Genomic DNA, 57,671 nt, shown 5'->3' with positions numbered 1-57,671 from the left:
TGAAAGCCGGATTAGCTTCTGCAGAAGTAATAATTGTCAATCCTGGTGCTAGGGAAACGATCTCATTTTTCAATAGTGATCCATTTACAGACACCTCATAGGTAAAGTCGCTACTAAGATTACCTCTAAAAGCAACCAAAAGGTCAGCTCCTTGATTTAGCATTTCACCAATGTTAACAGCTGGAGCTGCTGCGTTATAACCAGCAGTGGCAGGAATTGGCACTTGGAACAAAAGGTCTTTAGTTTCTTTTTTCCACAAATCGAATATAATATCCATTCGTCCATTAAAGAACGTTCCATCAAAACCAATATTTTGAGTGACTGCTGTTTCCCACTGAGCATTAGGGTTACCAATTCTAGTTCTTCTAAATCCTATAAGGGCAGAAGAGTTGGACCCTGAAATATCATAAGAGGAAGCTCCGATATCCCCACCAAATAAGGAATACTGGTTGTTTGGATCAACGTTGTTTGAGTTACCCATTTGTCCCCATCCACCACGGATTTTCAACTCATCTATCCAAGTAGAACTTGACATGAATCCTTCAGAAGAAATTCTCCAAGCAGCTGAAAAAGCTGGGAATACACCAAATCTAGAGTTTGCTCCGAATCTAGAAGAACCATCACGTCTCACTACAGCACTAAATAAGTACTTGTCATTATAAGTGTAGTTCAATCTCCCGAAGATGGAATAGAAATTCACACCTCTGTAAAGAGAAGAGTTAACTTGTCTGGAAGAAACAGGGAGATTGGAGATTGTAATGAAATCTGGATCTTCAGAGAATGGATTCTGACCAGATGCATTGATATTACGACCAGAGCCGGTATTCAACGCCTCTATACCTGCTAGCAAATCAAAGGAATGCTTTTCAAATTTCTTTTTATAAGCAAGTGTATTTGTGAAGGTCCATGCAAAATTATAACCTGAACCTTCTCCATATCCAAAAGCAGAATTATTCTCTAGGTTTTCATATTGATGTCTTGAATAATTATAGTAGTAATAATTATCATACTGTCCACCGATAGATGTTCTGAATGTTAAATTATCAATGATGTCTGCTTCTGCATATACGTTTCCGAAAATACTTGCATTGAAAGCTCTATTGTCTTTTAATGCATCTCTTTCAGCAACAGGATTTCGCGGGTTGTTGAAACCAGTAGCGGCTGTACCTGCATATCCACCAAACTCATCATAAATAGGAATAATTGTTGACATACGGAAAGCCCCTAGAATAGAGTTCTCATCTCTTGCTACACCTTGACCACCATTTCCACCAGTAAGACCTAATTCTCTTATGTAAGTAGCTTGGAAATTTTCACCAACTCTTATTTTTTTGGTTACATCAAACTCTGAATTAGCTCTGAAAGTCATTCTTCTTAAGCTGTTATTCAAAAGAATACCTGCCTGATCCTGAATACCTAATCCCACAAAGAATCTGCTGGTTTCAGAACCACCATTGATACCTAATGAGTGACGATTTAAAGGTGCATTTCTTGTAATCGCTTTAAACCAATCGGTTCCTTCACCAGTAGCTGCTCTTACAATTTGATAGATATCTCCTTTACCATAATCAACATTATATTTTGCAGCCTCTTCAGCCATTCTATCGGGTGAAAATGGCCCAGCCAATCCACCTTGTCCACCTACTCTTATGTAATATGGCAACACCGGTGAAGTACCAGTTCCAAACTGTGGGTGATCATACTTTACTGGACGGCCTTCTGCTGCAGCTGCATTTGTTTCTGCCAACCAAGTATATGTGGCCTGATCTTGAGGATTCATCATGTCTATCCCTTTTCCAGGAGTAGTGACACCGTACATACCGTTGTAATCAACTCTTAACTTTTGGTTTCCTCTTCTACCTCTTTTAGTAGTGTAAATGATAACACCACTAGCTGCTCTAGCTCCATATATGGAAGCTGCGGCAGCATCTTTCAAGACCGTAGTTGATTCGATATCGTCAGGATTAAGGAAATCAGTGGATCCTACAGGAACTCCATCGACAACATATAAAGGCTGGTTACCTCCGAAGGCACCAAACCCACGAACACGAATAATGGAAGTGGTTCCCGGCTGACCGTTCGTAATTACTGTAACACCAGAAACTCTACCTTGTAAAGCCTGTTCTACGTTACCTGTTGGAATTACTGCCAAATCTTTTGAACTAACTGTTGCGATTGCACCAGTTGTCTCTCTTCTGCTATCAATCGTATAACCTGTTACAACAAGCTCCGTTAACGAAGTCTCATCAGGCTTTAAGCTGATATCAATAATACTTCTGTTGCCTATTATTTCTTCTACTTTACCATAACCAATAAAAGAGAAAATTAGGACTGATTGATCATTAGGAACGGTAATATTAAACTTGCCATCAATGTCTGTGGCAGTTCCGGTAGTCGTTCCTTTCACAAGTACAGTCACTCCTGGAAGACCAACATCAAACTCGTCTAACACTGTTCCTGTAACGGTTTTCTGCGCAAAGGCGGCCGCTCCAGTTAGGACTAAGAGCACCAAAAGAGCACTTAGATTTTTGTAAATATTTTTCATAAATATAGATAGATTGGGTAACAAGATTAATTTCAATACTTGTTGTTTAATGTTATCGCAATCGATTGCGATTTTACTCAAAATAATAGCAGCAAATTATCTCCTAAACTCTAGGGAAACATTGCGGCTATACCGAGGTTTTTAAGAACCAACTAATTGAGAAACCTTTAGGTTTGAGAGCATCTGTAAGTGATGCTACATGGGTGGGGATACTTCTTCTAAGTAAAATAGGTCATAGGCATAGATTTTGGGTTACGTTAATTGTACTAAAGCATCAATGTTAAAGATTCTTAAACAAAATTCAAATTCTATCACTAAAATAAAATTTGGAATTTTTTAGGGTTTATGCACTAAACACCACCTTTAACATAAATTACTGGAACAATTTAAGGTTTTTCATGACTATACCAAAACTAGAAAAAATCCTATTCAGTTATTTTGACTTAATCCTATAGGCAAATTATTAACGAATTGTTACTTATTTTTCATTAATCTTAACAGATGGCCTGAATATTTGAAAAAACTCATCAGATGTCCTGATTTCTTCAAAAATCGGATCAACCAAAGCTTTCTGATAAATTAATTCACTAGCATGAATCGCCTTATCCAATTGCAACAAAGCAACTTCCTTCTGACCACTTTCTGCAGCTACCATGGCTAGCCCATAATATCCATAGCCATAATTTCTTCCTGCCATGACGGACTCTTCAAAAGATAAACTAGCATTGGAGTAATCTTTTGAAAGGAAGTAAGCCAAGCCCTTATTGAAAAAATCCTTTGGTTCAGAATAAGGATAGTCAAAACGCAGTGTTGCCAACTTGTAATCGCCTCTCATGATATCCAGCGCGCCTCTCAAGCTCTCATTGTACCTCAAAAAATCCTGATTCCTAGTCAGGACTGAGGCATCTGAAAGTTTTTTGTAAGCATCCCATGTTTTACCCTGCAAAACCAGTATCTGTCCTTGATTGTGCATTACGTAGGGATCGGTTGCGATTTTTGAAGCTTGATACAGCAACTTGTTTGCTTCTTTCCAAAGATTTGCCTTTGTCGTCTGGTCTAGGGTTCGCTGGGCTAATCTCATCTTAACTACCGCCAAATTATTGTAAGGAATTACAGAACGAAACAACTCAGTCATTTTACTGTAAATCTTTTCCTTATCCTCGAGTCTTGGAGAAGCTTCACCTGCTATCGCCCAATCTGTCATGTCAAGTTCCGAATTATTGTCATCTTCATTCAAAGCCTTTTGCAGTAGGGCTGTTTGCTCTTGATTCAGTCCCGGAAGTGGTTTAGCGACAACTTCAATTTTGGCCGCTCTCAAACTTGGAAAAAGATCACTGGCAACTTGATTAAACCCTGAAATCTTCCTTAATGCTTCAGCCTGAGTCTGGTAATCTGATCCGTTTAATAGGACGGCGTAATATTGATCCTTCTTCTGAGTAGAAAGTTTTTCATTTTCACGCAATAAAAGTCGGAAATCAAACCAATCGTTCCACCTGGATTTCACTTCAGTAACACTATCTCTAACTGAAATATTTGATTGAGTCAACAATTGATTTACCGCCTCAGCGCGATCCATTCCTAGTTTGCTACTTTTACCTTCTGCTGCTTCTGGAGATTGAATACCCGTGATTTTTAAGGATAATACAGAAGAGTTTTCAGTCAAAAAAGATTTCAAATCAGCAATAGCCTGCTGATTTGACGCACTCTTGGAAATGGTAGATGATCCTGCAGCAAACTTGATCACAAATTCTTTGGAACGTGAAAGATCCGCATCCATTACTCCCGTCGAAATAAACAACCCTACTTGGGGAATTGGCTCATCCGGATTCACATTCCCTATTTTCGCTAATAAGGGAGTTGTGATAACTCCCCTAGCCAAAACTTTTTTCTGAGATGGCTCAGCCTGGGCTTTTTTTCCATAGAAAAACTGAGCCTCCAAAAAAGCCCCTTCCATCCAAGGCTCAAAAGCCAGCACAAATGATTCTTTGTAAGAGTATTCACCTACGTTTTTGGTTAACTCCAGGTCATCAAAGAAAATGGAGTTCTCAGAAGACTTGAAAAGCAAACTAATCTTTGGGTTTTTGGGACTAAATGCCGACTCTATAGGAATAGTACCTGTTACTTCAAATCGGACAGAATCTCTGAGAAATTCTAACTTACCCGGTGTGACTTTGGAATCAGCCAAAAAATCGGTTTCAGGCACCATTATTGAACTACAAATAAGTGGTAACAATAGAAATATCAATAAAGCCGGCTTTTTCTTAAACAAATTGTCTATCATTCTTATTTATTAAATCACAATACTTTTTTCTAAATTTACCCTAACGAAACCACCAATTACTATGGAAAAGCTGAAAATATTCTTCGAAGAGAGAGCATTTGGTGTTTGTTCACGCATGGGTGAAAAACTCAACTTCCCAATTGACAGCATTCGTTTATTCTTCATTTATGCCTCATTTGTCACGATGGGCTCACCAGTAATTCTCTATGTGAGTATGGCGATGACGATGAAAATCAGGAAGTTTTTTAGAAAAAAGAACAATCCAGTACTTTTTGATTAAAGCTCAGAGAAGCTTTTCTTTCCTAAAACCTTCCAGTTCCAAAACACAAGTGTCACCTTCCCTTTTCTTGGCACCTCCACTCTTACTTCCGAGTTTGGGACAAACTTCTCAATGGTTTTCTTTTTCACTTTAAAGTCCCGGTAGGCATCCAGGACTGCGCTAGAAAACTCTTTTTTTCCCTCGCTCACAAAGCTCATTGCCGCTAAATGCTCTAACAAAGATTTGACCACAAAAATCCTAAAAAATCTAGCGCTTGGCTCATTCTTATAAATCATGCTAAGGCTATTTCTGATATTCAGGTACATTTTCTTAGGGCTAGCTCTATCTAATGTGGCTCCACCTAGGTGATATACTTTCGAGAAACCATTATAGCCGATTTTCCAACCTGATTTTCGCATTCTCCAACATAGGTCTATCTCTTCCATGTGGGCAAAAAAATCTGAGTCAAAACCCGACAATTCATGGAAAACTGTAGCATTCACAACCATACAGGCTCCTGAAGCCCAATCGACATCAATGACATCGTCATAGTCACCAACATCCTTTTCTATGTTATCCCAAATCCTTCCTCTACAATATGGATAGCCATATGCATCCAGAAACCCACCCCCGGCTCCAGCATAATCAAAGGTGTCTTTTTCCTTCCATGAGAGAATTTTAGGTTGGAGTGCTGCATAGGCTTTATGGTCTCTCATCCAGTCAATCAATAGTGAATCCCAATCTGCGGTAACTTCCACATCAGAATTGAGAAGTAGGTAATATTCATATTGACCTTGGAGCTTTGAAAGCCCCTGATTATACCCACCTGCATAGCCGAAATTCTCTTCAAGTTTGATTTGCTTGACCTGAGGGAAGTTAACGTCTAAAAAATCTATAGAGTCGTCAGTACTTGCATTGTCTATCACCCAAACGTCATAAATACTATGCATACAAACTGAAGGAAGAAATGTCTTTAGCATTTCTTCCCCATTGTAATTCAGTATGACGATGGCACAGGTTTTCATCCAAACATACTGCCTAGATCCATCCCGGGAATATTAGGCATCATTCCCTCAGTAGCCGATTTCATCTCAGCTTTAATTTGAGCTTCAATAGCCGTCATCGCTATGTTGGTAGCTGCTACGATTAGATCACTGAGCATTTCCTTGTCTTTTGGGGAAAGAAGCGACTCATCGAAATCGATGCTCACTACTTTTCTATCTCCATTTACCGTTACTTTTACCAATCCTGCACCTGATTCACCTGACGCAGTTAAGTATACAAGTTTTGCTTGTGTCTCTTTAATTTTTGCCTGGGCTTCTTTCACTTTGCCCATCATGCCCATTATATCAAACATAGTATTCTGATTAAGATTTTTATGATCGTGAATTCACTTTATTTCAAACGCTCGATAGCTTCTTCCAAACTGATAGATTCCTGCTCCCCTGTATCCAGATTTTTCAAAGCAATGACATTTCCTTCAATCTCCGTATCCCCGCAGATTCCAACAAATGGAATTGACTTCTTGGAAGCAAAATCCAACTGCTTTTTCATTTTAGTCACATCTGGATAAAGCTCTGCTTTGATTCCTGCAGCTCTGAATTTCTTCAACAAGCCTAACGCATAAACAAAGGCTTTCTGGTCAAAGTGCGTCAACAAAACTTTGGTGCTCTGAAGACTGTCCTCTGGAAACAAGCTCAATTCCTCCAGCACATCGTATAAGCGATCTACACCAAAAGAAAAACCAACTCCTGACATTTTCTCCTTCAATCCGAAATTCTCAGTCAGATTATCATATCGACCACCTCCACTGACGGATCCGATAGATACATGGTTCACTTTCACTTCGAAAATAGCACCAGTATAATAAGAAAGCCCCCGAGCAAGCATGATATCCAAATCAACAAAATCTAGGCTCTCACCCATTTCTCCTAAGATCTGAAACACGTCTTCCAGTTCTTTGACACCCTGAAGGCCAATTTCGCTGGTAGCCAAAAACTCCTTCAAGAAAGCTAATTTCTCCGCCTGATTTGCTTCCAAAGCGATCAACGGAGCCAATTTCTCTATAGAATCAGCAGCAAAACCTCGCTCAGTCAATTCCTCCTTTACTTTTTCCCAGCCGATTTTATCCAGCTTATCTATCGCCACGCAAAGCGGTGCTTCTTTTCCTGCTTCCCCTATTGCTTCTGAGATACCTGTTAATATTTTTCTATTATTCAGCTTGATGCTGTAATCATTCAACTTTAATTTTTCGAAAACCGAACGGATCATCAGAATGATTTCAGCTTCGCAAAGCAAACTATCCGTCCCCACCACATCCGCATCACACTGATAAAATTCACGGTATCTTCCCTTCTGTGGGCGATCTGCTCGCCAAACTGGCTGAATCTGGAAACGCTTGAAAGGAAAAGTCAACTCATTCCTATTCATCACCACAAAGCGGGCAAAGGGCACTGTCAAGTCATAACGAAGTCCTTTCTCGGTAACCTTCGGCAAAGTATTCTTAAATCCAGCATGAAGATCAGCTTCCTGAACATTCTTGAGGTAATCTCCGCTATTTAGGATTTTGAACAACAACTGATCACCTTCATCTCCATATTTTCCAGTCAAGGTACTGAGATTCTCCATAGCCGGAGTTTCGATCTGATTGTAGCCAAAAAGTTGAAATGTACTCTTAATGGAATCTAGAATATAATTTCTTCTGGCCATCTGGATTGTCCCGAAATCCCGGGTTCCTTTTGGCAGACTTGGCTTTTGCATGACTTCTTTTTTTTGGTGATTAGCTGCCAAATTTATTCAAAAAAAAGGAAACGCTCCTTGATATCGTGAAAGTCAAAGAATTAAATCCTAAATTAATTTAGGCAGAAAAGAAATGTTTGTTTACTTTTGCGACTCGTTTCGAAACAATACTATTAAAAATATACGACCATGGCAGTTACTACACTGAAGAGAAAACTTAAAAGAAAAAGACAATCTCAGACCACACGTGTGATTAAGATCAAGCAATTGTCTGCTCAGCCTGTAATCAGAAACGTGGACGTTGAAGAACTTAAGAAGTCTTTCGCGAAATAATCTTTATTTCGGCAAAAACATTGAAGGCGGTCATTTGATCGCCTTTTTTGGTTTCTAGTTTTTTTTTGAGACTTAAGATGCTAGACACAAGAAATTAGAAATAATGTAAACTGAAGTGGTTTGTGAGACACAAACCACGGCACAGAGGTCAGTTCCAAAGCCGACTGACACTGCGACTGAAAACTGCCACTCTCCCATTTTTCACTTCTTACCACTTACAAACTTCACAAAACCTTTCCTCTTTTCCCCAGTTCCACCACCCGGAGATTTTTTAGTTGTCCAGATTCCAAGTCAAACAACAACATAGTCCTCATTACATGAAAGCCATGCTGCCCGATAGCTCCTGGATTCATGTAAAGACAATTCACTGCCTTATCAAATTCAACTTTGCATATATGCGAGTGACCGCAGATAAATAGATTTGGGTTTGATTCGTTGATTTTGCTTTTGATGCCTTTGGCGTAGTGGGGAGGTTTGCCCCCGATATGTGTCATCAGCACCTTCACGCCTTCCAGCACAAATTCCTGCCACTCTGGATAAGCTCGCTGCATCTCGTTATCATCTATATTCCCAAAAACGGCCCGAACAGGCTTTCCTTGAGGCAAGGCTTCCATCACTTCAAAACTTCCTATATCGCCAGCATGCCAAACCTCATCAACTTCCTCCAAATAGGCTAGTGTTTTGTGATCTATATAACTGTGGGAATCTGATATGAGAGCGATCTTGGTAGGCATTTGATTTTAATCTTGCTAAATTTTCATTTCAATATGGAATAGCAAACTCACAGATCAAACTCTCAACCATGAAACTTCATAAAATTCTTTTCCTGGCAATTGCCATCGTTCTTGTAAAAATAGACTTTGCGAAAGCTCAAACTTCTGAAGTAAAAACCCTTAATCCAGCTCAATTTGAAGAGCTCATGAAAAACAAGGGAGCAGTGAGAGTGATTGACGTACGAACACCCGAAGAAATGGCTGAAGGAAAAATCCCAGACGCTATTAACATTGACATTAAAAACGAAAATTTCAAAAGCGAGATTGCTAAGCTAGATAAGAAACGAACCTATTTGGTCTACTGCAAAGCAGGAGTCAGATCAGGAAATGCAGCGAGTATCATGAAGGCTGCAGGATTCTCTCATTTATATTCATTGGATGGGGGAATAGATGCTTGGCAAGACGCAGGAAAAACTATAGAAAAATGACACGTATCAAATCAACTAACCCCTATACAAACGAAGTATTAGCAGAATTTCAACCCCACACTCAGGAAGAACTTGAAGCCAAACTAAGTGCAGGATCCATTGCGTTCTCAAGCTGGAAGGAAACTAGTTTCTCAAAAAGGGCTGAATTGATGGGCAATGCAGCAAGAGTATTGAAAGATAATCGTGAAAAATATGCGAAAATCATTTCTTTAGAAATGGGGAAAGTTCTCAAAGAGTCCTTAGCAGAAGTGGATAAATGCGCTTTGGCATGTAAGTACTATGCCGACAATGCCGCTAGTTTCTTGAAAGAAGAACCAATCGAATTGCCTGACGGCGCGAGAGCTAAAGTCATACATCAGCCGCTTGGGATAGTCTTGGCAGTAATGCCATGGAATTTCCCTTTCTGGCAGGTATTCCGTTTTGCAGCCCCAACATTAATGGCTGGTAATGTCGGCGTTTTGAAACATGCTTCCAATGTCCCACAATGTTCTTTGGCTATTGAAGAGGTTTTTACGGAAGCAGGTTTTCCAGAAGGTGCATTCCAAAGCCTTTTAATAGACTCATCGACGACCACCAAACTTATTGAAGACGCAAGAATCAAAGCAGTTACACTTACAGGAAGTGAGAAAGCTGGTGCATCTGTCGCATCTACTGCTGGAAAACATATCAAAAAATCCCTGCTTGAATTAGGCGGAAGCGATCCATTCATAGTTTTAAAAGACGCTAATATTAAGAAGGCAGCAGAAACAGCAGTAAAGGCCAGAATGATCAACTTCGGGCAAAGCTGCATAGCGGCTAAGCGATTTATCGTGGAGGAAGATGTCTACGAGGAGTTTTTAGCTCATTTCGTTGAGCTCTTCAGCCAACTGAAACAAGGCGATCCTATGAATGAAGAGTCAGATTTCGCATGTATGGCCAGACCAGATTTAGCAAAAGAACTATATACTCAACTAGACAATTCTATAAAAGCCGGCGCTAAACTCATTTACGGAGGAGAAGCACCGGAAGAAAATTCCGCAGTCTTTCAACCAGCAATTTTAACGGACATACCCACTTCCGCTCCAGCCTATTCAGAGGAGCTTTTTGGACCAGTAGCTACTATTTTCAAAGTCAAAAATGAAGATGATGCCATTGCTTTGGCCAATGATTCTGAATTTGGTCTTGGTGCTTCAATTTGGTCAGAAGACAAGGATAAAGCAGAACAATTAGCCGCAAAAATCGAGAGCGGAGCTGTCTTTATTAATGCCATGGTAGCTTCCAATCCGCATCTGCCTTTTGGTGGGATAAAAAAATCAGGGTATGGGCGAGAATTGAGCAGATATGGGATTTTGGAGTTCGTTAATTCGAAAACTGTCTATTTGGGCTAATCTATTAGGGATTAAGCGGCCTTTATTTTTGGTTTTGGCCAATTCCTTTCTATTTTTACGAGCCAAAATTTTGTCATAAACTAATGAGAGAAATACAGTTTCGAGAAGCCTTAAGAGAGGCAATGTCCGAAGAAATGAGACGTGATAAAGACGTTTTTCTGATGGGCGAAGAAGTTGCTGAATATAATGGAGCTTATAAAGTATCCCAAGGAATGCTGGATGAATTCGGTCCTGATCGAATCTACGACACTCCAATCGCCGAGCTTGGTTTTTCTGGACTTGCGGTAGGTGCTGCGATGAACGGTCTTAAGCCAATCGTTGAGTTCATGACTTTCAACTTCTCTCTAGTAGCAATAGATCAGATTATCAACTCCGCGGCTAAAATGCTAGCTATGTCAGGTGGAGCTTATAGCGTACCTGTCGTTTTCAGAGGTCCAACAGGTAATGCTGGTCAGCTGGGAGCTACGCACTCTTCCAACTTTGAAAATTGGTTTGCCAATACTCCAGGTTTGAAAGTGATCGTACCTTCTAATCCTTACGATGCAAAAGGCCTGATGAAAGCTGCCATTCGTGACCCGGATCCAGTGATCTTCATGGAATCAGAAGTGATGTATTCTGACAAGGGCGAAGTGCCTGAGGGCGAATATTTACTACCTATTGGTGTAGCTGATATCAAGAGAAAAGGAAAAGATGTCACTGTAATTTCCTTCGGTAAAATGATGAAAGTTGCCTTGGAAGCTGCTGAAGAAATGGCAAAGGAAGGCATTGAAGCTGAAGTCATAGACCTTCGTACAGTGAGACCAATCGATTATGCTACTTGCATGGAATCTGTAAAGAAAACCAACAGAGTAGTGATCGTTGAGGAAGCTAATCCTATAGCTGGTATTTCATCTGAATTGACGTATCACTTCCAGCGATACGCTTTTGATTACTTAGATTCTCCAGTGATTCGTGTGAACTCTATGGATATTCCGTTGAGCTACTCACCTACTTACATTGAGGCTACCTTGCCAAATGTAAAGAGGACTGTAGATGCTATTAAAAAGGTCTGCTACAAAGACTAGTCAAACTAGCTTATCATATAAAAGCCCGACTTCATTGATTTGAATTCGGGCTTTTTCATTTCTAATTGAAGTCTTTGGAGAAAAAACAAGAATATCAGAAATAGTCAAGAGGCTAAAATGAATAGGCTCTCAGCCAATCTGCTTATAGCTAATTTCTTACATCGATCAAGCTGCATTCCCTGTGAAAAACGCTATTTCCACTGCGGTTCGAAAGCATAAAAAAGCCCGCCCTCATTTGAGGACGGGTTTTTCTCTTGTAACCCAATCTACTATTTACTTTCTTTAATTATTTGTTCTGCTGCATCTCTACTCCTCCGCCATCGCCTCCACTTTTCAAGTCATCGTTGCTTACAGATTTTTTCTTTCTCCTGTTTTGATCTACGCTCAGCTTACCAATTCTGTAGCTAAAGTTGATCTTGAAGTTCATATTTCGCATGATGTTCGTGCTATTCTGAACAATCGTAGCTGTGTTGATTTCATTCTTCATCTTGAACTCCTTAGTCAGGAAGTTATCCGCTCCGAAACCTATAGTGCCTCTCTTCTCGTCAAACTGCTTGTTGATTCCCATTCCATACATGTAGAATCCTCCTGAAGAACCTTGCAATTGAACCTGGCGACCTCTAGCAAAAGTAAAAGCCTGAATCTGCCAGTCATTTGGTAAAGAGTAGTTACCAAATAAACGTCCGCTGATTACGAATCCTTCATTTGATGCTGCATACTTAGGATCTGTCAGTCCATTATCAAGCATAGAGTAATACGCATCCACACTTGCGTTTAAAGAGATTTTATTATTGACACTAATATTTGTGAAGATATTAGTACCTACTGCATTCTCTTGGCCGATATTATCGTACCCGGTGTAGATCACTCCGTCTTCAGCTACAGTTCTGATTGATTGAATAGAACCGGAAGTATTTCTGAAAAAACCACTAAAGCTTACCATTGTGTTTTTGAAGAAGGTACTATAGCCTAACTCATAGTTATCCGTGTATTCAGGATCCAATTCTGGATTACCCTGAGAGACCTGAAGCGGGTTAGATGAATCAATGTTTGGATTCAAATATCTAAGCGATGGACGTGAAATTCTTCTATTATATGAAGCTTTGATCATGTTACCATTTGCCAATTTTCTACTCAAGTTCAAGCTAGGTACAAATGTACCGTAGGAAGGAATGTCAGCCGCAGTAGTCTCAGTCTTAAAGTCAGCATTGATCGTAGTGTACTCGTATCTTATACCTGGCTTGATTGTATAGTTTTTAAACAAGGTAGCTGTGTACGAAACATAACCTGCAGTCACATTCTGATCATAGCTAAATGCATTACTCAAATTTGGATTTGGATTCTCTACATATGCTCCATCTGCTCCATCAGCTTGGAAGTAAGCAAAGTCAGAGTAAGCTTTTCTCAAGATATTTTTAGCACCATATTCTAAAATCGACTTACCTTCTTTTCCAAGTGGCTCTACTAGGTCCAGTTGAACGGTAAACTCTTCATTTTTGCTTGGATTATTATTCTTCAATCTTGAATCGATTGTAGACATATCCTCTTCAAAAAGGGTGTTTACAAAGGAATTTTCGCCGTTGTTTCTGCTATACAAAGTTAACAAGGAGATTTCCTTACCTTTCTTCTCAAATGTTTTAGTATAATTTAAGCTAACATCTACCGAATTCGAGTTATCCTTTGTGTCTGTTTCTCTCAGTTGATTTCTTACTAAAACGCCATCCAAATAGTTTTGAGTCAGGAAATTCTCCTGATTGCTGCTTCTGTTTCTAATCCCAAAATTCACAGCTGCAGTCAAGAAGTTGTATTTATTAACCTCATAGTCTACTCCGAAGTTATATCTTCCAAAAAGCTGGTTGCTTTTAGTATCGGCTGATTGCTGGATAGTGGAAATAGAATTATCTGGGTTAGTCACCAATTGCTTGTTAGCAAAACTACCATTGATGTTATAGCCTGATCTACCATGACCACCTAGTGTGAATCCAAACTTACCTTTTCTAGCACTTGCATTAAGCCCCAGATCAGAACCTCTTAGCCCTACTCCTGTACGGATATTTGCAGACATCCCCTGAAGGTTGTTCTTTTTGGTAATGATGTTGATAACACCAGAAGTACCTTCCGCATCGTATTTAGCAGAAGGAGAAGTGATCACTTCTACCTCTTTAATCTCCTCTGCAGGAATTTGCTTCAATGCATCAGTGATGCTGCTTGCTGCAATAGCAGACGGTCTACCATCGATCAAAACCGTAATATTGCTACTACCTCTCATCGACACGTTTCCATCCAAATCCACAGATAACATGGGAACTCTTCTCATCACGTCTGTTCCATCACCACCTGCCGTAGTTCTATCGTTTTCAGCTTTATAGATCGTACGATCCACACGCTCTTCGATCAAATCACGCTGTCCTTGTACAGTTACTTCTTCCAACGCTAAACCCTCATCAGACATTCCGATTTCTCCTACATTGACGTCTCCTGTTTTGGATTCAACTTTGATTCCGCTTACAGTTTTGGTTTCAAAACCCAAAAAGCTGAGTTTCAAATCATAAGTCCCTGGATCCATGCCTGTGATAAAAAACTTTCCATCACCATCAGCAACAGCTCCAGCGATATTGGTTTCGCTCCCCGCTTCATACAGTGCGACTGTAGCATAGGCTACAGGTTCCCCTGAACTCACATCTTTAGCTGTACCAACTATTTTGGCAGGAGTAGTTGCTTTTACAGTAGTCTGCTGGGCCATTAAGCCACTTGCGCTGATTAGTAGTAGAGCTGCGATAATGTTTAAAAACTTTTTCATGTGTAGTAGATAATTGCTCATTTAGGCTGGTGAAAGAAAGTGACTGTGCTTATTATTTATCTGAAGCCCCTTTCGCTTACACCAGTTTATTCAAATATTTGGGCCTCGTGCTAATTGATACCCCAAAACAACAGGGTTTGTTTCGCAGTTTTTCATCAAATAGACGGCTAGGGTGTATTTATCGACAAACACCCCTTTTCGTCAGACAAAGGGCCTATATTAATCTGCGAATTGCTTTATCTAGTCAATGGGACTTTTCGCAGTCTTATTCAGCTATTTCGTAGATTACATTTTATATAAAGAAGTGCTTTGCTTTAGTTTGAGTACTGAAAATCAGATTTATGATCAATCTAAGTCCCAAAAGGAGCGTCTCTATTCTCGTACATATTCTTGGCTGGTCCATGCTCAGTACGGTACTCCTCCTTCTATCTCCTCTCTCATGGCGAATCGATATTCCGGTTGAGTTTTGGGTGAGGCAGGTATTTATGGCTCTTCTTCTAGTATGCCTTTTCTATGTGAATATGCTCTGGTTTGTACCAAAGGTCTTACTGAAAGGAAAACACGCGATCTACCTCATATCCATTATTCTTGGAGGAGTCTTTTTTGTAGGAATTCTTATTTATGCGGACAACTTTCTACATCTACCGGAATTGCTGCATAAGGCTTTCAACCCAGATGAGCCCTATATTCAAAAGCCAAGAAGAGTTTCAGGAGACATCTTTAACGTAATGCTTTACTTATTAACTATAGGTATCAGTACTTCGGTGGCTTCGGTACAGAAATGGCAAAAAGATGAAGCCCTGAGAAGAGAACTGGATCAACAAAGAATCAATACTGAACTCTCCTATTTGAAAGCACAGATCAACCCGCATTTCTTCTTCAATACACTAAATAATATCTATGCGCTGACCAATCTGGATGTGAAAAAGGCTCAGGAAGCTCTCTTGAAATTATCTAGAATGATGCGCTATGTATTGTATGAAAACCAGAAAAATGAAACCCTTTTGAGTAGAGAGGTAAGCTTCATCAACGATTACATTGAGTTGATGAAAATGAGATTGACTGAAAAAGTCACGCTAAATATTTCCATCGACGAACCAAAGGATGACTTAGTAATCGCACCTATGCTTCTCCTTCCATTTATGGAAAACACTTTCAAACACGGAGTAAGTAGCCAGCAACAAAGTGAGATCATGATTAAGCTGGAAATCATGGGCACTACCGTCTTCTTTGAAACGAGAAATCACATTTTCCCCGTCCATACAGATAGCCCGGAAGCCAAAGAAAATGGCATTGGACTGGTAAATACCCAGAGGAGATTAAGTTTGCTTTACCCAGATAAGCATAGACTGAAATTTGGAAAAGACGAAGCTAAACAAGAGTATTGGGTAAATCTTACTATTAATCTGGAATGAAATCGATCATGTCTCAAGCATCAAAAAACGTGATGATTATAAGTTTTGGGAGATTCCATAGCTTGTCCCGATTTTTCGGGATGGCCGCTGAAAATCATATTAAAAGCACATGAAACTCAACTGCGTTGCCATAGATGATGAGCCTCTTGCTCTTGAGTTATTGAGTAAATTCATCGAGCAAACATCCTTTCTGCATCTGATTGGTAAGTTTTCCAATGCAATTGAAGCCTTGGGCTTTATCAATCAAAATGAGGTTCAGCTTGCCTTTATGGATATACAGATGCCTGATCTATCAGGCATGGAGTTAGCAAGAGTATTGGACGGAAAAAAGAATTCTGATAAAACCAGAATCATCTTTGCAACAGCCTATCATCAGTTTGCCATAGAAGGCTACAAAGTAGAAGCGCTGGATTACTTGCTAAAGCCATACAGCTACGAGGACTTTTTGAATGCAGCTACCAAAGCATTTTCCTACTTTGAGAGGCAAGAGCAGCCAAAGGCAGAACCGACTTCGGTTGATAGTTCTACGCCTGAATACATTTTTCTAAAAGTAGAATATCAGCTAGTCAAAGTGATGCTTAAAGATATTGGGTATGTAGAAGCATACAAGGATTATGTAAAAGTGCATTTACTTTCCAAGCCCAATCCTTTGCTTTCATTGACCAGCTTGAAAAGTATGGAAGAATTACTGCCTTCAGATAAATTCATGCGAGTTCACAGATCCTATATAGTGGCGCTGGATCATATCGACTCTGTATCGAAGAACGTGATCCAAATAGGAAAAAACCATATCAGCGTGAGTGATAATTACAAGGATGCTTTCTTGGAGTTTATGAGTCGGTGGATGAATTGAGTTGGTTTTGATCAAAAATAAAGGGCTGCTTTCACTTAGAAAACAGCCCTTTATTAGTAGCCTTGGCTTGAATCAATTAGTTTTTAGATAAACCTCTTGGCTAGTACAAAAAGCATTTGGTGGGCACATGAATGAAAGCTGCGTATAATCCTCTTCAATTGCATAATCCGAATAATACTCATCCCCATCTGACAGGGTTAAATCGGCTTTAGGCATGTAGTAAATATCAAAGAGATTCATCGTATAATAATCTTGCCATCTTAAAGTGACTTTTCCATTAACGATAGTATAAGTGCCATTATAGTATGATCTATAACCAAGTATATCATCCTCATCAGCCTTAGTAGTATAGTTTTCGCTGGAAAATGTTCCATCTGATTTAAAATCCAGCGTATTGACTAGATCGAGTTTTCCTCCTGTCATTTCAATTTCAACAGTAGACACATATTTACCTTCTATTCTTGAATTTGGAGATGGTTCCTCTACATCTTTGCAACTAAAAATGACTAGAACTAAAGCGATCAAGGGGAAGAGTTGTGTTTTCATAATGGCTTGCGATTTAAGTAAAGATAAAATTTGGTTAGGATAAAGAACAACGAAATCTTAAACTTTACGGAGAGTAGTTCCAAAACGCTACAGACAGGTTGATGTTTTTATATAAAATTCATCCAGAAAAAAACCTTATCAGTAAGTAAAAACTATGAGAAGTAATTCTTGGAGTTTATGAGTCGCTGGATGAATTGATGTGGAATTTGGTTAAAAAAAAGACTGTTTTCTAAGTGAAAGCAGCGTTTTATATTATTCAGTTGCTATTCAATCAACCTTTACATATATCTCGGGAGGAGCGCAATTCACATTTGAATCACAGATGAACAAATGAGTTAATTGGGAATAACTCTCGTGGATAGAATAATTTTTGGTAGAACCTTGGCCTTCAGATGGACGCAAATCCTCTTTAGGTAAATAAAGCACATCATTTTCATAATACATGGAAGTAACATCACCAAAGCGTAGAGTTAAAATATCATTTTTGATAGTATAAGTACCAGTATAGTATCTTGTGTATCCTAATATTTCATCTTTACCAGATTCAGTTGCATAATCTTCTCCATAGAGTGTCCCATCTGATTTAAATTCAAGTGTATGCACATAATCAATATCGCCTAAAGGTGTACTTACTACATACGACGAAAGATATTTTCCTTCGACTTGTACATATGGGCTGATACTATCATTATCATCTTTGCAGCTAAAAAGAATAGTGAACAGTACGAACAAAGCAAGCTGTTTTATTTTCATCTGAGAATTGATTTTGTGTGAAATAAAAGATTTGGCTGATAGAATAAAATCGAAATCTTAAAATTTACGTCAATTATCATCCAAACATTACTTATAAGAGCTTTAATTTCAAAAAGAGATTAGAAAAAACTTAGGTCCACTGCTGGAGAAGCAGAATAGCGACAATCCAAACTTCCAGCCCCCTATCTCACTCTAAGGGTTCACTGCGGTTTAAAAACTAAAAACCCGATCTCTCGACCGGGTTTCAAATTATTATCTTCTTCCGCCTTTTCCTGGAGGAAGCATTTTGCTCATCGCGGCTTTGGCACCGCCCATTTTGTTCATTTGCTTCATCATCTTACGCATATCAGCAAACTGCTTCATGAGGTTATTCACCTCCACGATCGTTCTACCAGATCCTGCAGCAAGTCTCTTTCTTCTATTGCCATCGATAATATCAGGTTGTTCCCGTTCCGCCGGAGTCATAGACCTGATGATCGCTTCGATAGGCTTGAATGAATCATCATCTATATCCATTCCTTTCATGGCCTTACCCATCCCTGGAATCATACCAAGTAGATCCTTGATATTACCCATTTTCTTCACCTGCTCCAGCTGAGATAAAAAATCATCAAAGTTGAAATTATTAGAACGGATCTTGGAATTGATACGCTTGGCTTCGTCTTCGTCAAAGGACTGCTGAGCTCTTTCCACCAAGGAAATCACATCACCCATTCCTAGGATTCGCTGAGCCATACGATCTGGGTGGAATACATCCAGATCTTCCATCTTCTCACCTGTAGAGATAAACTTGATCGGCTTATTCACTACATGACGAATGGAAATAGCTGCACCACCCCGAGTATCTCCATCGAGCTTGGTCAGTACTACACCGTCAAAATTCAATCGCTCATCAAAGGTCTTGGCAGTATTCACCGCATCCTGACCCGTCATGGAATCGACTACAAAAAGTGTCTCCGATGGATTCAAAGCTTTTTTCAAAGCTTCGATCTCATTCATCATCACCTCATCCACGGCCAAACGACCAGCAGTATCGACTACAACGGTCTTCTTACCAGTTTTCTTTGCATAAGCGATCGCATTGTTAGCGATTTCCAGCGCATTTTTATTCTCAGGCTCAGCGTAAACCTCCACGCCGATTTGCTCACCTAATACTTTCAACTGATCAATCGCAGCTGGCCTGTAAATATCACAAGCTACAAGTAAAACCTGACGGCCTTGCTTCTTCAAGTGTGCGCCTAGCTTTCCAGTAAAGGTGGTTTTACCAGAACCTTGAAGACCTGAGATCAAAATAATGGATGGATCACCAGAGATTTTGATGTCCTCCTTTTTCCCGCCCATAAGCTTGGTCAGCTCTTCCTGGGTGATTTTGATCAATAATTGACCTGGAGAAACAGCAATCAATACATCGCGACCAAGAGCTTCGGTCTTGATGGTATCAGTGACTTCTTTGGCTACTTTATAGTTAACATCGGCATCGATCAAAGCTCTTCTGATCTCTTTTACGGTCGTGGCGACGTTTATTTCGGTGATTGTCCCGGTACCTTTCAGCGTTTTGAAAGCCCGGTCTAATTTCAAACTTAAATTATCAAACATTCCTTATCTGGCTATTTGGTGCAAAAGTAATGATTTTCATCAGCTATGGAAAGGAGAAATCTATCTAATCGAGCCCGAGTCTAGCTATTTTTCTAGATGGGCGTTTGCCTATAAATCCCTAATTTGCGCACGCATCCATTTTCCAAAGAAAAACTCTTTTCATGCAGCTGAATTTCAAAAAAGACGTACTTCCCCATCTATTGGGAATCGCCATTTTCTATGCTATTGTAGTCGTTTATTTCGCACCTGTAGTACTTCAGGATCAGGTGATCATGCAAGGTGATATTCTCAAATGGGAAGGATCGGCTACGGAAGCATTGGATTATCGAGAAGCCACAGGAGAAGAGGCACTATGGACAAATAGTGTTTTTGGTGGAATGCCCGCCTATTTTGTCAGCTTGGAGTTCGCAGGTGATATTACTACATCTCTTCTTTCCATCATCACGCTAGGCCTTCCCCATCCCGTAAATAGTCTTTTTCTCGGCATGGTGGCTATGTATGCATTGATGCTGACGTTCGGAGTGAGACCTGTTTTTGCAATCATCGCGAGTATTGCATTCTCTTTGAGTTCATACAACCTCCTGAGTTTGGCAGCCGGTCACAATGCTAAAATCTGGGCAATCAACTTGATACCACTGATTCTCCTTGGAATTCACCTCGCTTTCAAAAAGCAACGTCTTTTGGGCGCTGGTGTCTTGGCACTTGGATTACTTCTCCAACTCAAGTTCAACCATGTGCAGATCACTTACTACACCTTGATTATCGCTGTAATCTACGTGTTAGTCAGAGTTATTTTTGAATGGAAAAAAGAAGGTTTTGCTGAAATCGGGAAAACAATTGGTTTCTTGATTTTAGGTGCAGTTTTAGCTGTGGGCGGAAATATTGGAAGAATTACCACCGCTTTGGAATACGCACCTTATTCTACTCGAGGCAACGCGACATTAGAGACAGCCTCCGCAGGATTGGATAAAGAATATGCTTTTTCTTGGTCAAACGGTAAGCTGGAAACGCTGACCTTATTAGTGCCAAATTTCTATGGAGGCGGAAGCAGCACACCACTCGGAGAGAACACAGCTTCTGAAAGAGCTTTGCGAAGCAATGGATTAGATCCTGCTCAAATCAACGGATTCTTACAAGGAGCTCCAACCTATTGGGGAGATCAGCCATTTACCGGAGGGCCGATTTATGGAGGAGTGATACTCGTTTTTCTTGCTTTCATCGGGATTTGGGCTGCGCCAAAAGAGAGCCTTTACATTTTCGGTACGATCATCATTTTATCTCTGATGCTTTCTTGGGGTAAAAATTTGAGTTGGTTTAACTACCTACTTTTCGACATTCTACCAGGATACAATAAATTCAGGGCTGTCTCCATGGCTTTGGGAATGACACTTTTTGCAATTCCTGCTTTGGGAGCTATTTCTTTGGAAAGAATTTATAGAAGTAAGGATTTTAAGGCGCTTTACATTGCTGGTGGAGTCGTAGGAGGCTTATTACTTATCTTGGCAGTTGGTGCAGGGATTTTCAGATTTGAAGGAGCCGGTGATGCTGGCTTACCTGATTGGCTAATCAACTCACTTCGTCAGGACCGAAAAGCTATGCTTTCAGCAAGTGCCTGGAGAAGTTTGGCTCTAGTGGGTGCTTCCTTCGCTTTGATCTATTTTGCTCTGAAAAACAAACTCTCTGACCTAGTTCTTGGACTTGGAATATTTGGGTTGGTGACCATAGATCTCTGGTCTGTTAATAAGCATTACCTAAACGATGATTCTTATCAGGGAAATCCTGCAAGAACCTATTTTACTGAAACTCCTGCCGATCAGGAAATTGCCAAAGATGATTCCTATTTCAGGGTTTTAGATCTCACGGAAGGACTAACAGCGACGGGCAAATCACCTTATCGTTTTCACAGCCTTGGTGGTTATCATGGAGCCAAAATGCGGAGATATCAGGATTTGCTGGACAATAGATTGAACTTCGAGTTGAATGATTTTGTAAAAAAAGCACAGGAAGGCAATTTTGATTTTGAAGGTATTCAGACCATCAACATGATGAATACTAAGTATGTCATCGCTGGGGCTGCCGCCAATTCAGTTTTTGAAAATCCTGAAGCAAATGGACCTGCATGGGTTCCTTCTCAGATTGTCACAGTACAGACAAATCAGGAAGAAATGGATGAGTTAGGCAGAATTGACACCAAAGCCCAAGCGACTGTAAATACTTCTGAGTTCGGAGAGGTCAAAGCTGGTTCAGGTCAAATTACGCATACTTCTTATGCTCCGAATGAATTGAAATATCAAGCGGAAATGAGCACTGAAGGATTGGTAGTTTTCTCAGAAATCTATTATCCAGTAGGCTGGACCGCGACAATTGATGGAAAAGAAACTGACATTCTACGCACCGACTACCTACTCCGCGGGTTGGTGGTTCCTTCAGGAACTCATGAGATTGTTTTCAAGTTTGAACCTAAAAGCTATACCGCTACTAAAACTCCAATGATCATTTTCCAATACTTAATAGTATTGTCCCTGATCGCTGGGGTGTTTTTCACGATCAAGAAAAAAGATGGAAGAGGATAAGGATAACATCTTCAGTTTTTATGATCAGTTTGCCGAAAACCAGGAAAAACCTGGGATAAATTCCCGCCACCTAAATATCCTGGATAAGGTCAAAGCTGCCGGATTGAATGCAAATCATAGCGTTCTTGAGGTAGGCTGTGGAACAGGGATAGTGAGTCACTTACTTGCAAATCAGGTAAAACAAGGTGAAGTATTGGCTCTGGATATTTCACTTGAAAATATTAGAAAAGCGAGGACAATTTGGAAAGACCAGTCTAATCTCAGATTTGAAGTTTCAGATTTGGCAGACTTCCACAAGCAAGACCAAACTTTTGACTTTTTCGTTTTTCCTGACATTTTGGAGCATATCCCGGTGGATCAGCACCATCGCCTTTTTCGGAATGTCCACATGCATGCACACAAGGATTCGGTGATATTTATCCACATTCCTGCGCCTCGTTTTTTACAGTTGATGATAGAAAGCGATCCGCAAAAACTACAGATAATCGACCAACCGCTGGACTCAGGTGACTTGATCAAGAGCATCACTTCCAACGGCTTTTACCTGGAAAAAATGGAAACATACCCAATCTTTTTCGATGAGAAGGATTATCAATACTTTGTTTTTAAAGCTTCCAAGCCACTTTATCAATCAACTCCTAGAAATAAATGGGAGATACTGAAAGAGCGAATTGGGATCAGATTAAAACATGGAATCTTAAAATAGCAATATGAAAATAGCAGCAAACACAGTCGTCGGACTCACATACGAACTTAAAGTAAGCAAGGAAGCTGACGAGATAGAATCAGCACCATTCAGTGTAGAAATCCGTGATACAGAGGACCCTTTCTACTTCCTTTTTGGAGCAAGTGATCTTCCAGAAAAATTCGAAGAATTATTGGTTGGCAAAGAGCAGGGTGAGGGATTTTCCTTCGTGATTCCTGTAGCAGAAGCCTATGGTGAGATAGATGAAGATCTTATTGTGAATTTGCCAAAGTCGCAGTTTTCAGGAGAAAATGGCTTTAACCCAGAAATGCTGGAAGAAGGTAATTTCTTGCCTTTGATGGATGAAGACGGGTATCCAATGCAGGCAAAAATTCTTAAGGATATGGGCGAAGAAATTCTATTGGATTTTAATCATCCCCTGGTAGGTTTCGATTTACATTTTGAAGGAAATATCGAGGAAGTTCGTGATGCTACGAAAGATGAATTGGCGCATGGTCATGTTCATGGTGCGCATGGAGCTCATGACGAGGAATAGCCATTTGTGACTAGTAAATATTGTAAGAGGTAAGAGGTTAAAAGTTTGACTTCTTGCCTCTTTGTTGTAAAAAGGCAGTAACCAAGACAACAATGACAACCTGCTAATCACTATTTCAGACAGAGAAGCTCCAACAAATAATGGCTAATTTATCTGGGAAGAAACAAAACTAAGTCTGCTCATTCTGTACTTCATCTTTTACTTTTTCCTGAGCAATTTCCTCCATATCCTCCTCCATTACCCATCCTTTTGATAGTGCGTATTGAGAGGCTTCTACGGTGTTTTTCACCAAAAGCATTTCTACTCCCAGAGTTTTCAGCTCCTCGCTTATTTTCGCAACATGAGCATGCTTGGAAACGTGGACATCGCGGATGAAAATCATCAAAATTCTCCCTTGAAATTCCTGAACAATTTGGAGATAAATGGAAGGGTCCTCTTGCCCACTATCGCCAATTAGCATAAAAGGCAGCTGAGAATAGGTAGACAAAATATTACGGATTTGCTCCAGTTTATGCTCTGAGTGACTTCCCGCGATCAGCTGAGTTCGGGACAAGCCAATATCCCGAAGCATCAATGGACCTTTGGGAATATGGTGTATCTGAAGTAACTCTTTCAGAAAATCAAATAGATTCCAAGGACTGCTCGACACGTAGAAAAAAGGATTGCTCTCGATCCCATCTGTTCCTTTTTGCAAAGCCTTATAGAAAGCAGAGACACCCGGGAAGGGCGTTCGAGTATGTGCATTCTTGGCAAAAGTCGTTTTCAGCATCTCGGTCATACGCATGGCTCCAGTAGGAATGATCGTATCGTCTATGTCCGAAATTATCCCATAATCAATGTTCCCCTTTGGCAAAAACACATCTGCCAATGCGGTCACCTCACCTTGATTTCTGATCACCCGCTCCACCAAAGTCAATTTGATCTGCTGCCAGCGTGCGGAAAATGGGATCCGTTTATTGGGATGAATTTTAAACTCAAAATACCCCTCTTCATCCGTTTTGACGAAGTATTTTTCTCCTTGAAATTCTGCCATTACCTCCACACCTGGAATTACCACGGTCATAAATCTCCTGCGCATTTTACTGATATTCTGCCAGACAGTATCATCAGGTGTGGAAGCCCCTACCCTATTATCGCGGATTACCCGGCCTACCAGTAAAATCTCTTTTTCATTCCCAAACCCTTCATACGGCACAATCAAGATTGATTTCACCCAGCCCAACTTGATCCAAAGCCACAACACAGCCTGATTGATTGCTAATTTGGTTTCGTATAGAACAGTAAGAGGTAAGTTTCTTTTTTGATTGGAAGACATTGGTAAAAAATTTTTCCCTGTTAAAGCGTCATCAACTTCGCATCATCCCAAGATAAATATACACGGTCACCTATTTCGTATTTTCTCTGTGAATCATCCACTTCCCAAGTGATTCCACTTTCTTTGAGTTGCACCTGAAGAGAATTATAGTGCACCAAAAACCTCGAATCTGTCACATGTGCAATTAATCCGCCTTTGGTTCTCAACTTTACATCAGCGGGTCTGATATAACTATTCTTAGAATCGGGAAGTTTATTTATTGGGCTGAAAAGCTGGGCGACATATTTAGTCTTTGGCTTTTCACAGAGCTGTTTTGAGGTGCCTTTTTGAGCGATTTTCCCCTTCTGCAAAATGATCAGATTGTCTGTCAATCGGAGGGCATCGTCCAAATCGTGTGTCACAAATATAACCGTGGTCCCCAGTGCTTTGAAAATCTCCTTCAACTCTGTAATCAGTCGATGTGTCTGAATCGTGTCCAGCGAAGAGAAAGGTTCGTCTAGCAATAAAATGTCTGGTTCTACAGCCATGGCCTTACCAATAGCCACTTTTTGCTTTTGCCCTCCAGACAGCTGACGAGGAAATCTATCTCTAAATTCATTCAACCCTAAAAGTTTAAGCAAGTATTCAACTCTGCTTTTTGCATATTCCTTTTCGTAGTGAAGTAATTGCCTGGAGATATTTTCCTCCACCGTAGAATTGGGATATAAATGGAAATTCTGATGAATCAATCGGATCTCGTCGTACCCGGAAACGATCTTCTGATTTGGGTTCAAAATCGGCTTACCATCTAAGAAAACTTCCCCAGAATCCTGCACTTCCAGACCTGCCATGATTTTCAGTAAGGTGCTCTTACCGGATCCGCTTTCGCCTACGATTGACAGAAAATCCCCTTGGGCCATTTCAAGTGAAAACGGAAGCAACGCTGGTATTTCATCGTAGGACTTGGAAACATTTGAAATGGAAAAATAACTCATGGGCGAATTTCAGCTTGAAGCTTTTTGGTCAAGCTGCCAAAGATAAGCGCGTAAGAATGATCCGCCAATTCCAAAATCAAGCGATCGGGAACATTTCCAATTGTGCTCACCGAATTCCACTGCTGCTTATTCATGTGATAACCTGGAGTAATTCCATCGTATTGCTCACGCAACTCCACAGCCCGCTCAGGATCGCATTTCAGATTGATGTATTGAAATTCCGAAATGGAGCAGATCGAAAAGATTTTATTGCCCACCCGAAAGCAAAGTGCATCGGCATCAAAAGGCGTATCTTCAGTCACTCCAGGCTTTGCTAGACAATAATCGCGGTAATATTCTAAGGTCATAGGAAACGTAATTGAGAAAGGAAATTAATGAAAAGAGCTAGGAGAAAAAATGTCCATGCTTTTTACAGGACATACAATTCACTATTTTCCAACTATCATCGAACCTCAACTCTTCTCTAAAACACTATGAGAATAAATTTACTTGCTTGTACCTTGATCCTAATTCTTGCAGGTTGTCATTCATTGACCAAATCTAAAATCACTAAAAAAGACTTAAACAAGGATATAGAACTAGTCACTACTGAAGGATCAATTGTCATTCGTCTCTATGATGACACTCCCTTAAGTCGCAATAATTTCCTCAGCTTGGTCAAAGCAGGGATGTATGACAGCATCCTCTTTCACAGGGTCATCGAGAAATTTATGATTCAAGCAGGGGAAAGAGTTCATGAGGATTCATTTACTAAAAAGAAGGAATTGCTCGGCTTCGATGACCTTATTCCAGCGGAGATTACCAGTTCGCATTTTCACAAAAGAGGAGTTCTAGGGGCAGCCCGGGAAGGCGATGATTCAAATCCTGCACAAAAAGGAAGCTTTATCCAATTCTATATTGTGCAAGGAAGAACCTACACGGATAGCACGCTTGATATTGCTGAGAATCGCATCAATAAAGGGCTTGCATACAACCATGTCATAAACGATCCTGCTACCAGTTCTACTTTTGCAGCATATCAAGAATTATTGAAAAATCGTAACCCAGGCGATAAGGAGGCCATCGGCATCTTGAAAAGCCAGCTTGATTCCCTAACTGAAAACTACTTGAAAAGCATGACTCCATATCACTATCCAGAGTCACATCGAGAGGCGTATAAGACTGTTGGTGGAGCAGCACATTTGGACCAAAACTACACTGTATTTGGTGAAGTAATCTCCGGAATGGAAATCGTCGATAAGATCGCAGCGGCCGAAACAAGCAATCGCGATCGGCCTTTGGTAAATATCCTGATCTTAGCTACCCATTTGATTGAGAGAGAAAAATAATTCTAATTCCTCCTTTTATTTCAAGGACCAAAAGCTTCTAAACCCCATAAACATCATTTTCTAACCAACTTTAATTCTTCCCTTAGCATGGCGATTGTATGAATAGGCATATTAACCCTATCATTCATTAAAAACCAAAGCAATATGGGAATTGTAAAAGTATTGGAGGTAATCGCCTCCTCAGAAAAAGGAATTGAAGATGCCATTCAAAATGCAGTAGATGAAGTCTCCAAAACTGTCCACAACATTGACTCAGTCTATGTGAAGGATATCAAAGCGCACGTGAAAGACGGAAAAGTGACTTCTTACGGATGTGTCTGCAAGGTTTCCTTCAGGGTCGATCAATCGAAAAACGTTTAATTCGAGCTCACGAGTGTGGCATCCGCCGCACTCTTTTTTATTTATTCCTGGCTCGTTCAGGTAGGTTGTTCTATCTTTTTTACTTTTAGAGTCAACAATGTTTTACTCTTCATGAACACCAAACTAGTCATGACTTCCAGCGCGATACTAATGTATGCAGCAGGAATCATCCTCTCCTTCGCACCTGATTTGATTTTGCAAGTTTTAGATCTTAATACTGATCAAATATCCTTGTTTTTGATGCAAATAGTAGGTGCTCTTTATTTTGGTTTTGGAATGCTGAACTGGATGAATAAGGGCCGACCAATAGGCGGGATTTATAACCGTCCCGTAGCAATAGCCAATCTGAGCCATTTCATGATAGCAGGTCTTGCCTTGCTGAAGGGACTTTTATCTAACCCTGCATTACCCGCCTTTATTTGGGCATTGGGAATCCTTTATATTGGCTTTGGAATCGCTTTTGGGCTGATTCTTATTCGTCATCCACCTGCAGATTAATCCAATACCTAGCCATGAGAAATAATAAATTCCACTTGCCAACATTACTGTTCGGATCACTTTTCCTACTTCTTTCTTCATTTGGTATGGTATTCATTTCTAAGAAAAATCAATCTGCCCAAGATCAAAACCAAGTAGTAAGAATGGCAAAACTCAAAATCCATCCAGAAATGCTTGAACGCTACAAAATCTTTCTCAAAGAAGAAATTGAAACATCTGTCCGCGTAGAACCAGGGGTTTTGGCGCTAAATGCTGTCTCAGATAAAAGTGATCCAACTAGCATAACAATTTTAGAAATCTACGCCAATCAAGCTTCTTATTTAGCTCATTTGGAAACTCCTCATTTTTTAAAATACAAAAACGGGACTTCCGAAATGGTCAAATCTCTGGAGCTAGTGGAAGTTGATGAAATAGCCCTGAGATCTAAAACCAAATGATATCAAGACCAGTTGGTGACATAATTCACAAACTGACTGGCATTTATTACCCATCTTTGCACCATGGAAAAATACATCAAAGCAATTGCTGACGGCTATTATGGCTATTGGAATTACTTTATTGGAGAGATCCTGAATCCTAGCTGGCACAATTACTTTTACTGGCTGGTGGGAGCATCTTTGGTGATTTATGGCCTTGAGATTCTTTTCCCATGGAGAAAAAATCAACCGCTAATCCGAGAACATTTTTGGCTAGACATTTTCTATCTTTTTTGGAATTACTTCCTATTTGCGCTGGTCGCATACAATGCCCTTTCTATGGTGGCTGTGGAGGCCTTCAATGATTTTCTAGGATTATTTGGCATCACGAATACTGTCGCCATCAAAGTAGATCAGCTGCCTGGCTGGCTGCAATTGGTGATCATATTTATAGTCAGAGACTTCATGCAATGGGCCATCCATCGAATGTATCATCATGTGGATTGGATGTGGGAATTTCATAAAGTCCATCACAGCACGCGAGAAATGGGATTTGCAGCCTTACTTCGCTATCACTGGATGGAAAACATCCTATATCGTACGCTAGAATATATCCCTCTTGCTATGATTGGTTTTGGGATTACGGACTTCTTTATCGTCCATATTTTCACGTTGGTTCTAGGGCAACTTGGTCATGCCAACCTGAAAATCCCTCTTGGTCCATTTAAATACATTCTAAATGGCCCTCAAATGCACCTCTGGCATCATGCTAGGGAATTGCCAGAAAGTCACCCACATGGGTTCAATTATGGGATTTCATTGAGCCTATGGGATTTCCTTTTTCGAACCAATTACTGGCCATCAGATGACGAGAATTTACTTGTTGGCTTGCCAGATAAGGATAAGTTTCCGGAAGATTTTGTAGGCCAAACCGTAGAGCCTTTCAAGAGGATTTTTAGAAAAAAGATATAAAAAAGCCAGTGAGATTGTCCCCACTGGCTAGATTGAGGATAATCAGATTATTTTATCTCAACAATCTTCGTGTGAACAGACTCATTGATAAAATATACTTTTTTACCTCCAAAGGATTTCTCTTCCGCGTTATAGCTTGCAGCCTGAACCAAACCAGAAGAAGTAGCTTTTAATCCACTTAATTCAGATGCGGAGAACGTAACAGAAGTTGTTTTGGATTCTTTGGTAACAGTTGTTTTTCCATCAGAAATCACCCAAAGGATGTTATCTGTATTTGAAGTCATAGTCTCGATCGACAGTGTGATGTCCGAGCCTTTGCTAAAGCTAGCTGCCACAGAAGAAGCAAATTTCACCTGAGAAGGCATTTTCTTAGTAGTAGTATGCGAAAACGCATCAAAACCACTACCTCCTGCCACTTGCCAAGAATTGGCTTGCCCTGGCACAAGTGAATAAGAGAAATCCGTTGGGTTGTTGATGTAGGCGTTTCCTCCAGGAATTGTGAGCGCTTTGGTGTTTAGTTTCACCTCCCCCACATTCACAAGATTGCTGCCTACGGCTCCATTGAAAAATGAACCTGAAGCTACATCGATAGCGATTCCACTAACTCCTGGTACGCTAGGTACGGAGCTGGGAAGGTCGGAGTATGATAATACGGCAGCTAATACTGCATTTGCATCAGATGGTGCAGTTGGCGTTGGACTAGTCTGAGTCGTTTGTGTAGGATCTTTGTCATCATCCGAACTACAGGCCGAAAAAGTGATAACGACTCCTAAAAGTAGAGCCCAAAGTGTAGAGTTGAAAGTTTTCATATGTGTAATGGTTTAAAATACATTCCAAAAGTAGCCTGGATGTACTTTTTGCACCATACGGCATTTAGCGTATTTAACCTCAGCTTTTCTAAGGAGGATATCACTCCGATTGCATAATTCCGGCTGAAGATTTTAATACCTTCGCAAATAATCAACGCTCTAGCTTATTCAATGGATAATTTCCTTGCTTTTACTTTAACAGTTTTCACCGGATTTTTTGCAATTATGAACCCGATTGCAAACGTTCCAATCTTTGCGTCTCTGACTGATGGTCTCGATAAAGCAACCAAACGAAACATCAGCAAACGAGCGACGCTCACAGCTTTTGTAATAGTAGTAGTATTCGTTGTACTTGGAAAATTTATTTTTGAAATCTTCGGAATCACTATTCCGGCCTTCAAAATCACGGGCGGGATTCTGATTTTCTTTGTGGGTTTCGAGATGTTACAGTCCAAAAAGTCGAGTGTCAAGCACATCAAAGACCCTGAAACAGAAGAGAATATCGCCATTTCTCCTTTAGCTATACCGATACTAGCAGGCCCAGGAACTATAGTGACCGCTATGAACTTTGCTTCTCAAGGAAATCACATCAATATTATGATAGTGATCGGAGTCTTTGCTATCATGTGCATATTGACCCATATCGCATTTGAATTGGGAGACCAAATCGTGAAGAGACTTGGAAAAAACATCATAGTCGTGATAGGAAAGATCATGGGTTTGATCATCGCCATAATTGGGACAAATATGATTATATCAGGAATTAAAGCAGCATTTTTCGAGTAGAAGCATTTAGGATTCTACTTCTTCCGCAGCACATAAAACAAGTCCAACCCTACTGCAGGATCTTCCACCAGTAAGTAATCCTCGTGTGAGATGTCCACCACGCATTTACCTTGTTGCTGATGAAGCTTGTTACGATTCCTACGATTAAGAATCTCATAAGGCATTCTGAGAAGTGATGCGGGAAGTTTGTGCTGCAGATCAAAAATATCAAAGCGCATGATCTTCTGAACTGATTTGCGATTGGCCTCGTGGTATGCCCAGACACGCTCATTTCCTCCCACTCCTTTGGCCTCCACCTTATCAAAAATAGATGTGCATAAATCAATCAATTGCTGAGGAGTATATTCCCGCTCATGCCAAGGATTGCGTGAAAGTGTATGGTTGATATTCGGAGTAGAAATCACGGCTTTGCCTCCTGGCTTCAACACACGGTAAATTTCCTCTAGAAATAACCTATCATTTGGAATATGCTCGATCACCTGAAAACTCACCACAGTATCGAAGGAATTTTCAGCGATTCCAGCAAAGGGAGGAATCACAGCTTGCTGAAATTCGACTTTCGGAAAGCGAACTTTAAGCTCGTCAATCACTTCCTTTATTTTATCCAAACCGAGGTAGCTGTCCGCATAAGGCAAAAGTGTCTCCACTCCACGGCCTTCTCCACAACCAACTTCCAGCAATTTGCCAGAAATCCAAGGCTGAGCAGCAATGTATGCTTTCAGTAAGCGTTGATGAATAGGATTGTCACTGACCAACTTGTCAGAGGCGATTTCCGTTGTATAGGTAGCCATACAAAAATTTACTATTTTGGCAAAAGTAAGGTTAATTTCCCAAACCCGAGATCAACACCCGATGAACTGTAAAACAAGCCGACTCTTATTTTTTTTAATCCTCTTCGCAGGCATTACTTCACCAACTCTAGCTCAAAAAACGTTAAGCAGTCTAAATCAGACACTTCGTTATTCTAGATACTCGAGACTTTCACTTAAAGTCATCCCAATTAAGGAATCTGAAACCACGTATAAACTACAATTTCAAATAGAAAAAATAGAAGAAAATCCAGATTTCAACTCGTTTAGCTTCACCTATTCTATTTTGGATAGCTACGAGGAGGAAATTCTTTCGGACAATACTTCCATCTTAACTTCGGATGACCTGAAGTATGATACAGATAGGCATTGGGTGTTTGAAAAAACCCTGGAAATCCCAACGAGCACAGAAACTTCTATCGCTCTATTTACAGCTCTGGATACCAGGCAGGGTGATGAATATTATTATTCTACAGACATCAAAAGCAGCTTTGTCTTCGATATTCCAGACTTTGGCGCTTACTACGCCAATTCTGTAGGTTTCGACCAAAACTACGTGAATGTTGGAGAGTCATTACTTTTCAAAACTTCTGGAGGACCTACACTTCATGGATTTTACTATCCTATCCGCTTAGAAGTACCATATCCACCTATGGAGACCAAACCTTCTGCAGTTCCGAGAGAACTGCAGGTGATCGATACCGGGGATTTTTTAGAAAATGTCCCTAAGTCATTCGATCAAATCGGCTACTATTTCATCCAAAGTGATACCACTGCGAGTTCCGGAATGGTTTTGAAGACAGCACACGAAGCTTTCCCAAAAGTGAAAGACTGGGATGAAATGGTGGATATGGTCACCTACATTTCGACTAGGAAAGAACATGATGACCTGAAAGCAGCTGAAGATAAAAAGAAAGCTCTGGACACCTATTGGCTGGGATTGACGAGAAATCCTGAAACTGCCAAAGAGCTGATCCGGGAATATTTTAGACAGGTAGAATTTGCAAACATTCTGTTCACAGACTTCAAAGAAGGTTGGAAAACAGACAAGGGCATGGTCTATATCGTCATGGGTCCACCGCAGGAGGTCAACTTTTATTTGGACAGAGAAGTATGGAGTTATGGAGGAACTAATGAGAGTTCAAGAATTCGCTTTACCTTTGCGCGGGTTAAAAACATACTTAGCCCACACTATTACACCTTGAATCGATCACGCGCTTACCAGCCGGTTTGGTTCAAAAACATATCCATATGGAGAAGCGGAAAGATGGCTTTTTGATTGAAAAAGGCGAACACGAAAAAGATTTTATTTTTGGAACACGAGCTGTCATGGAATCCATCCATGCAGGCAAAGACATTGACAAGGTGTTGGTTCAGAAAGAAATCAACAATGACCTAATTAAGGAATTGATTAAGCTTTGCAAAGCTGAAAAAATCCCGGTAGTTAGAGTTCCTGATGCTAAGCTCAATAGAATCACCCGCAAAAACCATCAGGGTGTAGTAGCCCAAATGTCCTCCATAGAATACGCTTCATTGGATCATGTAATCGAAAGCTGCTTCAACGTGGGCAAAGCTCCACTAATTTTGATATTAGATAGAATCACTGACGTGAGAAATTTTGGTGCAATCGCTAGAACTGCAGAATGTGCCGGAGTAGATGCAATAGTTATTCCCGAAAAAGGTAGCGCCCAGATCAACTCTGACGCAATCAAAACTTCGGTGGGAGCATTGAACTTCCTTCCTGTAGTGAGATCAAGAAACCTTTTTTATACGTGCCGAGATCTTCAAAAATCAGGTTTAGTATTGGTAGCCATCACAGAAAAAACGGAAAAAACCATGTACGAAGCTGACTTCTCCGTGCCAGTTGCGATGGTGATGGGCTCCGAAGAAGATGGGATATCCACCGAACTGATGGGAATCGTAGACGAAAAAGTGAAAATCCCAATGGCAGGGAGAATCGAAAGTTTAAACGTTTCTGTTTCTGCCGGGGTGGCGATTTACGAAGCAATCAGGCAACGAAAATAACTATAAAGACATAGTGGAAGGGGAAGGTTTTAGATAAAGTCTTCCCCTTTCTTTTTTGCGTTGGATACAAACTCACGGAATTTTTTCTCAGCGTCTAGTTTACAGATTAAAAGCACATTATCTGTCTCGTTGACCAGGTAATTTTCCAAACCCTGAACTACAACTAGTTTATCCCCCTTTACTTTGATATAGCTGTTTTCGGTTTCGTAAAGAACGGCATTTGCGTCCACCACATTGTTATTTTCATCCTTATCTCTTAGCTCAAATAAGCTATTCCAAGAGCCCAAGTCTGACCAACCAAAATCTCCCAAGATGACGTACACCTGACTTGATTTTTCCATTATCCCAAAATCGATGGAAATGTTTTTGACCTGCGTATAGGCTGTAGATACAAATTCAGCTTCCTTGGCAGTGCCATAAGCTGCTCTGCCTTCCTCAAAAACCTCTGCCAAATCGGGCATGCATTCTTCGTATGCCTTTATCAGGCTTTGCGCCTTCCAGACGAACATTCCTGAATTCCACACAAAATCCCCACTTTCTACGAATGTCTTTGCAAGCTTAGAATTTGGTTTTTCAGTGAAGGTCTTTACTCGAAACGCGATGTCATCCGGACTTTCTATGTATTGGATATAACCGTAGCCAGTATCTGCTCTATTTGGCTTGATCCCTAGAGTTATTAGTCTGTTGGAGTCAGCTGCCTCTAGGGCTTGATTGATGGTACGGGTAAATTTTTTCTCCTGTAAGATGAGATGATCTGCAGGTGTCACAATCACCTTAGCCTCAGGATCCAAAGAATGAATTCTATAGGTAGCATACGCAATACAAGTTGCCGTATTCTTTCGAAGAGGTTCAGATAGAATCTGATGATCTTTTAGCTCAGGAAGTTGCTCTTTTACTAGAGCAAGGTATTTCCGATAAGTGATCACAACAAACTGCTCAGGTTCGGCGATTTCCAAAAACCGATCATACGTCATCTGCAAGAGTGAACGACCTGTCCCCAAAACATCCAAAAATTGCTTTGGGCGCTTCCTACGGCTGTATGGCCAAAATCGTGTGCCGATTCCTCCGGCCATAATAAGAATATAGGGTTTATTGTGCATGCTAAAAGTTAAACAATTCCTTCTTTCATCAATTCATGAATATGGACAAAACCTGCGATTTTATCTCCATTCATGGCTACAAGCTGCGTGATATTATGATTTTTCATCATATTCAATGCACGAACGGCATATTCCTGTGTCGAAATCGATTTGGGATTTACCGTCATAATATCTGAAGCTTTAAGGAATTGAATATCTAGTGATTTCTGAAGCATTCTCCTCAAATCTCCATCCGTAATAATTCCTTTTAGATTTCCTTGCTCATCAGTTACAGAAGTCGCACCTAATCGTTTGCCAGAAATCTCTAAGATCACTTCAGCCAAACTGGCATTTTCGGTGACAACTGGGATTTCATTTCCCCCCAGCACATCACCCACTCTGAGATACAACTGCTTACCCAAAGATCCGCCTGGGTGATATTTGGCAAAATCCTCTGGAGTGAACCCTCTCGCTTCAAGAAGGCATACTGCTAACGCATCTCCAAGCGCTAAATGAGCTGTCGTGCTGGTAGTGGGAGCCAAATTATTGGGACATGCTTCCTCACCAATGGTGGCGTTTAGCACATAATCTGCCTGCTCAGCAAGGAAACTTTTTGTATTGCTCACTAAAGCGACAAGTTTGGAACCAAGGTTTTTAAGCAAAGGAACCAATACTTTGATCTCAGGGGTATTGCCACTTTTAGAGATACAAATCACGATATCCTCTTCCAAAATCATTCCCAGGTCTCCATGAATTGCATCTGCGGCATGCATGAAAATTGCTGGCGTTCCCGTAGAATTAAGTGTGGCAACTATCTTATTGGCTATAAGCGCACTTTTACCTACTCCTGTGATAACTACCCTTCCCTTTGAATCCAAAATATGGGCTACACAGGCTTCAAAATCGCCATCTAAAAAATCAACGAGATTTAACACGGCCTGAGCCTCGTTTTGCAATACTCTCGTGGCTGTATTTCTAATATTTTTAGCTAAATTCAATTTTACCTGTGTTTATAACTAATTTTGAACCTGGGTATAAATGTAATAAATCATTCCTGTTTACAGGCTTTAGTTACCCTTTTAGCCCCCTAACAAGTGGAAGAAAAAGTAAAAGCAGATCTTAAAAAAATCTTTGGGTTCAGCAAATTTCGCGGGAACCAAGAAATGATCGTCGATAATTTGCTAAACAAGCGAAATACCTTCGTAATCATGCCTACGGGTGCTGGCAAATCTTTGTGCTATCAATTGCCTGCAGTGATGAATGAGGGTACGGCTATCGTGATTTCTCCGTTGATAGCTTTGATGAAAAATCAGGTGGATCAGTTGCAGGCATTGGGAATCAATGCTCATTTTCTGAACTCAACCCTCAATAAATCTGAAGCTACACGCGTGAAAAGCGAAGTGATGAATAAGAAAACCAAACTTCTTTATGTAGCTCCTGAATCCTTGACAAAGGAAGAAAATGTAGAATTTCTCAAAGCAGCTACTCTAAGTTTTGTAGCCATCGATGAAGCTCACTGTATCTCTGAGTGGGGTCATGACTTCAGGCCAGAATACAGAAGAATCAAATCCATCATCGCACAGATCGCGCCTAACTTGCCGATCATCGCACTGACTGCTACTGCCACACCTAAAGTGCAGCAGGACATCCAGCGCAACCTGCAGATGGAAGAAGCTGATTTATTCAAATCTTCATTCAACAGAACCAACCTTTTCTATGAGGTTCGTCCTAAGGTCAAAAATGATTCAAAAAAGGATTTGATCAAGTTCATCAAAGGACACAAAGGGAAATCCGGAATTATCTATTGCCTCAGTCGCAAAAAAGTAGAGGAAATCGCTCAACTACTCAAAGTAAATCAGGTAAATGCTGCTCCTTACCATGCAGGACTTGATTCATCCATTAGGATCAAAACTCAGGAAGATTTTCTTAATGAAGAACTGGATGTAATTGTGGCCACTATTGCATTTGGAATGGGAATAGACAAGCCTGATGTTCGTTATGTGATCCACTATGATGTGCCAAAATCTTTGGAAGGCTACTATCAGGAAACAGGGCGCGCAGGACGAGATGGTTTGGAAGGACATTGCCTCATGTTTTATAGGTATGAAGACATTGTAAAACTCGACAAATTCAACAAGGACAAGCCGGTCACCGAGCGTGAAAACGCCAAAACCCTATTGCAGGAAATGGCTGCTTATTCTGAAACTGGAGTTTGTAGAAGGAAATTCATTCTGAATTACTTTGGTGAGACGATGAATGACGATTGTGGCTTCTGTGACAATTGTAAGCGAAACCGGGAGACATTCGAAGGGATGGACATGGTGACTACCGTACTCGAAGCTGCCAAACAAACCAATGAACGTTTTGGCTTAGATCACCTCGTGAAAGTAATTGTAGGAGAATCAACAGATTATGTGCTGAGTTACTCACACGATAAGCTTCCTGTTTTCGGAAAAGGGAAAGATTCTTCTGAAAAAACCTGGATAGGAGTAATCCGTCAGGTAATGATTCTAAACATGCTTGAAAAGGACATCGAAAGTTATGGGGTCCTAAAATTAACTTCCAAAGGCAAAGAATTTCTTGAATCTCCTTTTGAGGTTGACCTACACCATGACCACGATTTCGCAAAAGAAGTAGAATCAGGCCAAGCTGAAATTGTCATCAGTGCCGGAATCGCCTATGACGAGAAGCTATTTGAACTTTTAAAAGCTGAGCGAAAAAAAGTAGCCCGTTCCAAAGGACTTCCTCCCTATGTCATCTTTCAGGACCCTTCTTTGGAAGAAATGGCAACCGTCTATCCAACTACGAGAGAAGAGCTAGCGCAAATCATTGGCGTTGGTATGGGAAAAGTCCTTAAATTCGGGTCTTCATTCCTGAAATTAATAGAGAATTACGTTGAAGAGAATGAGATAGAAACCGCTTCAGATGTCGTAGTAAAGTCATCTGGAACTAGGTCAAAAGTAAAAATTTCAATAATCCAGCAGATCGACCGCAAGGTAGGCTTGGACGAGGTAGCAGAAAACCTCAACATAAGTATGAGTGATTTACTGCACGAAATAGAGCAGATCATTTATAGCGGAACTAAACTAAATATAGATTACTACATAGAAGCGATCATGGATGAGGATCGGGAGGACATGCTCCACGATTACTTTATGAATGCTACGAGTGATCAGATCAAAGCAGCCTTAGATGAACTCGAAGACGAAGATTTCGCAGAAGATGAATTGCGAGTCTACCGGATCAAATTCATCTCAGAGCATGCAAATTAACTTGAATTGAGTCAATGAATATACTCTTATTAGGGAGCGGAGGCAGAGAACACGCGTTCGCTTGGAAGATCGTACAAAGTACCGATTGTACCCAATTATATGTCGCCCCAGGTAATGCTGGCACAGAATCCATAGCTACCAATGTCTCCATCAGCATCACTGATTTTGACGCCATACGGGATTTTATAACCTCAAAAAACATAGGCCTTGTAGTCGTAGGCCCCGAAGAGCCTTTGGTAAAAGGGATAGTAGATTACCTTCAAAACCAACCTGAAACTTCATCAATTCCAGTCGTTGGTCCCTCCCAATTAGGAGCTACACTGGAAGGTAGCAAGGACTTTTCGAAGCGTTTTATGCAACGAAACAATGTTCCTACTGCAGCTTACGAAACTTTCACTGCAGATCAGCTAGATGCTGGTTTGGCTTACTTGGACAAACAAAAACTTCCTATCGTATTAAAAGCAGATGGACTTGCCGCTGGTAAAGGCGTGCTGATCTGCTTGACTTTAGAGGACGCAAAAACTTCCTTGAAGGAGATGCTGTTGGATCAGAAGTTTGGAGAAGCATCATCTAAAGTTGTAATTGAAGAATTCCTGACAGGAATCGAGCTTTCCGTTTTTGTTGCTACTGACGGAAAAAACTATAAGATTTTGCCAGAGGCAAAAGACTACAAAAGAATAGGCGAAGGAGACACTGGCCTGAATACAGGAGGAATGGGAGCTGTAAGCCCCGTTATTTTCGCAGACGAAGCCTTTATGGCAAAAGTGGAAGAAAAGGTCGTGAAGCCTACAGTGGATGGTCTTGCAAAGGAAAACATCCCTTACAAAGGATTTTTATTCATTGGCCTAATGAACAAAGACGGTGAACCACAGGTCATTGAATACAATGTGAGAATGGGTGATCCAGAAACGGAGGCTGTGCTTCCTAGAATTGAAAGTGATTTCTTGGGATTACTTCATGGCATAGGTACCGGAACTCTGGATTCTTATGAGCTTAAAATTTCTCCAGATTATGCAACCACCGTAGTAATGGTAAGTGGTGGATATCCGGGATCTTATGAAAAAGGGAAAGTAATTTCTCTTCCAGAAACCGTTGAAGGTGCCGAGATTTTTCATGCAGGCACAGCAAGAAATGATAAGGGAGAATTAGTCAATCAAGGTGGTCGAGTAATCGCTGTGACTGGAAGAGGCACGTCAATGCAGGAAGCGTTGAGCAATGCGTTCACCACTGTGAAGAGCATTGATTGGGACCAAGCCTACTACCGCAAGGATATCGGAATGGATATCCTGAACTTAATGTAATTAAACCCAAAACTAACCAGGGCTCAGCCCCTGTCTATATATTATGTCTGGATGTAGCACATGCTCAACCTCCTCAGGAGGGACCGGAGGATGCCAAAGCAACGGCACCTGTGGCACGAGTGATTGTAATAAAATGAATGTTTTCGATTGGCTATCTCACATGGGAATTCCCGAGGTAGACAACTTTGATATAGTAGAAGTAAAATTCAAAGGAGGAAGAAAAGAATACTACAGAAATGTGGATTTTCTTGCTCTAAATACTGGTGATCCTGTCGTTGTAGACGTCCCAAGTGGACATCACATAGGCTATGTATCACTTCAGGGCGAACTTGTTCGCCTTCAAATGCAAAAAAGAAAGATCAGGAATGACGACGAAATCCTGAGAATATACCGTGTCGCCAATCAAAAAGACATGGAAAAGTGGGGAGAAGCTCAAAACCGGGAAATCCCTACGCTTTATAGATGTCGTCAGATTGTGGAGGAATTTGGGCTGAAAATGAAAATGTCCGATATAGAATATCAGGCAGATAACTCTAAAGCAACTTTCTATTACTCTGCAGATGATCGCGTAGATTTCCGTGAATTGATCAAAGCACTTGCAGGAGAATTCAGAATCCGTGTAGAAATGCGTCAGATCAGCCTTCGACAAGAAGCTGGAAGACTTGGCGGAATAGGTGTTTGTGGAAGGGAATTATGCTGTTCCACCTGGTTGGTTGATTTTAAAAACGTCAGCACCTCAGCGGCGAGATATCAAAACTTATCTCTAAACCCCGGAAAACTGAGTGGTCAATGCGGTAGACTGAAATGCTGTCTTAACTATGAGTTGGACACCTATATGGATGCGATCAAAGACATCCCATCAATTGATCGTCCCCTTCAGACCGAATCGGGCCCAGCAAAACTTCAGAAAACGGATATTTTCCGCAAACTGATGTGGTTCAGCTATAATAATGACAACGATTGGCATAGCATTTCCTGCGAGCGGGTAAAGGAGATCCTTGCGATTAATGAAAAAGGCAAAAAAGTCTTCACGCTTCAATACAATGAAGCGTCAGAAATAGAAGATTTAGCTGCCAAGTCTACGAGAGAGTTAGAACTGTTGGATAAGAAGTTTGCCTCTTCAAACCCTAAACGGAAGAAAAAACCTCGTCCGCAAAACAGAAATGCAGGTGGAAACAGAAATCAAGATAATTCCAATAAGCCTCCACAAAAGCAAAATCAACCGCAGCCTCAACAGTCTGCTCCGCAAAACCAGCGAGCGGCCGGCGATCAACCGAAAAAGCGCAGAAACAATAAAAATAGAAATAAGCCAAGGAACCCTGAAGCCAATTCAGGCCAAACACCAACACCTCAAGCTCAACAACCAAAAGCCCAAGGAGGGCCTCCAAAAAGGCAAAATGTTCAAAAGCCAAAACCAGCTGAAGGGAATTCTGGCAATGGTAATTCTGGTGAGTCTAAGCCAAAACCGCAGGGTAAAAAGAGATTCCCTCCACGAAAAAACCAAGGGCCTAATCCAAATAAACCTGGTAATGAATAAGGTGAAAAACTGCCTATTAGTAGTACTTATACTCGCAAGTGTAGCCTGTACTGAGGGCCGCATTTACGAGGATTTCCAAAGCCTTCCAAACCAAAATTGGGGCATCACCGACAGTCTTATTTTTGACCTTAAGAATATAGAATTAATCAATACGCCTGACTTGGTAGCGATAAAGTTCAATGAGGAATATGCCTTTTCCAACTGCTACCTGAGAATCATCAGCAAAGATTCGGCAGGAGTTATTCTAGACAATAAGTTGGTAAACATGGTTTTATTCGACCCGAAGTCTGGAGAGCCGCTAGGAGAAGGTTTTGGGAATTCTTACACGCGCTACGATACACTTCCTTTCTTATTTGATCAGCAGACCAAAAGTGTTACGCTATTGCAATACATGAGACAGGATTTACTACCAGGAGTAGAGGCAGTAGGGATTAAGATTCTGAAATAAATGTAAAGCTCGAAGACCGCAAACCGAAGTCAGTTTGACATCATCACGAACGACGTAGGAATGAAGTGACCTAGAGTAAGTGGCTAGAAGTAAAACGTGACAGGGTTATGGAAAAAAAGCCGTGAGCTCTATGTTATTTTCCGTGCCCCCTCCGGTTATAAAAATTTCTGAAAACAAACGCTATTCTCAATTCCTATGTATTGTCCATAATTCGGAGTAAGAGAATAGCCTTTCTTTTTATATAGCGCGACTGCTTCCACCTGCCTTTTCCCTGTTTCGAGTACGCATTTTTTATAGCCTAATTCAGCAGCCCACACTTCCAATTCTGTCAAGACTCGGGAAGCCAAGCCTTTTCCTCTAGCTTTGGGTTCCGTAAACATACGTTTTACTTCCATAGAATTTTCATCAAATTGCTTGATAGCACCACATGCCATTGGAATCCCATTTTCATAGCAAACGACCACGTTTTTCAAGTTGACGATCTTATTAAATTGATTGTAAAAATCATGGTCTCTTCCATCCTTCTCGGCCAGATATGCATCCAGAAGTTTTACTAGAGCAACAAAATCTGGATTGGAGGAATCAGTGCGAGTAAGTGTGATCATGGGATGATGATAAATAATCCAAAAGTTAGAACATATGATATTGAAATAGCTAACTAATTACGTGAAGTGAAATTAAGTTCTAAATTCGATAATATTTGTTCTAAAGCCCATATGAAGTTAAAATTTGACATTCAAAATGATGATTTAATATATTTCTACAAATTCAGTGAATGGTATTCACCAGAAAAAGAAGATTTCAGATTTAAACAAAAACTTAATTTTGGATTCATTTCATTCTTTCTTCCTTTCACTACTTTACTCTTCTCTGACCAAAACTTCAATCTCCTTTTTTTTATTGGTTTAGGCTTTTTTGCCATAGGCTTTTTCTTAGCCAAACCTTTTATGCTTTTGCGCATTAAAAAAGCAATCAAAAAAACGGTAAATGGAAATAAGTATCATGACTTTATAGGTGAAACAAAAATTGAGTTTAATGACGATCATATCCAATGGTTTGACCAAAATTCGGAAGGCAAGGTTAGTATTAACGAAATTGATAGAATTCTAAGTGGCCAATATGGATACTACATTTACTTATGTAATTTATCAGCATTAATAGTTCCCAAAAGAGTTTTCAAGAAAGAGCCTGATCTTCAGGAATTTGAAGCTTGGATAATTCGAACCAGATCAAATAGTAGCTCAATAAAACCATATCACCATTTTGAATAAGTAACTCCTTTGCACTTCAAATAGATAGAAAAAAAGACCTGGAATTAGAAATAATTATTAGCTTTTGTTTGAGCATTAAAAATTATATCCCATATCACGGCACAACCCTTTAAATACATAATAGCATAATATATGACATTTAATGAGAGATTTTTAAAAGCAAAACATTGGCAATTGTTCCTAGTGACATTTGGCCTACCACTGATCTTTCAATTTATTTTTATGGGAAAGATGTCTTCGAGTATTAGTAGTGGTACAGAACCAGACCAATCAACCATGTTTACTTTCTTAAAGATCTATCCCCTGCTGATATTACCAAGCGGTTTGGTGTTTTTTGGTTGGTTTTGGTCTGTAGCTATCGGACTCCAAAGTAAAATCCCTGAAAATGTAATAATGAAAGTAAAGAAGTTCAAATTACTTTTCTCTATTCTTTTAGTTTATCTTCTGTTCATAAACCTATCGTTGCCGGTTTTGATGAATGGATTTATGACTAGTGGAACTGAGCCAAGCAATAGTCAATTGGGATTAGTTCTTAGTATAATTATTCCTCTGCATTTATTTTCAATGTTTTGTATTTTCTACTCCTTATACTTTGTCACAAAGACTTTTAAAACTGTTGAACTGCAAAGAGAAGTCGATTTTTCAGATTTTGCTGGAGAGTTTTTTATGATTTGGTTTTACCCAATAGGGATATGGATGGTGCAGCCAAGGATAAATAAAATGATTGAAAAATAGCACTTTAGTAATCTAGTTCTAAAGAATAACTTTTCTCGGCCCGAGTCTTTAAAAGGTAAATCAAAACTATATAAAACAGTCTATTATTATTAAAAAAACAGTTAATTCAAGGAATTCCTATCTTGAGGCAATAAACCTAAATTAATCGCTGAAATGAACAACAAGGGCCTTTTTGCTACAATTCTAACTTTCCTTTTTCTTTTAAGCAGCCTTAGCTTCGGGCAATCAACGTCCAAACCCTTTGTCTATGGAGATTTGTTGCCAGATGCTCCAGAATTAGCAGCCCGAGGCGAATATGCAGTCGGTGTCCAAACCCTTGATTTGATTCATGAAAATCAATTGGATATACTCAACTACGGTAAGGGTGAAGATTCACTTTACAATAGACCAATAAAGGTGGAAATCTGGTACCCAGCAGAAGCTGGATCAGAAGAGTTGATTTCCTATGACGAGGTTATGGGGCAAAATGGTTCTCCTACACGACCTCTTATTCCTTTTACTTTCTTGGGCAGAGCAAGCAGAAATGCAAAAGCAGTTTATGAAGACGAGCCTTTCCCATTGGTAATAGTATCCCATGGATATACAGGTTCTCGCTATTTAATGACTTACCTCACAGAGAATCTTGCTTCAAAAGGCTATGTGGTAGTGGCAATAGATCACACAGAAGCCACATTCAGAGATGCAGCTGGCTTTCAAAGCACCTTACTAAACCGTTCACTGGATGACCTTTTTGTCCTAAATGAAATGGCAAGACTAAGTGAAGATCAGGAGTCTTTTTTGAAAGGTTTAGTGAATGCTGCCAATACCGCTCTGATTGGCTATTCGATGGGAGGTTATGGAGCTGTAAATGTTGCTGGTGGAGGTTATAGCCCACAAGCCGTCCAACTCTTTGGAGGTATGACTGGCGGAAGTAAGGCTTTGCAAAGACGTTCGGTTGGCAACCCTGAATTTGAAGCTTCGATCGATCCAAGAATTAAGGTGATTGTTGCTTTTGCTCCTTGGGGAATGCAACGTGGAGTTTGGAATGCGGAAGGCTTGGCTAGCATTAAGATTCCTTCCCTATTCGTAGCAGGAAGCAAAGATGATATCTCAGGCTATGAGGATGGGACAAAAGCCATCTATGAAGGAGCAGTCAACTCTGAGAGGTACCTACTCACTTATATTGACGCTCGACATAACACTGCTCCAAATCCTCCGCCAGCTGAAGCGCTTGAGCCAGGAAGACCTATTGATGAGTATTTGAGATATGCAGACTCAGTTTGGGATATGCGCAGGATCAATAATATAAACCAGCATTTTGTCACGGCGTTTTTGGGCTTTTACCTAAAAGGAAATGATAGCTACAAAGGATATCTCGATGTGAATGCAAATCCTGATGCTAAAGAATGGCCAGGGTTCAAACCTAGAACCACCGTGGGATTAGAATTGGATCATAAAACCAGTTTGGAAAATTAAGTTCGCATTGATTTTGTCTATAACTTATTCATTTTAAAATTTTCACCCAGATTAAATTTGTTCAGAACACATTTTTTTTCTGTAGCATGAAAAATCGGATCCTACTTCTCATAATTATCTATTTGGCATTCATCAGCCTAGGACTACCAGATTCCTTACTGGGATCTGCGTGGCCAGCGATGTTTGAAGGCTTAGGTGTGCCGGTTGATTATGCTGGGATTATTGCCATGATTGTCGCTTCAGGGACAGTTATTTCCAGTCTTTTCAGTGGCAGTCTGATCCAGAAATTTGGAGAAGCTAAAGTGACCACAGTCAGCGTAATTCTGACTGCAATTGCCTTAATGGGATTTTCATATTCCCATAATTTTCTATTCCTGTGTTTACTGGCTGTGCCTTTAGGTTTGGGGGCTGGAAGTGTTGATGCCGCGCTGAACAATTATGTGGCGATTCACTACCAAGCGAGGCATATGAATTGGCTGCATTGCTTTTGGGGTATCGGCGCAGCAATTGGGCCTATCATTTTATCGGGTTATTTGGCCAAAGGAGGAACTTGGGCTCAGGGATATCATACAATCGCCTGGATTCAAATCAGTCTGGTTGTTATTCTGATTATTTCTCTTCCACTTTGGGACAAAAAACAAGCAACCCAAGAAGCCGAGCAAAATGAAAGTGCTCAGAGTAATCTTTACTTAGTAAAAACTATCCCTGGCTTAAAGTCTGCACTCTTACTCTTCTTCTGTTACTGCACCATTAAGGCAAGTTTTGGCTTATGGGGAGCTAGTTTTTTGGTTTTCGAAAAAGGCTTTGAAACTGGCCAAGCAGCAAGACTGGTTTCCCTATATTACTTAGGGATCACATTGGGCAGGTTTTTGTCTGGATTATTGACTAGCTATTTCACAAATCGTCAATTGGTTTACTTAGGTCAAGGCATTATTGGGTTGGGACTAATTTCATTATTCTTGCCATTTGAGGCCTTGCTATTACCTGGATTTCTTTTGGTCGGTTTAGGATGTGCCCCCATCTTCCCAAGTTTATTGCATGAAACCCCCTTTAATTTTGGAGAGAAATTCTCCCAAAAAATAATGGGAATGCAAATGGCGAGTGCCTATGTTGGAATCATGCTCATGCCCTTCCTTTTTGGGAAAATCGCAATACTTACAGGCTATTCGTTTCTGTTGGCCTTTTTGGTGATATTTCTCATAGCAATGAGCTTCCTTACAAAAGTGCTGAATGAAAAAACATCAAACAGAACAGGTCTCAAATCATAATAAACCTATTCAGTTTCCTTACAAAAGACCCACAAACACAAAACCCTGAGTAAACTGCCTCAGGGTTTTGTGTTTTTCTCACTGTCCTCCTACAATCCGTACTTCTCTCCCATTCCTTTAATCAACTCATACCCTTTCTCTGCCATATCCCATGGCTCAGAGAAATTGCGCCACACTCCTATAGAATTCGCAAAAGCGGGATCATTTCTGGTAAAGCCTTCAATAGTCAACCAGCCTTTATACTTCACATCAGCCAACGCTTTAAAAGTCTCGTCGAAGTTCACATGGCCCGAACCTGGCGTGCCACGGTCGTTCTCGGATATATGAAAATGCCCTAACTGAGGTGATATAAATTTGATTGCTTCTGATAATTTCTTCTCTTCGATGTTTGCATGATGGGTGTCAAACATCGCCTGCACATTCGGATGATCCACTTTCTTAAGTAAATATGAAAGCTGCTCCATGGTATTGCAGAGGTAGCATTCGAAGCGATTTAATGCTTCTGGTGTTAATAAAATGTCTGCTTGCTGCGCATAATCACCCATGGCATTCAGGTATTCCGCAGACCAATTGTATTCATCCTCGATAGGTTCTCTTGATGCAAACACAGTGAATCCCGAGTGATAAGGTCCACAAAGAACCTGCGCATTTAGATCTGCAGCGCGGTCGATTACCCATTTCAATTGTTCGCCTGCCGCCGCCCGGATTTTAGCATCAGAAGAGATTGGATTTTGATCTGGTCCCATCACCGTCACCGCAGTCACTTCCAAACCAATATCTGCACAATGCTTTCCTACCATTTTAAACGACTCTTCTGGCGAACCACCAATAAAAAATTCCGCCCCGTCATACCCAATCTTTTTCAAGCGATCGAGAACAGGCAATAATTCTTCTGACATCTCCGCCGACCAAGCCAGCACATTAAATCCTATTTTGTTCATGAATTCTAATCTTTCTTATTGAGTCTATTCATATTGAACTTCATTATTTCTCATTCGCTATTCATCATTCAACATTGAAAATAAAGAATGCAGAATGATGAATTTTAAATAATGAAGTTTACAGTTCTACTACTTGAAATCTGCTACTTTCATTCCCTTACGGAAGCTGTCAAAACCAAACATGGTTGGCTCGTAGCTGTCTACAATTTCCATAGGAAGTTCAGAAGTAATAACCTCAGGCATATCTAATAGCCAAAAAGAAGCATTCACAATCAATCGACGCATATCTTCTACTTGGAAATCTATCGAAGATCCGAGTGTACTTCCCAGAACCTTTCCTGTTTTCCCTCCATCCAGCGAGTAATCCTTTGTCCAAGCTATAGGCATAATTGACTTATCCCACATTAATGGCGCTTCCGCTGTCATTCCAGCAGTAGATTGTCCATATAGAAGCACATTGGCAGACGAAGGCAAATTCTTAATCGTATACACGTCCGTTGGCGCCCAAATATCATCCACGCCTCTCAATATCGGATGATCTGCATCTCTATCCAAGCCGTCAATCAATGCTCTAGTTCCTTCTGATTTATGGATTCCATGATGAGCAACCCAGGTTTCACCTACGATCTGCTGACCAAAACCACCTTCCCAACCAGCAACTTTACTGTTCCAAGTCCATTTGGCGTATGGCGAGTTTTGGTCTTTGATTGCAAAAGGGTGTGTGGAAGTTCGAAGGGCAATAAACGGTTTGCCGGATTTGAAATAATCTTCCAAATGCTTCATCTGATCCATCGGCAAATCTCTAAAACGGATCAGCATAATTACCAAGTCTGCATTTTTCAAATGCTCCAATCCCGGAATATTGTTCTGGTAACTTGGGACAATATCACCTGTTTCTGGTTCGATTGGGAAAAGCACAGTAGTATTAAAGCCATAATGAGTTGACAATATTTTAGCCATCATCGGCATGGATTCCTCAGATCGATATTCATCATCTCCCGAGATTAGCACTATTTCCTTTCCTTTGCCAGGCCCATCTCCCCCTTCAAACTGCAAGTATGTCTTACCATTTTGGGCTGAAACACAGGAAATTGAGAATGCAGCAATCAATATCAATAAAAATGCAGGTTTTTTGGGAGATGAGTTTTTCATAGTTTTTAATGGAATGAATTGGGAAAATAGTAAAACTTTCAAGGGTTTTCGTCCTGTTCTCAGAATTCTATTTCGGTATCGATTCCGTTAATTCTTTCTCCATTCAACATAAAAATGAAAAGAGTAGCGGTAAAAAATCCCTACTTTCTCGTCTTGAAAAATAATTTGTACTCCCAAAATACCCTTATCATATGAAAAAAGACAGAAGAAATTTTCTTAAAACTGGTTCTCTGGCCGCATTCGGACTTTCAGGGATTTCCATCATTCCTTCGACCGTCCTTGGTAAATCTATGGGACATGTAGCTCCAAGTGATAAGGTTAACCTCGCTTGCTGTGGGATTGGTAATCGAGGCGCTCAGATTATGAATGCACTTTATGACACTGGGCTATGTAATATCGTAGCGCTTTGTGACGTAGACATGGGGGCACCCCATACTACTGCGATGATGGAGAAATTCCCCAACGCCAAACGTTTTCAAGACTTCCGTAAGATGTTTGATGAATTTGGAAATGGGTTTGAAGCGGTCACAGTTGGAACTCCTGATTTTTCCCACTTCCCGATCACCATGCTAGCCATGTCTGAAGGCAAGCATGTCTATACAGAAAAACCTATGGCTCGTACCTTCAATGAGATCACACTCATGATGGACTCTGCCAAAAGACATAATGTAGTTACCCAAATGGGCAACCAGGGTCACTCCGAAGGCAACTATTTCCAATTCAAAGCTTGGAAAGAAGCTGGAATCATCAAAGATGTGACTGCAGTGACTGCTCATATGAACAGCCCAAGAAGATGGCATGGCTGGGATGTAAACATGCAAAGCTTCCCAAAAGCAGAGCCGATTCCTTCAACTCTTGATTGGGACACGTGGCTGATGGCTAGATTCCCTCATGATTACAACAAAGACTTCATCAATGGACAGTGGAGATGCTGGTATGACTTCGGAATGGGCGCTCTGGGAGACTGGGGAGCTCACACCATGGATACGGTCCATGAATTCCTTGACCTAGGATTGCCTTACGAAGTAGATCCAGTGATGCTGAAAGGTCACAATCCATTCTTCTTCCCTATGTCATCTACACTGGCGTTCAAATTCCCAGAGCGTGGTGATATGCCTCCTCTGACACTCACTTGGTATGATGGCGTGGATAATGTACCTCCAGTGCCTGCTGACTATGGAACTTCCGAATTGAATGCAGATATTCCTGCAGCCAGCAATGGTCAGATTCAGCCTGCCAAACTAAATCCAGGAAAAATTATATATGGAAAAGACCTGACTTTCAAAGGTGGATCTCATGGCAGCACACTTTCTATTATTGGCGAGGAAAAAGCTAAAGCTATGGAAAGTAAGCTCCCAGAAGTTCCTGAAAGTCCTTCTAATCACTTTGCAAACTTCCTGAAAGCATGTAAAGGAGAGGAGCAGACTCGTTCTCGTTTTGAAATTGCAGGACCCCTAAGCCAGGTATTTTGTTTAGGCGTATTAGCTCAGCAAATGAACACAACCTTGAAGTTTGACAGAGAAACGCAACGCATCACCAACAACCCATTAGCAAATCAATTGCTTGGAGGTGAGGTGCCAAGAAAAGGATGGGAAGAGTTTTATACCCTTTAAGTAAAAATAAAGTTTAACATCAAAAGCTGGAATGAGAAATCGTTTCAGCTTTTTTTAGTTTTCTCACGTCGGCGTAGCGAAAATATCTCGTGGCCTACAACATTAAATCTTAATCGTATTGAATAATCTTTTGAATGGTATTTTTATCATACAACAATCGAGGTTCAAAAAACCTCAAATTGTTTAAAACGCCGCGTCGTTGCGCCGCCGAGAGAGAAAACTATGATTTGATAAGCCGGATTCTTAGAACTTAGGGCAAGGGAGAATGGTATCTCTTCTCTGCGGTTTGCCTTGGTTACGATTAGGCAAAGTCCAAGACAAACTCAATTCATGAGCTCCACCAGACTGAATTCCTAACTGAGAAACCGTGTAATCGAAGCTGTAGCCTACATTAAGTCCAGAAAGCAAGTTCAAACCGACCATCATCACAATGGCATCTCTATTACTTTGCTGCTCCACTTTTTTGTAAGGAAGGCCTCTGTACCACACCCCAAAAACGATTGGCTCCACATAAAAATAAGCCCCTACATCAAGTTGCTCAAATGGCCCTTGCTTTTTGTAATTTATAGTAGGAGTCAAATAACGCTGTCTTCTCATGTGTGTGAAATCACCACGAGAGGCACCTTCACCCAAAGAAATTCTATACCCTGCATGGGCTGAGAATTTCACTGGTAGAGGACTATCTCCATCGATAAACGATTGATTTGGCTGATTCACATGATGCGCTGATCCCCCTATCCAAAAGTCTTCGGTGAAAAACAACCCACCAAAGGATAGCGAAAGCATATTGACTGGATCTCCTAGACCAGGAATATCACTCCCAGGAAATATTGGACCAAAAGGGTCATTAGGGTTAATTTGATTTGCAAAAATCAAATTCTCGTAATAGCCAATCTCCCTCCTTATATAACTCGCCTGAAATCCAGGACGGAAATACATTTTATCACTTAATTTCAATTCATAGGAATAAAGTGCAGAAATGGTAGTGGAGCGAAGTTTGGATGCTCCCTCTGTATCTTGCATAACCATTACCCCAATACCTGAGTTGTAATCATTCAGATAGGTATCGTAGTATGCAGAAAATGTGGTGAATTGTGCATCAATACTTGGCCATTGGTTTCTGTAATTGAAACCAACTCGTCCAGTCAACTCAGATCCCGCAAAAGCTGGGTTTAAGTAAAGAGGTGCAGCGTAATATTGGCTATATTGCGGATCCTGTGCATAGGCATTAGTTCCTACAAATAGTCCAACCACACAAAGAAAAACAACGTAAACCAGAGACCGTAACAAGTATTTGTTCGTTAATTTGAATATTCAGTAGGCTTCTTCAACGTTACAGAACGTATGTTGTTTTAGAAGCAGTTCGAAAATTATGAAAAGCAGCCCTAATTCCATAAGGTTACCCTACATTTTTGCAATTACCCTCCTATTTACAACTTTTGTATTTAATACCGCGGTGCATTCGCAGGGTTTTAATGACAATGAGTGGATTTTTGGCTATTGCGGTGCATCTACGGAGAATAATTATTTATCCTTTGGAAAAGGCAATTCACCTAATGTTCAGTCTATTCCTGGTTCAATTGTTTTTACTAAAAATAATTCTGCCCTTGCGATAGACCCAATTACCGGACAGCCATTTTTCCTGACGAATGGAGAACTGGTTTATGATTTTAGCCAAAACCCTATTCAAGGAGTTGGCTCTGGGCTGAATGGAAATATCGACGGAATCCAACAAGTAGCAACAGGGTTCTTGGAATTTGACCCTGACGGAAACAAACTTTTTTATATATTCTATCTCTCGCTGGGCGGAGAACTTCAGTATGCAGTAGTGGATATGAATGCCCCTGGTCAAGCGATAGGCAATGACAGGCCACTAGGGGAAATCACCTCAAAAGACAATGTGATCGGAAATGGAAGCGGAGCAATCTTAGTTGTAAAAACGCCAGCGTCTTCCTCCTTTCTAATCAGTTTTGATAATGGAAACCTAATTTCTAGAAGCATTGATTCTGGAGAAGGGAATTTCACTACTACAGGCAACCAAGCCATTACTTCCACCCCAAAACAGCTCATTTTTAATGAAGAAACGAGCCAGCTAATTATTATTCCAGATTCTGACACTGATCCTATTTTAGTGTTAAGCTTCGATACAAGTAATGGGAATTTTGGGTCACCTACACCTATTTCTCAATCATCCGGAAATGGTAATTATGGAGGGGCTGAATTTTCTCCAGACGGAACCTACATCTACTATTCGGCAGGTGATTCACTACTCAGAGTACCTGTTTCTGATTTGTCTGCTACCCCAGAAGTAATGCCTATTATTGGCCCGGGAACTCCTCCGGCAGGCATTTCATCTGTTTATGACATCAAAGCCGGACCAGATGGCAGTATTTATTATTTGTATGAAGAGGTAGATGGTGGACCGCAAATGATAGGCAAAGTTACTAATCCAAATGAAGCTGATTTGACCTTGATAGCGATTGAGGAAGACCCCTTTGCAGGCACAGATTTTTGTGGGACTATTTTCCCAACTTTTGCTCCAAATGCTGACATAGCACCAACAGTAGACTTCACATGGGCACCTGATATGCCTTGTGCCAACAACCCAGTTCAGCTTACTTCAGAAATCACTCCTGAAAATTACAGACCCGTAAGTTTCGCATGGAATTTTGATCCCCCCCTTACAGATTCTACTGGAAATGCACTTCCGGCAGACTACGCACAAGAGCATTTTCTTATCCCTGCGGATGCTACTTCAGGTCAAAGCATAAATGTTACACTACTTGTCACTTTTGCAGATGGAGAGACAAAAACCGTTTCCCATGATATTTCTTTGGCAGAAAACGAACTTCAAGCAAACTTCTCTCCTCAAGACACGACTTTGTGCGAATCATGCTTAGACCTCAGCCCATTACTTTCGGCACAAAAAGGTGAAGAAGATGGTGGAGCTGGTGGTGGTGGCGGAGTAGGTAGCGGCCAAGGTGGTGGAGAAAACTACGAATATTTTTGGTCCAACAAGCGTGATCAAGGATGGATAGGTGAGGAGGAAAATGAAGTGTGTAAGCCTGGTTTGTATTGGGTTTTGGTGCGTGAGCCAGGATCTTCCTGCTACGCATATGCTGAGATCCGCGTGAAAATGTGGGATGTAGAAGATCAGACCAATAACATCTGGTATTTTGGTGATGGAGCTGGATTGGACTTTAATCCAGACCCGGATGACCCAGATGCTCCTACCCCAAGACCAATTGCTTCCCCACATCCACAAAATATCCCTGCAGGGACTACCACGATATCAGACCAAGCTGGGCAAGTACTTTTCTACACTGACGGGCAATCAGTCTGGGATCTCAATGGAGATTTAATGGAAAACGGGGAAGATATAGGCGGAGATAATTCCAGTAGTCAGGGTGTAATCGCAGTGCCTGTACCTACAGAAGAAACCCTTTTCTACCTCTTTACTACCCAACTTTCTGCAAATGGAACAAACGAGGCGAAATATTCCCTCGTGGATATTAAATCAGAAAATGACACGGGTGTCGGAAATGTGGTCACTAAAGACAATTTTCTCTTTAGCCCATCCACTGAGCATACTGCCGCTTTGGATGCTGGAGATACGACTTGGGTGATGTATCATGAACTTGGAAACAATACTTTCCGGGCATATCCAGTCTCTTCGCAAGGAATAGGACAGCCTATCCTTAGTTCCGTGGGAAGTAATCATGGATTCAACTCCGGTGTGGGAGCAATGAAATTCAATTCTGATGGAGATAAGATAGCTGTCACCATCTCAGAAGGAGGATGTAATAAATTAGAGATTTTTGATTTCGACAGTGACACTGGTGAAATGACGGAATACGCCCGAATTGATTTGAACTGCGATGGAGATGTGTACGGAATGGAATTCTCAGAAGACGGGGAGCGAATTTTAGTTTCTTATAGAAACGGCGGACCTGGAATAGAAGAATTCGTAATAAAAGCCAACGAAAATGATGATTCGTCGGCTGCAGTTTGCCCAGCATGTTTTGATGGAGCAAGCACAAGAGCACAAATAGAAGCTTGTATCATCAGCACAAAAAATCAAATAAGTCAAACAAGCGGACTCAATTTGGGTGCATTGCAGATAGGACCAAATGGGCAAATCTATGTAGCGGTAGTCGGTGACACTAGAATCGGACAAATCAACGTAGGATCAGGCTGCAACTCTCAAAGTACTTTTACACAAGACGGAGTAGAGCCCATGCCAGGCCCCGCTAATCTAGGTCTACCTTCTTTTGTTCAAAACTCAGGAAGTTCTATCCCAGAACCCAGCCTAGCAGCTCCTTTGAGGCTATGCTTGGACCCTGAACTTGGTGCTGGAGCACTTCTAGAAGGTGGCGGGGAGCCTGATATTGATAGTTATTTCTGGACCATCACTAATAAGGATGACGGGACAGTACTCCGAAATAATTACGGAGGTCCAGGGGACGAATTCCAAAATCTGGATCAGATCTTCAATAGCCCAGGCACTTATACAATAGAACTTAGAGTAGATAGATGTGGAGACCCTGAGTATTTCAGAGAAAGTACGGAGATCTTGGTAGAAGCACCACCTGAACTAACCCTAGCGGATGACGCTACACTTTGTGCAGGTAATCCTGTAACACTAACTGCAATCGATGGATACGACCCTGCTGAGGGATTATATGACTTCGAGTGGACCAATGCTGCCGGTCAGGTATTTGGAGACGAAAACTCAAATACGATCACTGTTGATGAAGAAAGCATCTACACAGTAAATGTGAGTTACCGAATTCCTGATGGACTTTCGGATGACGAGGCTTTGCTGTATGAAACTTGCCCTTCTACTAAAGATGTTTTTGTCGGACCAGCCTTCGAGTTTGACCTAGATCAGACTGCGACCGAAGTCTGCTATGAAGAGACTTCGGTGACATTTGCTCCTAATACACCTATTACTGGAGAATGGTTTTACGAGCTAAATGGTGACCCAACTAGAGTTGCGCTTGGAGAGTTTTTCGAACTGGAGTTATTCATCAACACACTTCCAAGTCCAGGGCAATATGAAATTATTTTTGTGACTCAAGATCCAGTTTTGGAAGGCTGTGTGGTAGAGAAAAAGGTAGATTTAGTAGTTAATGAAATCCCAGACTTTGACAATGTGAATTCTGGAGAAGCAACAGATTGTAATACTAGTGATGGTTATTTCGAGATTTACTTTAGGAATGCCGCAACTTTAGTTACAATTGTGGAAACGGGAGAGACTTTTCAGAATGTCACTGGTGGAGAATGGCTATCGGTCCAAAATCTTCTACCGGGAGTATATACGGTAGTAGCAGAGAACGAATTCGGTTGTAGTCAGACTAAAACTCAATCGATAGAAAATAAAAACCCACCACCTTCTCTATCTGACTACGGATGGGATGTAATAGGCGAAGAATGTGGTCCAAACGGAGTTGAGGACGGAGGAATTGAATTCTATTTTAACAATGGTCCTCAGAGTGGAACATATCGAATAATTAGACAGGGAGATGGTCAAGTATTCTCTGGACAATACGATAATGTTACTGATTTCGTAGTAGACCTTCCCCATGGAACCTACTTCTTTGAATTGACAGATGCCAGTGGATGTTCTGATGCTTTCAACGTCGGCTTCAGCATAATCCAGACGTTTGAGGTTGTATTCTCAGTTCCTTCTGATTTCACTGCCTGCGAAGGCTTCACTTTCACTCCTACTTCTCCAGATGCACTGAACTACACGGTGACGAATTCTGCTGGAACTACTATTTTCCCTGATACGAATGGAGAGTTTACCCTCACGCAATCTGGAACTTACACCGTCAGAGGTGAAGATCCTACTGGGATTAATTGTCCAAGAGAAGAGACAATTGTTGCAAATATTACACAGCCTATTGATTTCGAAGTTTCTCTTCCACTTGTGGACTGTCAAGTTGGAGTCCAGTATGAGGCTATTTTGAATAATGCCGATCCAGCGGATGTGATTTTCCTTTGGAAAGATAATGCAGGCATAATCGTAGGAAGAAGACAGGTTTTTGTCCCAAGTAGATCTGGCGACTACACGCTAGAAGTACAGCCAGTAGCAGGAGGCTTATGCCCAGTGGATAAAAAATCTTTCACTGCTGAGATTAATTCCCAGCGGGTAGATGTGAGTCTTGATATAGTTCCTTACTGCGTCGATCAAACTAGCACCACTATCACAGTAGTCGCGGATATGACAAATGTGGCAGATATCGAATGGTATTCGGTTGTAAATGGCACCCGTACAAGAATCCCAGCTTTTAATGGATTGCCAATCATAGAAGTTACTCAGGAAGGAACTTACGAAGCACTGCTAAGAAGTAGCGTAGGATGTGAACTTGGTAGAGCAAATGGAGTAGTTGCCAAATCCACAATTTCACCTCCGGTCGTTCCTGCTGGATTTACAATCTGTGCAATAGAAGGAGTGACTCAATCAATCGACCCTGGAATCTATGACAACTACTCATGGAAGCTAAATGGTGTGGAAGTATCTCAGGATGAAGTTTTCACCCCTACTGAGGGGGGAATCTATGAACTTACAGTTTCTGACAATCTAGGCTGTGAATACGTAGCAACCATTGACGTAGTGGAAGATTGTTCGTTAAAAATCGTCTTCCCTAACGGTGTGGTTCTAAACGATCCAAATAGAAATTTCATCCTCTATGCCAATGAATACATCGATGATATAGAAGTCTATATTTATAATCGTTGGGGAGAATTGATTTTTTATTGTGAACATGAAAACATTGAGCCAAAGCAACCTTTCTGTCCATGGGATGGGCAAGTAAATGGAGAATTCGTGCCTAACGGAACATATGCGGTCGTTGTGAAGTTTAGAAGTGAAGATCAAAACATAACCGAAAAATTAATCAAAGCCATTACAGTAATTCAATAGTATGCTTATCCTGATTTCACCAGCGAAAACGCTGGATTACTCCACTCCAGTTTTCAAAGAGTCCACCCAACCTGATTTTCAAACTGACACTCGTTCCTTAGTAAGAATAATGAAAAAAAAGTCTGCCAAGGAAATAGGTGAGCTGATGCATATCTCTGAAAACTTGGCCGAGTTGAATAATGAGCGTTTTAAGACTTTTCAGACTGACTTCACGGAGAACAATTCCAAGCAAGCCATCTTGGCATTTAAAGGCGATGTCTACACCAAAATCGATGTCGATCAGTATTCAAAAGAAGATTTTGATTTTGCCCAAGATCACTTAAGGATTCTTTCCGGTTTGTATGGCTTATTGAAGCCATTAGATTTGATCCAGCCCTACCGCTTAGAAATGGGGATAAAACTTGAAAATAAAAAAGGCAAAAACCTCTATGAATTTTGGGATAAGAAAATCGCCAAAGCAATCAATGCTGTAGCTGAAGGAAAGACGATTATCAATCTCGCATCTCAGGAATACTTCAAAGCCGTACATCAGAAGTCGTTAAAAAGCCCACTGATCACTATTGAATTCAAAGAATTCAAAGATGACAGCTATAAAATCATCGGCTTTTTTGCGAAGCAAGCTCGAGGAATGATGAGTAATTTTGCCATCAAAAACAGAATTACTGAGCCAGAGTTACTCAAAACATTTAACGAAGCTGGGTATGAATATTCAGAGAAGTTGAGTGATGCAAGTAACTGGGTATTTGTGAGGTAACATCAGCTAATATAAATTCAATTCAAAAGCAGTAAAATCGCTAACAACTTTTTTTCAGT

The 57,671-nt window shown here is 40.7% G+C and carries 50 protein-coding genes (1 of these 50 only partly in view); 29 read left to right on the top strand and 21 right to left on the bottom strand.

All coding sequences use genetic code 11. The features are described from left to right. On the bottom strand, positions 1-2,545 hold the 5' portion of the coding sequence (locus AACZ87_RS06750; protein WP_339865935.1) for a TonB-dependent receptor. 743 nt of this gene lie to the left of the window's left edge; 2,545 of the gene's 3,288 nt are visible here — the first part of the coding sequence; it begins with the start codon at positions 2,543-2,545; the stop codon falls past the left edge of the window. Between the two features lie 478 nt (positions 2,546-3,023). Continuing rightward, on the bottom strand, positions 3,024-4,751 hold the full coding sequence (locus AACZ87_RS06745; protein WP_339865934.1) for a hypothetical protein: 1,728 nt from the start codon (positions 4,749-4,751) through the stop codon (positions 3,024-3,026). Positions 4,752-4,887: 136 nt separating this feature from the next. Between AACZ87_RS06745 and AACZ87_RS06740 the strand changes: the two genes are divergently transcribed. Beyond that, on the top strand, positions 4,888-5,106 hold the full coding sequence (locus tag AACZ87_RS06740) for a PspC family transcriptional regulator (RefSeq protein ID WP_339865933.1): 219 nt from the start codon (positions 4,888-4,890) through the stop codon (positions 5,104-5,106). Here AACZ87_RS06740 and AACZ87_RS06735 read toward each other — a convergent pair. Genes AACZ87_RS06735 through hisS form a run of 3 tightly spaced genes read right to left on the bottom strand, consistent with a single transcriptional unit; the run spans position 5,103 to position 7,845 of the window. Further along, on the bottom strand, positions 5,103-6,110 hold the full coding sequence (locus tag AACZ87_RS06735; RefSeq protein ID WP_339865932.1) for a glycosyltransferase family 2 protein: 1,008 nt from the start codon (positions 6,108-6,110) through the stop codon (positions 5,103-5,105). The genes AACZ87_RS06740 and AACZ87_RS06735 overlap by 4 nt on opposite strands. Then, entirely contained in the window at positions 6,107-6,442 is a 336-nt protein-coding gene (locus tag AACZ87_RS06730; protein WP_339865931.1) for a YbaB/EbfC family nucleoid-associated protein, read from the bottom strand. Before AACZ87_RS06730 ends, AACZ87_RS06735 begins: the two co-directional genes overlap by 4 nt. A 38-nt stretch (positions 6,443-6,480) precedes the next feature. Continuing rightward, complete coding sequence (gene hisS / locus AACZ87_RS06725; RefSeq protein WP_339865930.1) at positions 6,481-7,845, bottom strand: histidine--tRNA ligase; 1,365 nt, start codon at positions 7,843-7,845, stop codon at positions 6,481-6,483. A 168-nt stretch (positions 7,846-8,013) separates the two neighbouring features. Here hisS and AACZ87_RS06720 point away from each other — a divergent pair, with 168 nt between their 5' ends. After that, complete coding sequence (locus AACZ87_RS06720) at positions 8,014-8,157, top strand: hypothetical protein (protein ID WP_170857096.1); 144 nt, start codon at positions 8,014-8,016, stop codon at positions 8,155-8,157. Positions 8,158-8,381: 224 nt separating this feature from the next. Here the strand turns inward: AACZ87_RS06720 and AACZ87_RS06715 are convergent, their stop codons facing one another. Continuing rightward, a complete protein-coding gene (locus AACZ87_RS06715; protein ID WP_339865929.1) occupies positions 8,382-8,891 on the bottom strand; it encodes a metallophosphoesterase family protein in 510 nt (169 codons plus the stop codon). A 68-nt stretch (positions 8,892-8,959) separates the two neighbouring features. Between AACZ87_RS06715 and AACZ87_RS06710 the strand changes: the two genes are divergently transcribed. From AACZ87_RS06710 to AACZ87_RS06700, 3 genes are all read left to right on the top strand, one after another. Beyond that, positions 8,960-9,358: a rhodanese-like domain-containing protein gene (locus tag AACZ87_RS06710; RefSeq protein ID WP_339865928.1), complete on the top strand. Its 399-nt coding sequence runs from the start codon at positions 8,960-8,962 to the stop codon at positions 9,356-9,358. Then, on the top strand, positions 9,355-10,725 hold the full coding sequence (locus AACZ87_RS06705; protein ID WP_339865927.1) for an NAD-dependent succinate-semialdehyde dehydrogenase: 1,371 nt from the start codon (positions 9,355-9,357) through the stop codon (positions 10,723-10,725). Before AACZ87_RS06710 ends, AACZ87_RS06705 begins: the two co-directional genes overlap by 4 nt. A gap of 83 nt (positions 10,726-10,808) precedes the next feature. Then, positions 10,809-11,789, top strand: a complete 981-nt coding sequence (locus tag AACZ87_RS06700; protein WP_339865926.1) for a pyruvate dehydrogenase complex E1 component subunit beta — start codon at positions 10,809-10,811, stop codon at positions 11,787-11,789. Between the two features lie 286 nt (positions 11,790-12,075). Here AACZ87_RS06700 and AACZ87_RS06695 read toward each other — a convergent pair whose 3' ends face one another. Continuing rightward, a complete protein-coding gene (locus AACZ87_RS06695; RefSeq protein WP_339865925.1) occupies positions 12,076-14,589 on the bottom strand; it encodes a TonB-dependent receptor in 2,514 nt (837 codons plus the stop codon). A gap of 341 nt (positions 14,590-14,930) precedes the next feature. On the opposite strand from AACZ87_RS06695, the gene AACZ87_RS06690 reads away from it, so the two are divergent. Continuing rightward, complete coding sequence (locus AACZ87_RS06690; RefSeq protein ID WP_339865924.1) at positions 14,931-16,004, top strand: histidine kinase; 1,074 nt, start codon at positions 14,931-14,933, stop codon at positions 16,002-16,004. A 109-nt stretch (positions 16,005-16,113) separates the two neighbouring features. Beyond that, positions 16,114-16,857 carry a LytTR family DNA-binding domain-containing protein gene (locus AACZ87_RS06685; RefSeq protein WP_339865923.1) on the top strand — a complete coding sequence of 248 codons (744 nt, stop codon included), beginning with the start codon at positions 16,114-16,116 and terminating at the stop codon, positions 16,855-16,857. A 72-nt stretch (positions 16,858-16,929) separates the two neighbouring features. On the opposite strand, the gene AACZ87_RS06680 is transcribed toward AACZ87_RS06685, so the two are convergent. The 3 genes from AACZ87_RS06680 to ffh all read right to left on the bottom strand — a co-directional run bounded on the left by AACZ87_RS06680 (position 16,930) and on the right by ffh (position 19,752). Further along, on the bottom strand, positions 16,930-17,403 hold the full coding sequence (locus AACZ87_RS06680) for a hypothetical protein (protein WP_339865922.1): 474 nt from the start codon (positions 17,401-17,403) through the stop codon (positions 16,930-16,932). A 267-nt stretch (positions 17,404-17,670) separates the two neighbouring features. After that, positions 17,671-18,135 (bottom strand): lipocalin family protein, encoded by a 465-nt coding sequence (locus AACZ87_RS06675; RefSeq protein ID WP_339865921.1) that lies wholly within the window; start codon positions 18,133-18,135, stop codon positions 17,671-17,673. Between the two features lie 273 nt (positions 18,136-18,408). Next, complete coding sequence (ffh, locus tag AACZ87_RS06670; RefSeq protein WP_339865920.1) at positions 18,409-19,752, bottom strand: signal recognition particle protein; 1,344 nt, start codon at positions 19,750-19,752, stop codon at positions 18,409-18,411. Between the two features lie 161 nt (positions 19,753-19,913). Here ffh and AACZ87_RS06665 point away from each other — a divergent pair, with 161 nt between their 5' ends. Genes AACZ87_RS06665 through AACZ87_RS06655 form a run of 3 tightly spaced genes read left to right on the top strand, consistent with a single transcriptional unit; the run spans position 19,914 to position 23,566 of the window. Then, positions 19,914-22,325, top strand: a complete 2,412-nt coding sequence (locus AACZ87_RS06665; RefSeq protein WP_339865919.1) for a YfhO family protein — start codon at positions 19,914-19,916, stop codon at positions 22,323-22,325. Then, positions 22,312-23,031, top strand: coding sequence for a class I SAM-dependent methyltransferase (locus AACZ87_RS06660; protein WP_339865918.1), 720 nt, complete (start codon positions 22,312-22,314; stop codon positions 23,029-23,031). Before AACZ87_RS06665 ends, AACZ87_RS06660 begins: the two co-directional genes overlap by 14 nt. 4 nt (positions 23,032-23,035) lie before the next feature. Continuing rightward, positions 23,036-23,566, top strand: coding sequence for a peptidylprolyl isomerase (locus AACZ87_RS06655; RefSeq protein ID WP_339865917.1), 531 nt, complete (start codon positions 23,036-23,038; stop codon positions 23,564-23,566). 169 nt (positions 23,567-23,735) lie between these two features. Here AACZ87_RS06655 and AACZ87_RS06650 read toward each other — a convergent pair whose 3' ends face one another. The 3 genes from AACZ87_RS06650 to AACZ87_RS06640 are packed head-to-tail and all read right to left on the bottom strand — an operon-like array spanning position 23,736 to position 26,202. Continuing rightward, a complete protein-coding gene (locus tag AACZ87_RS06650) occupies positions 23,736-24,881 on the bottom strand; it encodes a phosphatase domain-containing protein (protein ID WP_339865916.1) in 1,146 nt (381 codons plus the stop codon). A gap of 20 nt (positions 24,882-24,901) precedes the next feature. Further along, positions 24,902-25,855 carry an ABC transporter ATP-binding protein gene (locus tag AACZ87_RS06645; protein WP_339865915.1) on the bottom strand — a complete coding sequence of 318 codons (954 nt, stop codon included), beginning with the start codon at positions 25,853-25,855 and terminating at the stop codon, positions 24,902-24,904. Further along, positions 25,852-26,202, bottom strand: coding sequence for an MmcQ/YjbR family DNA-binding protein (locus AACZ87_RS06640; RefSeq protein ID WP_339865914.1), 351 nt, complete (start codon positions 26,200-26,202; stop codon positions 25,852-25,854). Before AACZ87_RS06640 ends, AACZ87_RS06645 begins: the two co-directional genes overlap by 4 nt. Positions 26,203-26,328: 126 nt before the next feature. Here AACZ87_RS06640 and AACZ87_RS06635 point away from each other — a divergent pair, with 126 nt between their 5' ends. The 5 genes from AACZ87_RS06635 (at position 26,329) to AACZ87_RS06615 (ending at position 29,429) form a co-directional block, all read left to right on the top strand. Beyond that, positions 26,329-27,183 carry a peptidylprolyl isomerase gene (locus tag AACZ87_RS06635; protein ID WP_339865913.1) on the top strand — a complete coding sequence of 285 codons (855 nt, stop codon included), beginning with the start codon at positions 26,329-26,331 and terminating at the stop codon, positions 27,181-27,183. A gap of 144 nt (positions 27,184-27,327) precedes the next feature. Next, complete coding sequence (locus AACZ87_RS06630) at positions 27,328-27,543, top strand: dodecin family protein (protein WP_283413798.1); 216 nt, start codon at positions 27,328-27,330, stop codon at positions 27,541-27,543. Positions 27,544-27,654: 111 nt separating this feature from the next. Continuing rightward, positions 27,655-28,041, top strand: a complete 387-nt coding sequence (locus AACZ87_RS06625) for a hypothetical protein (protein ID WP_339865912.1) — start codon at positions 27,655-27,657, stop codon at positions 28,039-28,041. Positions 28,042-28,055: 14 nt separating this feature from the next. After that, on the top strand, positions 28,056-28,478 hold the full coding sequence (locus tag AACZ87_RS06620; RefSeq protein ID WP_339865911.1) for a putative quinol monooxygenase: 423 nt from the start codon (positions 28,056-28,058) through the stop codon (positions 28,476-28,478). Between the two features lie 63 nt (positions 28,479-28,541). After that, the gene (locus AACZ87_RS06615) at positions 28,542-29,429 is read left to right on the top strand and encodes a sterol desaturase family protein (protein ID WP_339865910.1); all 888 of its coding nucleotides are present in this window, start codon (positions 28,542-28,544) and stop codon (positions 29,427-29,429) included. A 47-nt stretch (positions 29,430-29,476) separates the two neighbouring features. Here the strand turns inward: AACZ87_RS06615 and AACZ87_RS06610 are convergent, their stop codons facing one another. Further along, positions 29,477-30,238, bottom strand: a complete 762-nt coding sequence (locus tag AACZ87_RS06610) for a hypothetical protein (protein WP_339865909.1) — start codon at positions 30,236-30,238, stop codon at positions 29,477-29,479. A 171-nt stretch (positions 30,239-30,409) separates the two neighbouring features. On the opposite strand from AACZ87_RS06610, the gene AACZ87_RS06605 reads away from it, so the two are divergent. Beyond that, on the top strand, positions 30,410-31,024 hold the full coding sequence (locus tag AACZ87_RS06605) for a MarC family protein (protein ID WP_339865908.1): 615 nt from the start codon (positions 30,410-30,412) through the stop codon (positions 31,022-31,024). Between the two features lie 14 nt (positions 31,025-31,038). On the opposite strand, the gene AACZ87_RS06600 is transcribed toward AACZ87_RS06605, so the two are convergent. Beyond that, the gene (locus AACZ87_RS06600; protein WP_339865907.1) at positions 31,039-31,815 is read right to left on the bottom strand and encodes a methyltransferase domain-containing protein; all 777 of its coding nucleotides are present in this window, start codon (positions 31,813-31,815) and stop codon (positions 31,039-31,041) included. A 61-nt stretch (positions 31,816-31,876) separates the two neighbouring features. On the opposite strand from AACZ87_RS06600, the gene AACZ87_RS06595 reads away from it, so the two are divergent. Next, positions 31,877-33,112: a GWxTD domain-containing protein gene (locus AACZ87_RS06595; protein ID WP_339865906.1), complete on the top strand. Its 1,236-nt coding sequence runs from the start codon at positions 31,877-31,879 to the stop codon at positions 33,110-33,112. Next, positions 33,085-33,858, top strand: coding sequence for a 23S rRNA (guanosine(2251)-2'-O)-methyltransferase RlmB (gene rlmB / locus AACZ87_RS06590; protein ID WP_283413790.1), 774 nt, complete (start codon positions 33,085-33,087; stop codon positions 33,856-33,858). Before AACZ87_RS06595 ends, rlmB begins: the two co-directional genes overlap by 28 nt. A 29-nt stretch (positions 33,859-33,887) precedes the next feature. Here the strand turns inward: rlmB and AACZ87_RS06585 are convergent, their stop codons facing one another. Both AACZ87_RS06585 and AACZ87_RS06580 read right to left on the bottom strand, forming a co-directional pair. Next, the gene (locus AACZ87_RS06585) at positions 33,888-34,958 is read right to left on the bottom strand and encodes a mannose-1-phosphate guanylyltransferase (protein ID WP_339865905.1); all 1,071 of its coding nucleotides are present in this window, start codon (positions 34,956-34,958) and stop codon (positions 33,888-33,890) included. Positions 34,959-34,966: 8 nt separating this feature from the next. Then, complete coding sequence (locus AACZ87_RS06580; protein ID WP_283413788.1) at positions 34,967-35,935, bottom strand: KpsF/GutQ family sugar-phosphate isomerase; 969 nt, start codon at positions 35,933-35,935, stop codon at positions 34,967-34,969. A 96-nt stretch (positions 35,936-36,031) separates the two neighbouring features. On the opposite strand from AACZ87_RS06580, the gene recQ reads away from it, so the two are divergent. The 4 genes from recQ to AACZ87_RS06560 all read left to right on the top strand — a co-directional run bounded on the left by recQ (position 36,032) and on the right by AACZ87_RS06560 (position 41,495). Next, entirely contained in the window at positions 36,032-38,209 is a 2,178-nt protein-coding gene (gene recQ, locus AACZ87_RS06575) for a DNA helicase RecQ (protein ID WP_339865904.1), read from the top strand. Between the two features lie 14 nt (positions 38,210-38,223). Next, a complete protein-coding gene (purD, locus tag AACZ87_RS06570; RefSeq protein WP_339865903.1) occupies positions 38,224-39,510 on the top strand; it encodes a phosphoribosylamine--glycine ligase in 1,287 nt (428 codons plus the stop codon). 133 nt (positions 39,511-39,643) lie between these two features. Further along, a complete protein-coding gene (gene ricT / locus AACZ87_RS06565) occupies positions 39,644-41,047 on the top strand; it encodes a regulatory iron-sulfur-containing complex subunit RicT (protein ID WP_339865902.1) in 1,404 nt (467 codons plus the stop codon). Continuing rightward, positions 41,040-41,495, top strand: a complete 456-nt coding sequence (locus AACZ87_RS06560; RefSeq protein WP_339865901.1) for a gliding motility lipoprotein GldH — start codon at positions 41,040-41,042, stop codon at positions 41,493-41,495. The genes ricT and AACZ87_RS06560 overlap by 8 nt, the downstream gene beginning before the upstream one ends. A 155-nt stretch (positions 41,496-41,650) precedes the next feature. On the opposite strand, the gene AACZ87_RS06555 is transcribed toward AACZ87_RS06560, so the two are convergent. Further along, complete coding sequence (locus AACZ87_RS06555) at positions 41,651-42,100, bottom strand: GNAT family N-acetyltransferase (RefSeq protein ID WP_339865900.1); 450 nt, start codon at positions 42,098-42,100, stop codon at positions 41,651-41,653. Positions 42,101-42,166: 66 nt separating this feature from the next. On the opposite strand from AACZ87_RS06555, the gene AACZ87_RS06550 reads away from it, so the two are divergent. From AACZ87_RS06550 to AACZ87_RS06535, 4 genes are all read left to right on the top strand, one after another. Further along, on the top strand, positions 42,167-42,766 hold the full coding sequence (locus AACZ87_RS06550) for a YcxB family protein (protein WP_339865899.1): 600 nt from the start codon (positions 42,167-42,169) through the stop codon (positions 42,764-42,766). 132 nt (positions 42,767-42,898) lie between these two features. Continuing rightward, positions 42,899-43,501 carry a hypothetical protein gene (locus tag AACZ87_RS06545; protein ID WP_339865898.1) on the top strand — a complete coding sequence of 201 codons (603 nt, stop codon included), beginning with the start codon at positions 42,899-42,901 and terminating at the stop codon, positions 43,499-43,501. Between the two features lie 153 nt (positions 43,502-43,654). Continuing rightward, entirely contained in the window at positions 43,655-44,956 is a 1,302-nt protein-coding gene (locus AACZ87_RS06540; protein WP_339865897.1) for an alpha/beta fold hydrolase, read from the top strand. An 86-nt stretch (positions 44,957-45,042) separates the two neighbouring features. After that, complete coding sequence (locus AACZ87_RS06535; protein WP_339865896.1) at positions 45,043-46,224, top strand: MFS transporter; 1,182 nt, start codon at positions 45,043-45,045, stop codon at positions 46,222-46,224. Between the two features lie 89 nt (positions 46,225-46,313). On the opposite strand, the gene AACZ87_RS06530 is transcribed toward AACZ87_RS06535, so the two are convergent. Both AACZ87_RS06530 and AACZ87_RS06525 read right to left on the bottom strand, forming a co-directional pair. Continuing rightward, on the bottom strand, positions 46,314-47,165 hold the full coding sequence (locus tag AACZ87_RS06530) for a sugar phosphate isomerase/epimerase family protein (protein WP_339865895.1): 852 nt from the start codon (positions 47,163-47,165) through the stop codon (positions 46,314-46,316). 129 nt (positions 47,166-47,294) lie between these two features. Beyond that, a complete protein-coding gene (locus AACZ87_RS06525; RefSeq protein WP_339865894.1) occupies positions 47,295-48,317 on the bottom strand; it encodes a ThuA domain-containing protein in 1,023 nt (340 codons plus the stop codon). Between the two features lie 191 nt (positions 48,318-48,508). Here AACZ87_RS06525 and AACZ87_RS06520 point away from each other — a divergent pair, with 191 nt between their 5' ends. Next, the gene (locus AACZ87_RS06520; protein ID WP_339865893.1) at positions 48,509-49,930 is read left to right on the top strand and encodes a Gfo/Idh/MocA family oxidoreductase; all 1,422 of its coding nucleotides are present in this window, start codon (positions 48,509-48,511) and stop codon (positions 49,928-49,930) included. A 243-nt stretch (positions 49,931-50,173) separates the two neighbouring features. Here AACZ87_RS06520 and AACZ87_RS06515 read toward each other — a convergent pair whose 3' ends face one another. After that, on the bottom strand, positions 50,174-51,220 hold the full coding sequence (locus AACZ87_RS06515) for a type IX secretion system membrane protein PorP/SprF (protein WP_339865892.1): 1,047 nt from the start codon (positions 51,218-51,220) through the stop codon (positions 50,174-50,176). An 82-nt stretch (positions 51,221-51,302) separates the two neighbouring features. Here AACZ87_RS06515 and AACZ87_RS06510 point away from each other — a divergent pair, with 82 nt between their 5' ends. Next, positions 51,303-56,858, top strand: a complete 5,556-nt coding sequence (locus tag AACZ87_RS06510) for a gliding motility-associated C-terminal domain-containing protein (RefSeq protein WP_339865891.1) — start codon at positions 51,303-51,305, stop codon at positions 56,856-56,858. 1 nt (position 56,859) lies between these two features. Beyond that, on the top strand, positions 56,860-57,612 hold the full coding sequence (yaaA, locus tag AACZ87_RS06505) for a peroxide stress protein YaaA (RefSeq protein ID WP_339865890.1): 753 nt from the start codon (positions 56,860-56,862) through the stop codon (positions 57,610-57,612). Positions 57,613-57,671 lie beyond the last annotated feature (59 nt).

It is taken from the genome of uncultured Algoriphagus sp., assembly GCF_963974365.1.
In the GTDB taxonomy this organism is placed as follows: Bacteria; Bacteroidota; Bacteroidia; order Cytophagales; family Cyclobacteriaceae; genus Algoriphagus.
Note: the sequence above shows the minus strand (reverse complement) of the source record. Positions and strands in the feature narration are given on the sequence as shown.

Coding starts and splice junctions, on each gene's coding strand:
- AACZ87_RS06745 (WP_339865934.1), bottom strand. CDS start 4,751: ATGGTGCCTGAAACCGATTTTTTGGCTGATTCCAAAGTCACACCGGGT.
- AACZ87_RS06740 (WP_339865933.1), top strand. CDS start 4,888: ATGGAAAAGCTGAAAATATTCTTCGAAGAGAGAGCATTTGGTGTTTGT.
- AACZ87_RS06735 (WP_339865932.1), bottom strand. CDS start 6,110: ATGAAAACCTGTGCCATCGTCATACTGAATTACAATGGGGAAGAAATG.
- AACZ87_RS06730 (WP_339865931.1), bottom strand. CDS start 6,442: ATGTTTGATATAATGGGCATGATGGGCAAAGTGAAAGAAGCCCAGGCA.
- hisS (WP_339865930.1), bottom strand. CDS start 7,845: ATGCAAAAGCCAAGTCTGCCAAAAGGAACCCGGGATTTCGGGACAATC.
- AACZ87_RS06720 (WP_170857096.1), top strand. CDS start 8,014: ATGGCAGTTACTACACTGAAGAGAAAACTTAAAAGAAAAAGACAATCT.
- AACZ87_RS06715 (WP_339865929.1), bottom strand. CDS start 8,891: ATGCCTACCAAGATCGCTCTCATATCAGATTCCCACAGTTATATAGAT.
- AACZ87_RS06710 (WP_339865928.1), top strand. CDS start 8,960: ATGAAACTTCATAAAATTCTTTTCCTGGCAATTGCCATCGTTCTTGTA.
- AACZ87_RS06705 (WP_339865927.1), top strand. CDS start 9,355: ATGACACGTATCAAATCAACTAACCCCTATACAAACGAAGTATTAGCA.
- AACZ87_RS06700 (WP_339865926.1), top strand. CDS start 10,809: ATGAGAGAAATACAGTTTCGAGAAGCCTTAAGAGAGGCAATGTCCGAA.
- AACZ87_RS06695 (WP_339865925.1), bottom strand. CDS start 14,589: ATGAAAAAGTTTTTAAACATTATCGCAGCTCTACTACTAATCAGCGCA.
- AACZ87_RS06690 (WP_339865924.1), top strand. CDS start 14,931: ATGATCAATCTAAGTCCCAAAAGGAGCGTCTCTATTCTCGTACATATT.
- AACZ87_RS06685 (WP_339865923.1), top strand. CDS start 16,114: ATGAAACTCAACTGCGTTGCCATAGATGATGAGCCTCTTGCTCTTGAG.
- AACZ87_RS06680 (WP_339865922.1), bottom strand. CDS start 17,403: ATGAAAACACAACTCTTCCCCTTGATCGCTTTAGTTCTAGTCATTTTT.
- ffh (WP_339865920.1), bottom strand. CDS start 19,752: ATGTTTGATAATTTAAGTTTGAAATTAGACCGGGCTTTCAAAACGCTG.
- AACZ87_RS06665 (WP_339865919.1), top strand. CDS start 19,914: ATGCAGCTGAATTTCAAAAAAGACGTACTTCCCCATCTATTGGGAATC.
- AACZ87_RS06660 (WP_339865918.1), top strand. CDS start 22,312: ATGGAAGAGGATAAGGATAACATCTTCAGTTTTTATGATCAGTTTGCC.
- AACZ87_RS06655 (WP_339865917.1), top strand. CDS start 23,036: ATGAAAATAGCAGCAAACACAGTCGTCGGACTCACATACGAACTTAAA.
- AACZ87_RS06650 (WP_339865916.1), bottom strand. CDS start 24,881: ATGTCTTCCAATCAAAAAAGAAACTTACCTCTTACTGTTCTATACGAA.
- AACZ87_RS06645 (WP_339865915.1), bottom strand. CDS start 25,855: ATGAGTTATTTTTCCATTTCAAATGTTTCCAAGTCCTACGATGAAATA.
- AACZ87_RS06640 (WP_339865914.1), bottom strand. CDS start 26,202: ATGACCTTAGAATATTACCGCGATTATTGTCTAGCAAAGCCTGGAGTG.
- AACZ87_RS06635 (WP_339865913.1), top strand. CDS start 26,329: ATGAGAATAAATTTACTTGCTTGTACCTTGATCCTAATTCTTGCAGGT.
- AACZ87_RS06630 (WP_283413798.1), top strand. CDS start 27,328: ATGGGAATTGTAAAAGTATTGGAGGTAATCGCCTCCTCAGAAAAAGGA.
- AACZ87_RS06625 (WP_339865912.1), top strand. CDS start 27,655: ATGAACACCAAACTAGTCATGACTTCCAGCGCGATACTAATGTATGCA.
- AACZ87_RS06620 (WP_339865911.1), top strand. CDS start 28,056: ATGAGAAATAATAAATTCCACTTGCCAACATTACTGTTCGGATCACTT.
- AACZ87_RS06615 (WP_339865910.1), top strand. CDS start 28,542: ATGGAAAAATACATCAAAGCAATTGCTGACGGCTATTATGGCTATTGG.
- AACZ87_RS06610 (WP_339865909.1), bottom strand. CDS start 30,238: ATGAAAACTTTCAACTCTACACTTTGGGCTCTACTTTTAGGAGTCGTT.
- AACZ87_RS06605 (WP_339865908.1), top strand. CDS start 30,410: ATGGATAATTTCCTTGCTTTTACTTTAACAGTTTTCACCGGATTTTTT.
- AACZ87_RS06600 (WP_339865907.1), bottom strand. CDS start 31,815: ATGGCTACCTATACAACGGAAATCGCCTCTGACAAGTTGGTCAGTGAC.
- AACZ87_RS06595 (WP_339865906.1), top strand. CDS start 31,877: ATGAACTGTAAAACAAGCCGACTCTTATTTTTTTTAATCCTCTTCGCA.
- rlmB (WP_283413790.1), top strand. CDS start 33,085: ATGGAGAAGCGGAAAGATGGCTTTTTGATTGAAAAAGGCGAACACGAA.
- AACZ87_RS06585 (WP_339865905.1), bottom strand. CDS start 34,958: ATGCACAATAAACCCTATATTCTTATTATGGCCGGAGGAATCGGCACA.
- purD (WP_339865903.1), top strand. CDS start 38,224: ATGAATATACTCTTATTAGGGAGCGGAGGCAGAGAACACGCGTTCGCT.
- ricT (WP_339865902.1), top strand. CDS start 39,644: ATGAATGTTTTCGATTGGCTATCTCACATGGGAATTCCCGAGGTAGAC.
- AACZ87_RS06560 (WP_339865901.1), top strand. CDS start 41,040: ATGAATAAGGTGAAAAACTGCCTATTAGTAGTACTTATACTCGCAAGT.
- AACZ87_RS06555 (WP_339865900.1), bottom strand. CDS start 42,100: ATGATCACACTTACTCGCACTGATTCCTCCAATCCAGATTTTGTTGCT.
- AACZ87_RS06545 (WP_339865898.1), top strand. CDS start 42,899: ATGACATTTAATGAGAGATTTTTAAAAGCAAAACATTGGCAATTGTTC.
- AACZ87_RS06540 (WP_339865897.1), top strand. CDS start 43,655: ATGAACAACAAGGGCCTTTTTGCTACAATTCTAACTTTCCTTTTTCTT.
- AACZ87_RS06535 (WP_339865896.1), top strand. CDS start 45,043: ATGAAAAATCGGATCCTACTTCTCATAATTATCTATTTGGCATTCATC.
- AACZ87_RS06530 (WP_339865895.1), bottom strand. CDS start 47,165: ATGAACAAAATAGGATTTAATGTGCTGGCTTGGTCGGCGGAGATGTCA.
- AACZ87_RS06525 (WP_339865894.1), bottom strand. CDS start 48,317: ATGAAAAACTCATCTCCCAAAAAACCTGCATTTTTATTGATATTGATT.
- AACZ87_RS06520 (WP_339865893.1), top strand. CDS start 48,509: ATGAAAAAAGACAGAAGAAATTTTCTTAAAACTGGTTCTCTGGCCGCA.
- AACZ87_RS06510 (WP_339865891.1), top strand. CDS start 51,303: ATGAAAAGCAGCCCTAATTCCATAAGGTTACCCTACATTTTTGCAATT.
- yaaA (WP_339865890.1), top strand. CDS start 56,860: ATGCTTATCCTGATTTCACCAGCGAAAACGCTGGATTACTCCACTCCA.